The organism is Mycobacterium sp. E183 (genome assembly GCF_001667735.1).
In the GTDB taxonomy this organism is placed as follows: Bacteria; Actinomycetota; Actinomycetes; order Mycobacteriales; family Mycobacteriaceae; genus Mycobacterium.
In genome coordinates, this window is sequence record NZ_LZJN01000133.1 from 1 (window position 1) to 56683 (window position 56683).

Here is a 56683-nt window from a genome sequence, read left to right on the forward strand (position 1 = left end):
ATTGGCGATAAGCACCCTGATGGCGCGCCCCTCGCCGTTCGACCGTAGCCGCTTTACCCCGCCTCGAAAAGCCCACAGCGCCCCGCGATCGGCGGCGTCAGGCGCGTCCTCCGCCGCCCGCCGCATCTGCCCGTTGCCATCTATGTAGTCGACGGACAGCAGCGCCGAACTGGCCATCCCGTACGGGCGGGTCAAAAACCCGACCCCTCCCCCGAACGTGTAACCGGCGACGGCCACCGTGGGCGAGGTGCCGGCCAGTCCCAGCAGCCCGTCGCGTTCGGCAATTGCGTTGACCGCTGCCCAGGTTGCGCCCGCACCGACTCGGGCCACACGGGCTTGCGTATCGATGCGCACCGTGTTCAACCCGGAGGTGTCCACCAGCAACCGATCGGATTCGATCGGTGCGCCCGCCCCGTGTCCACTGGCCTGGACCGCGACCCCGAGATTGCGCTGGGCGGCCCACTGTACGGCCTGGGCGACCTCTTCGGTGCTGCGCGGGTGAGCTACGGCCGCGGGGCGCTGCAGCACCGTTGCGTTGTGCGGGTTGGTCGCGGCCCGGTATCCGGCGCTTCCCGGCGGTGAGAAAAGATCGGCTCTCATCGGGACACCAGCAGCAGCGCGGTGGTGACGAGCATGACGGCGGCGGTGCCGCCGTGGACGCCCCAGGCGATCGACTTGGAGCCGCCGTTGCGCAACACGATTGCCGCGTCGGCCAATGGAATGATGGTGGCGGCCAACATAACCCAGCCAACCAGGTGGGGCGTGCCCGCGACCATCAGGATGATGACGAACAGTCCTGTCGCGATGTCGCGCACGCCCTTGACGCTCAGGTAGGCGCCCGCGCCCGGCTGGTCGAGATCGGGCAGTACCCCATAGCCGGCGGCGGCGACGCGCGGTCCGAGCAGGAAACGCGCCCCGATGAAGATGATGCCCGCGGCGAGCAGTCCGGCGAGCGAATAGCCGATGATGGTAACGGTCATGTCGAATACCCCTTCTAGCGGATTGGTGAAAATGGCATTGCTTCAAGCAATTTCGTCTCGACATCGACGATGTCGCCGACGTCGAAGCCGGCCATGTCGGCGGCGAAGTCCGGGCTGGCCATGACGCGTCGAGTGAGGTCCTCGGGGTCGGCACCCGCTGGGTATTGGATCAACGCGACGAGTCGGTTGGCGCCACCGCTTCGCTCGGTCCACACGCCGTGGGTGGCGATCCCGAATCTCTCGAAGGTGGGCACGTGGCGTGCCCAGTGCACCGTTGCATACCGCTGCAGCGCGCCTGGTGATCGCAGCGTGTAGATCCTGAGCTGGAACATGTCTTGACTCCCTCTACTCGCACTGCTAGCGACGCTAACCCTCGGACGAAAGCGTGTCAATAGCGTCGCTAGTTTTCCTAGTCGTGCTACCATCGGGTATGGCTATCGAGGATCGGCGTGAGCGGGAGCGGGCCGCAAGGCGGAGTTTGATCGTGACGACGGCCCGCAGGTTGGCCGAGGCCGAAGGCTGGGATGCCGTCACCACTCGTCGGCTCTCGACCGAAATCGAATACAGCCAGCCGGTGCTGTACAAGCACTTCGCCGGCATGGAACAAATCGCCGACGCCGTGGCCGTCGACGGGTTTGGCGAGCTCGCCGACGCGATCCGCGACGCCCGTTCGGGAGCGGGAGCGGCCGGCGATGTCCTTACCCGAGTTGCGCAGGCATACCTTGACTTCGCCCGGGACAATCCGGCGGTATACGACGCCATGTTCACCCGCGCGACCACCTTGCGCTTCGCCGACGAAGAAACTCCCCCGGAGCTCACGGCAGGCTTTGCCGAACTGCGGCAAGCGGTACGCCTGGTCGCCGATGAGCAGCAGGCTGACGCGCTCACCGAAGTGTTGTGGGCTGCCCTGCACGGGCTAGTCACTCTCTCCCGTACCGGACGACTGCGTCCCGGGCAGGACGCGGAACGGCTCGAACTGCTCGTCGGGCGATTCACCGGCGGCGGGAAACCGTCACGCTGAGTCAAGCGGCGGACGCCGCGTGTCCTCGAGGACGAGCCGACGGGACTCTGGCGCCTGTGGTGGGGATCACGCCAAAACCGGGCATGCTTCGATGTCGAAGCGAGTTATGCCCGAGGGTAACTGCTTAGAACTTGAAGCATTTTAAGAGGCTTCGCCCGTATGACGTTGCATCGCAGCGTTTCTCGGCGCGAGCCGGCGATCGGAGGGCGTGGCGTTGTGCGCAACAGCCGCCCGCAAGGAGGCAGTGACATGACCAAGCTCGCACTCATCACGGGGGCCACCTCGGGCATCGGCAGGGCATATGCCGAACGCCTGGCCGCTGACGGGTACGACCTGGTGATCATGGGCAGGCGCGAGCGGCGCTTGGCGGCGTTCGTCGATGCTCACCCGGAGGTCAAGGTCCGAACCGTCGTCGCCGATCTTTCCAATAGCGATGACGTCGACCGGGTGGCCGAGATCTGCACCACCGAACCCCTGACCCTGCTGGTGAACAACGCCGGGGTCGCCCACTACATGCCGCTGGCCCAACTGCCCGCGAGCAAGGCCAGGGAACTGGTGAACGTCAAGGTCCTCGCCCCCACGATGCTCACCCGCGCCGCAATCAGTGGGATGCAGCAGCGCGGTACAGGCGCGATCGTCAACATGGCGGGGATGATCGCCTTCAGCGGTCCCGCGCCGCATTCCCAGATGCCCCGCCGCGCCGTCTATGCGGGGACGCTGGCCCACCTCGTCGCGATGTCCCAAACCCTCGCCGCTGAGCTCGAAGGGACCGGCGTCGTGGTGCAGGTGGTGTGCCCTGGCGTGGTGGCAACCGAGTTTCACGAGCGCCAGGACATGGACGTCAGCGCGCTGCCCCGGATGAGCGCCGACGACGTCGTCACCGCGAGTTTGCGGGGGCTGCAGTTCGGCGAGACCGTCTGCGCCCCAGGCGTAGAGGACACCAACCTGCTCGATGCCGTTTTTCAAGCAGACCTCGCGGCTTTCGCCGCACAAAGTCCAGAGCTGGCCACGCGATACCGCGGTTGAGCCGCCACCCGCCACGAAAGGATTGCGAATGAATGCACCCGCAACCCCGTTGCCCGGAGGCACCTGGACGTTGGGCGACGCGACCGTCACCCGCTTCGGCTACGGCGCAATGCAATTGGCCGGGCCGTGGGTCATGGGGCCGCCGGCCGACCGGGACGAAGCCATCGCTGTGCTGCGCGAAGCCGTCGAGTTCGGCATCACCCACGTCGACACCAGCGACGCCTATGGACCGCGGATTACCAACACACTCATCCGCGAAGGCGCTGCATCCCTACCCGCGCTCGTTGTTCATCGCGACGAAAGTTGGAGCACGCCGTGACGCGGAGGGCGGCTGGCCGACGGCAAGGCGGCCGGAGGATTTGCGCCGGCAGGTCCACGAAAACATCGACGCGCTCGGGGTCGACGTCCTCGACCTGGTGAACCTGCGCATGGGCGATGCCCAAGGCGTTCGACCCGAGCCGATCGCCGCAGCTTTCGAGACGCTGGTCGACCTGCAGCGGCAGGGCGTAATCCGTCACCTCGGCCTCAGCAACGTCACCGATGACCAAGTCGCCGAGGCGCGCGCGATGGCCCCGATCGTAAGTGTGCAGAACATGTACAACCTCGCCCACCGTGACGACGACAACCTGATCGACCGCCTCGCAGCCGACGGCATCGCCTATGTCCCCTTCTTTCCGCTCGGCGGGTTCACGCCCCTCCAGTCCGAGGCGCTTGCCAGGGTCGCGGCCCGGTTGGGGCCCCGCCGATATCGGTAGCGCTGGCCTGGTTGTTGCAGCGCTCTCCGAACATCCTGCTCATCCCCGGCACCTCCTCAAGGGCGCACTTGCGTGAGAACGTCGTTGGCGCGGGATTGCGCCTCACCGCCGAGGACATCGCCGAACTGGACGGTATCGCCGCCTGACCGGCACGCCGGGCCCCGAACGGTCTCCCGGAACGCCGGGGCAACGCTCGGGACCTCCCGCCGACACCGTGCTCGCGGTGACAACCGAACTTATTGACCGGCAACGGAATCGGATATCGGAGTCAACTCCGCATGGATCGTTCGGCCGAACTTGGACCGCATCAGCCGGTGCGCCGAAGGCACCAGCACGCCATGCAGGAGTGGATATTTCCGCCGGAGCAGACGCGCCGCATGCTGGTATTCGGCCCCCTCCAGCAGACGCGCGCGGCCGGCCAGCGCGGATCCCGTCGGCTTGCCCGACGCGGTCGCCGGGCCGAATTCGACATTTGGGTTACGGCGAATGCGGCGCACTTTGACCGCCCGTTCGAAACTGCGAAAGTAGGCGCGGTCCCCGTCCACCACGATGCTGACCGGGCTGGAGCCGGGCCTGCCGTCCTTGCGAAAGGTGGTGAGGCTGATGGTCTTTTGACGCACAAACGGCGCCAGCATCGGACTGGTCGCCGTGCTCACGGAGCCCAGCACGTGGCCGAGCTGGCGCAACCGCAGCACAAACGCCACGAGCAGGGCGGCCGACGTCCCACCGAGCACCCACGCTTGCGTGGTGGAACCACCGACGTCGAGGTCGACGATGTGGTTGACCGTGTGCACGGTGTTCGCCACCAGAAATGCGGCGAGCGCCGTCGCCAGCGCGTCCGCCCAGATCAGTGCGAGTAGCAGCGTGACGCCCAGGCCCAGCTGGAACGCACCCACGTCATGCAAGAAGTGCCGGTGCGTAGCGAAACCAACGGAATCGGCGAAGGAAGCCGGATCGACGAGGCACCAGATCCCGATTCCGGCCGTGACCGCCCCCACGGCCGCTGTCACCGCGATCAGATAGACCTGCGCAGGCGTACTCAAGCGATTCATCGTGTCGTCCTCCCGACATCCGTCGTACTCTCTGGTCGCTAGACGGGATAGGACAGCGATATGTGACGCGCGCCTACGCGCCTCAAGGATTTACGCGGAAGCGTTTGAGCCGTGACGCCGCTCCGGAGATCAATTCGACCCGGCTCCTGGGCAATTGGAGATGGGCCGCCAACAGCCGAGTGACGGCGTCGTTGGCCTTCCCGTCGACGGCCGGCTCGCGGACGTAGATCGTCAGCTCACCGTTGGGACCCACCTCGACGAGGGGTCCCTTACGGCTGCCGGGCTTGACCCTCACCACAACGGAGTCGTTCATGCGGCGAAAGCTACCGGCCGCCGTTGCACAGGCGCGAAGGCCGCGTTAGCCGGCCGGCGGTACCACCGGTGGGCGGCATTCGTTGGCGCCGGGATCCCACCACCAACCGTTGTCGCAAGCGAGCGGTTGTGGCCCGACCCCGAGGGGCCGGCACACATTCGCCGTCGGGTCCCACCATTGGCCCGGGTCGCATGCCAACGGTTGTGGCCCGACCCCGAGGGGTCGACAAACCTTGCCCGTCGGGTCCCACCATTCGCCGGCGCCGCAGTCGGCCGAACTCACGGCCGGCGTCGCGATCGTCACGGCTGCCATCGACGCGAATGCCATCATGGCGATGACCACAAGATGCCGAATGACCGTCCTCATCGCGGGCCTCCTCTCGTGATATGTGCATTATCGAACGAAGCCGGGGACAAAGGTCAATACCCGTCGTTGGGCCCGCAGCCGATCGCGCACGTCGGCGATGCGGTGTAATGCGATGCCGGAATGGAAAATGCGTCGTGTGGCGCTGTTGTAGCGTGACTCCGTGAAGTGTTCCCGGGCGCTGTTGACCATGCTCTGCACAGCGGCTGCGGTGATCGCTATTTCTCTGGCGGGCGGGCGATCTCACGCGGACAACGACGAGTTCGCCTACCCGTTCGCATGCGACAAGGCTTCCCTGACAGCGGATTTCGCGAGCCGCGACGGGTTGCCGCAAACGCAAGATCCTCCCGGCGACTGGTATCGCACGGACGCCGACGGGCATTACCTCAACCGAGGATGGGGCCCGCGGTCCGTCGCCCTGCCGCCGCCGGATATCCCGCAAGACGCGCGTTGTGATGCAAGCACCTGGAGACGGGAACGCGTCTTTGCCGTCGCCCTGCGCTACGTCTACTCCCCCGGCAACCCGCTGGGCCTGCAATACCGCCACCATCACATCCCCGGCTGGCAGCCACCAACATCGACCTATGCCGGCGCGCTCGGAGAGAATCCGGACCCCGACGCCCCGCAGGGGTTGACCGCCTGGGATCCCGGCCGCGGTCTGGACTGCTCGAATTTCACCGCCTGGGTCTACAACTACGGTCTCGGCATCAAGTTCGGCGGCGATGTCCACGAGCAGGCCGACGGCACCGCTGGTCCGATGGGCCGCCGCGTCCCGCAGGAAGGTCCGTTCCGGCCCGGAGATCTGATCTATCTGCACCCCAACGGAGATGCGAGCCGCGCCTCGCACGTCGTCATCTACGTCGACGACGGCCACATCATCGACAGCCGAGTCAACGCCCAAAACCGTCTCGGGGTCCAGGTTCGCAACCGATCGGGCTGGTACCGCGAGGCTGTCCTCGGCGGCTGGCGGCCGATCGACTGAGGCGCCCACGCGCCGGCTAGTAGCCTCGCGGTCGTGGCACTTCGCGACCATGGCGACCCCGACGGCGCGCCCTCCGCGCCCCCGCCGCTTCGGCCGCCGACCAACCCCACGCGGCCATCGGCGGCGGAGCAGGCCCGCACCATCGCGGCCGCCACCAACGCCGCCGCGCTGGCCTCGTTAACCCCCGACGGCGACCCCTGGGCGTCGCTGGTGGCCTATGGATTGCTGGGCGGGGCTCCGGTGCTGTGCGTGTCAAACCTCGCCGAACATGGTCGCAACCTGGCCGCCGACCCGCGGGCGAGCCTGTCCATCGTCGCGCCCGCCGCCGAACCTGACCCGCTGGCGGGCGGCCGCATCACCTTGGCGGGCAGGGTCGCTCCCCCATTTGCCGACGACCAAGGCGCGGCGCGGACCGCCTACCTGAACGCGGTGCCCGAAGCCCGCCATTACGTCGACTTCACCGACTTCACCCTCTGGGTGCTGAGCGTGCGCAGGGTGCGCTGGGTGGGTGGCTACGGCCGGATGGACTCGGCAACCGGCGACGAGTACGCGGCCGCCGCGCCGGATCCGGTCGCGCCGGCCGCGCCGAGGGCCCTGGCGCACCTCAACGCCGACCACAGCGACGCCCTGACGGCGATGGCGCGCGCGTTCGGCGGCTATCCGGACGCCGATACCGCGGTGTGCACCGGCATCGACCGGTACGGGCTGGACCTGCGCGTACACACTCCGCGCGGGGTGGCCTACACCCGCGTCGGGTTTCCGGAACGGCTGCATTCCGCCGACCAATTACGTTCGGCGACAGCTGATTTGGCCCGAAGTGCGGGGCGACCCGGATAACTGCCGGGTTCGGTTGCGCGGGGTCGGCAGGCCGGCCGAGGGAGCCGGTGGGTGGAGGTCGGCGGCGTGCAGCGATGAATTCTGCACGCTCCACGGGTCAGACCTTTCGGACCGACGAATTTCGAGCAAAGGTGGATCCCATGTCCGTACACACGACCCTGCCGCCCGTGGTCGATCGACAAACCTGGCGCGCGGCGCTCGACGAACTGCGCGAACGCGAGAAGGCGGCCACCCGCGAATTGGATGCGATCGCCGCCCAGCGCCGCCGTCTGCCGATGGTCGAGTTGCCCGACTACACCCTGATGGGCGCCGACGAGCCGATTCGCCTGGCGGACGTGTTCGACGGCCGCTCGCAGTTGATCGTCTACCACCACATGTGGTCCGACGGCGCGGAGTGGCAGTGCAGCGGGTGCACGGGCTTTACGTCGCAATTCACCCGCCTGGAGTTCCTGGACAACTATGACGCCCGGTTCGTCATCGTGACGAACGGCCCGATCGCAGAAGCTCTCGCCTACAAGCACAGGGTCGGCAACCGCATGGACTGGTATTCGTCCTCAGAGAGCCCGTTCGCCGCCGACATGGACGCGCCGCCCGGCGGCGGCTTCGGGGTCAACGTGTTCCTCCGCGACGGCGAGACCGTCTACCGCACGTGGCATACCAACGGGCGAGGCACCGAGCAACTGAGTCACACATTCGGGCTGATCGACATCCTGCCGTGGGGCCGCCAAGAGGAATGGCTCGATTCGCCCGAAGGCTGGCCGTCACGGCCCACCTACTCGGGGTGGCTCGACTCGCCCGCCATCGCGGCCGCCTACGGCCCCCGGACAGGTGCAGACAACGATGAACGCTGAACGCTACGTCGTTACCCGCAACATCGCCGCTACCCCGGCGGAGATCTTCGCCGTCCTCGCCGATCCGTCCCGCCACCAGAACACCGAGCCCACCGATTGGGTCCGCGATGCGGTGGACACCGACCCCATCACCACCGCGGGACAGATGTTCGCGATGAACATGTTCCTCCCACAGGCCGGCGGCGACTACGTCACGCACAACCTGGTCGATGTCTTCGATGCGGAGCGCTCGATCGGCTGGAAGCCGGGCGTGCTCGACGACGCCGGCAACCATACGGCCGGCGGCTGGTTCTGGCGCTACGACCTCGTCCCCAACGGCGATGGAACGGACGTCACCCTCACGTACGACTGGAGCGGCACATCGCAGGATTTTCGGGACCGCGTGGGCAAGATTCCGATCTTCGCTGAGGATTACCTCGCCGAGTCGCTGGCCTCGCTGGAGCGCTCGGTGGTGGGCTGATGACTCGGGGCGCCGATCGACTACTGTGCGGCCAGCGTGGAATTCGCTGAGACGCAGGAGATCTCGGAAGCGGGCAGCGGGCTGCAGAAGAAATTTCCTTGTACTGCATCGCATCCGTAGTCCTTGAGCCGCTGGGCGGTGGCGCTGTCCTCGACACCTTCCGCAACGGTGGCGATGCCGAACGCGGATGCCAGCTCGATGACCGAGCGTGCAATGGTGGCGGCCCGGTCGTCGTGCACGATCGGCGCTATGAATTCCCGGCCGAGCTTGATCTCGTCGGCCGGGAGTTCGCGCAGATAGGTGAGAGTGGCGTAGCCGCTGCCGAAGTCGTCGATCGCCACCCGGATGCCGTTTTCACGAAGACGATTGAGCACCGTTCGGGCCCTCGCAAAGTCGGCCACCATCAAATCCTCGGTGATCTCGATCGTGAGGCAACTGGGCGGCATCCCGCGCTCCGCGAGCACGGACATGATGCGGTCCGGCAGCGCATCATTGTCTAGAGACGGCGCCCCCAGGTTGATTGCGACCGGGATCGCTGTGCCCGCCGCGTACCACGCGGCAGCGTCGGAGACGGCCCGCGTCAGCACCAGATCGGTAAGCACATGTATCAGCCCGTGTTCGCGGACCAGCGGTAAGAACTCGTCGGGGCCCAGCACGCCGAACCGCGGGTGCTGCCAGCGCACCAGCGCCTCTACTCCGGTCACCGAACCGGTCGACATGGAAAATTTCGGCTGGTAGAGCAAGGTCAGCGAATCGTTCTCAATGGCCCGTCTCAGTTCGCCGAGCAGTTGCAATCGCGCGATGGCACCGGCATGCGGCGGCAACCCGGCGAGCTGCGCGTCCATCTCAGAGTTGAACGTCCGCACGTTGGTGGAGCTGGGCAGCCGGGCGTACGACCGTGCGGCATCGGCCTGTTTGAGAAGATCGCCCGGCGTCAGGGCCTGTGTTCCGGCCGAGGCCACGCCGATGCTCAGACGTACGTCCAGCCGGTGATCCTCGACGGCGACGGGTTCCTCGAAAGACCTTGCCAGTCCGTTGGCAACCTGCTCGGCCACGTCGGGACGGTCCTCGACCAACACCGCAAACTCGTCGCCCCCCATCCGCGCAACGGTGTGGCTGTCGCTGATGTTGGCCTGGATCCGCTCGCCGACGTCGCGTAGCAGTTCGTCGCCCACGTCGTAACCGAGCGTGTCATTCACCAGCTTGAAATCGTCGACGCCCACCGTCATCACGCTGACGGGCACGTCGTGCTGAACGTGGAGGCGAAGCGCATGCGCCAGGCGATCGTTGAACAGGCGGTGATTTGCCAACCCGGTCAGCGGGTCCCGCAAAGCGGCGTCGGATACCGCGGCGAGGAGGCGTTGCTTTCGGTCCAGGAGCAAGATGTGGCGGGCCACGGTGGTGACGAACAGCACCACGCAGACCGAGAAGATGAACGCCTCACCCCGGTACGCCGGCCAAAAGTGCACGGCGGCAACGGCAATGGCCAGCAGCACGGCCAGGTACGGCAGCCAGAGCGCCGCTCGCGACGACGGTTGCGAAAACCCGAAGTCGGGCTCCGGTCCCGGCCGAGAAGTAAGACCGGACAGCGAGAAAAAGTACATGCCGACGGCCCAACCGAGAACGACGAGGTCGTTCGGTGCCCGGTCCGCATGATCCTGATAGGCGTGGACCACCCCGGCGGCGGCGATGATTCCCCATCCCAGCATCATCAGCGTCGGGGAAAGCTTGCGGCCCGGCTCGGCCTTGCGCACCACGATGAAGGCAGTGGCGACAAGCCCTAAATACACGCCGGCGGCGGCGGCCAACACCACTTGCGGGACGCTGAACGTCACTGCGAGTCGAGCCGTCCGCCCCAGCGGCAGAATGACGAGCACCACCAACAGCGACGCGGTGATGAGGATGCCGTCGAGGAGGAGGCCGATCCCGAATCGGGAGTCGTCCCGGCTGGGAATCGTGATCGCGGCGCCCAACGCGCACAGCGGCAAAATCAGGTAGCCCAGGTTGGCCGGCGAGAGGTCCGCGACCGGAAGAGCGCCTCCCAAGGCGACGTAGCACCACACCGCTTCGCCCGCGGTCCAACCGACCAATCCGGTAGACATGGCGGCCCAGGCCAGGCGCTGGCGGCCTCGAGAACCGTGGGCGGCTATGACCGCACACGCAATGGCGAGTATGCCCGCAACGACCGAGCCCGCCGGGGCGAGTACCGCCCGGCCCGGGGCGCTCGAGGTCAACAACGTCGCCGCGAACACGACGAGCCCGACGGTTGCCAACACGACCAGCACCAGTCGGCTCCGTGTCAGTGACAACATTCCCCTTACTCTGTCGGGCGAGGTTCGCAAGCAGGATAAGACACACCGCGAAAGTACTTCTGCGGATTTGCTTACCTGTTTCTCGGCCATTACGGAGCTGAACATCTCACCCGGGTCGAGTCGATTCGGCTAGCCGAAGGCCGCCTCCACGCGCTTCGCGCCGCGCGACAGGGCGCGGCCTGCGCAGCGCTGAGCGATGAGGCCCGCCCGGATCTGACTTCGACGAGAACCTTCTAGGGCCGCGGATGCGTCGGGCGGTGCCCCGGGAGCGTTGTCAGGTGCAAAGGGACGGGGCGTCGCACACATTGCCGGGGCAATAGATCGAATGTGCGGCATCGACCATGGTTCCGACGTCTAACAGGGTGACGCCCCGCGCGTTCAGGTGGGCGTGCACGTCGTCGGCGATCTGTTGGGGCGTCCAGCCCCAGGTGAGGTCGTAACAGATCAGGTGCGCCTCCCCGATCAGCGCCTCCTCCGTCTGCGGTGGCCAGGTCAGGCCGACGGCGTGCAGCTGTGCGAGGTAGGCGTCGTCCTGGGGGGTATTGGCAGTTGCGGTGGCGGCGCTGCCGACGAGGGCAGCGCCGGCCATCAACGGAATGCTCAGTGCGGCCAGCCAGCGAGGTGAGGGCATTCGATTCGCTCCCTTTCTGCCGGGCCGCCATACCTGCGGGGCTCAAAGCAGCACGGATGAAGAATATCGAAAGCTCCGGAAGCTGGCTCGCTGAAATGACAGCGCGTTTGACGACCCGTGGGCCGCCTGCGCGCGATGCAAGGGGCGGTCGGTAGCGTGACGGCCGTGAAGTCTTCCGTGGTGTATTCCTGTGTCGCGGCCTGCGTCGCGGCGACCGTCTTGGCGATAGCCGCGCCGGACACCGCGCTGGCAGCCGGTTCATGCCCGACGGCGCTACCGCAGAGCGGTGGAACGCCCGACTGGACACTGACCGGGACCACCGGCAGCGTCGCGGTCACCGGATCCACCGACACGACAGCTCCGCGCGTGGACGTGACGCCCCCGTTCAGCGTGACCCAGACCCAGGTGCACACCCTGCACGCCGGAGACGGACCGGTGGTCTCACCCGCGGCCACGGTGTCGGTCTGCTACATGGGGGTCAATGGGCGTGACGGGTCGGTATTCGACAGCTCCTACCAACGCGGCGCCGCCATCGATTTCCCGCTCAACGGCGTCGTGCCCGGCTTCCAGAAGGCCATCGCGGGACAAAAGGTGGGATCCACGGTCGCCGTCGCGATGACCTCGGCCGATGGCTACCCCAACGGTCAGCCCAGCGCCGGCATCCGCCCGGGTGACTCGCTCGTCTTCGCGATCAAGATCCTGAGCGCCTCGGGCTAGCTTCGCGCACCAAACCCCTTGGCGCTCAACTGTTCAGCGGTGCGAACATGAGCGCGGGATCGATGCCGAGCTGCTGAGCGACGTGCGTCGTGTCCCAATACTCCCGCCAGTACGTGATCGCGCCGTCGCGGACTCCGAAGAACGCCGTGACGTAGAACGTGACGGCGACGCCGTTCATGGCGTTCACATCGACGCGCTCGACGACGACTTCGTTCCTTGCGCGTCGGTGTTTGCCGAACTGTAGATGTCGACGCTCGTCTGCGTTCGGCTTCGCGAGAAAGCTCAGGGACGACGCAGGGCGACGATGGTGACGTCGTCTTCGATGTGGCCCGACGCCATCTCCGTCCAGATCCGGGACGCGGGTGGCTCGCCGGCGCGGCTCAGGGTCGCGGCCAACCGGTCGAGGCCATCGTCGATCGCCTCCCCGCGACGCTCCACCAGTCCGTCGGAGTACAAGACCAGCCCGTGCCCGGGCTCGATGGTGAACGTGCTCGGCGCGTAGGTCACGCCCTTGATGCCGATCGGTGGTGACAGCCGTATGGGCGCGGCGACGGCCGCCGGCACCCTGTTGGTCAGGAACGGCATCAAGTGGCCGGCCGACGCGGCCTCCACGTGTCCCGAGGACAGGTCGACCCGGGCGGCGACGACGGTGGCGAATGCGCCGGGCAGCATGTGCAAGCAGAACTCATTGAGCTGTCCGAGGGCCTCGGCCGGTTGCGCCCCGGCGAACAGCTGGGCGCGCAGGGCGTTGCGCAGCGCCGCCATGATCCCGGCGGCCGCGATGCCGTGTCCGGCGACGTCGCCGATCAGCACGATCAGCCTGCCGTCGCGCAGCTCGAACGCGTCGTACCAGTCGCCGCCGACGTTGTCGCCCGCGGCCGGCTCGTAGTGGGCGGACAGGTGCCAGCTCTCGAGCGTCGGGATCGCCTCGGGCAGCAGGCTGCGTTGCAGCGTCTCGGCCACCCGCAGCGCGCTCCGCGTGCGGCGGTACAGCGACTCCACCAGATGGCGGCGCAATGCTCCGGCGGATTCGGCATCGTTCGGCGTCCACGGCTCGCAACGCCGGCGAACCACCTCGCGCCACCGCTCGAACGACTTGCGCGGGCTCAGCCTGACCGCCGCGCCCTCGCTGACCGCTATCGCCTTGTTGTGCGGGTCTCCGCCCCAGTCCACCGAGCGCAGCACCTCGCGCCGAAACCAGACGGCGTGCTGGCCATCGGGCAGGTTGATCGCGAGCGCGCCGGCGGCCAGTTGAGGATCGAGGCCGAGCCCGGGCAACTCGCGCGACAAGCAATCGGTCACGGCGACCTCGTCGTCCGCGCCGCGGGCCCAGCCCATGACGGCGGCGACCACCTCCGGCGGCGGAACCGAGCCGAGGGCCCGGCGATCGCCCTGAATGTCCACGACGACACCGTCGGCGGGCACGAGATCGAGCAGGTCGGGCGCCCCGAGCAGCGCCCCCGTCAGGGACTCGGCGTCGTTGAGCGTGGCGGCGGTCAGCTTGCCCAGCACCGCCTGTGCGGCCAGCCGCCTGTGCAGCTGCTCGTCTTCGAACCGATCCACGAGCCGCAGCGACAGGGTGGAGCCGAGGAACTCCGCCGCCGCTCGGGTGCCGAACGGCGGCAGGTGGGCGCCGGCGTAGTGGTGGCAGGCGATGAGGCCCCACAATCTCCCCTGCCGTAGCAACGAGATCGACATCGAGGCGTGCACGCCCATGTTCTGCAGGTATTCGATGTGCATGGGCGAGACGCTGCGCAGCGTCGCGTACGTGAGGTCCAGCGGCATGCCGCTCGCCGGGTCGACGGACGGCACCAGCGGCGCCGGCGTGTAGTCGACGTCGGAGATCAGGCGAATCCAATTCTTCTCGTACAGCGCACGCGCCTGCGCCGGGATGTCGGTGGACGGGTAGTGCAAACCGAGGAAGGAGTTCAGGTCCTCCCGCTTGGATTCGGCGACGACCTCGCCGTTGTACTCCTCGTCGTAGCGGTACACCATCACCCGGTCGAACGCGGTCAGGTCGCGAACCGCCCGCGCGGCGGTGTCGTAGAGCTCGGGCAGCGTCTCGGCCCGGTTCAACTCCTCCACCGCACCCCGCACCGCCTGGTAGGTGTTCGGAAACGACACCGGCCGCTCGCCGTAGGCGATCTCGAGCTCCACCAGGAGCACACCGCCGAAGTCGTGGTGCACGATGGCGTCGAACGCGCGCGGCTCGCCGCCGACGTCGATCGAGCACTCGATCGGGTTGCGATGTCGTAAGTCGCCGTAGGTCCTGGCCGTCTGCTCGATGCGAGCGGCCTGCTCGGGACCGATCAGTGCCGACAGGTGCCGCCCCAGGACGGCATCCACTGGTCGACCGAGCAGGTCGCCGACGTTGGCGCTGACCTGCCGCACCTCGAAATCGGACTCGCGCACCACCGCGAGGACACCGCGCGGCTGGATGCTTCCCGGGACATGGATCGGCTCGCGCGCGCAGTTATCGAGGTCAATCGGCGTGCCGACCGGAAGGAGGTCGTCGCTCGGCGGGCTCTCCACCGTGCCCCGAAGGACACGGGAATCGCCGCTCTTCACGCAATCAGCTCTGTCGGTTCGCCGACGGGTGGCCGCCCGGGGCCCGATGTCAAAGCCCGATACCTAGAGCACCCAATTTATTTCCCCTCCCTACGCGCCGAGTCGAGATTCGACGACGACGCCGGTGGGGCCACCCCGTTGCTTGAGGCTCACCCGTTTCATCCGTGTCAATTACTCGAGCCTAGGCGTTGCGGTTGCCTCCGTCACCTTCATGCCCGCAATCGCCAAGGTAATCTGAGCAGGACATGCGCCCGATTGACAGTCCAACCCGCGGCCGATTGTCGATCGCGATGAAGGAGGGGTCGGCGGCCGAACACGTCGCCGCCGAGCAGAGCGCTTTCATTTCCGAACTGCTGGCCGGCCGGGTGACCGCGCGCGGCTATTCCGAATATCTGCTTCGGCTACGCGTGGTGTACGCCGCCCTCGAGGATGCCATGCGGGCCTGTCGCAAGGACCCCATGGTCGCCGCCGTGTACGACCCGGCATTGGAGCGCGTCGCGGCCATCGACGCCGATCTGCGGCACTGGCGCACCGACGGCACGCGGGATGTCGACTCCCCCGCCGCGACCGCATACAGCGAGCGGATCGCCGCGCTGGCGTGGGGTGGCTCGCTTCTGGCCCACCACTACACGCGCTACCTCGGAGACCTCTCCGGAGGCCGGATCATCCTCCACGCCCTCGATCGCGCATTTGATCTTCGCGGCGTCGGGGTCGCGTTCTACGAATTCCCCATGCGGCCCAAGCCGTACAAAGACTCCTATCGTGCCCGCCTTGACGCGCTCCGCCCGAGCGCGCGCGACGTCGATCGCATCGTCGCCGAGGTCAGAGTGGCCTTCGGGTTGAATCACGCACTGCTCGACGAACTCGCCGGCGACTAGCGCCGGCGCTGCCGCGATCGCGCGAGGCGCCTAGATGGGGCCCGGCAGCTCACCCAGCTCGGTCAATTCGGCGTGGACCGAACCGATAGCCGCGCGGTACTGGTCGTCAGTGAGCGATTTGTTGTAGTAGCGGTTCATGCGCAGCTGGTATTGGAGATCCCTCAGCCGGCGAATGCGCTCCAGCCTGGCGGTGTCGCTCGCCGAGAACTTCAATTGCTCGGCGGTGATGCGGCCCGCCATGACCTGCTCGATGGGTTCGAGCCGGTATCCGCAGCCTTCGAGGTACTCGAAATACGGCTTGAGGTATGGGCGTTCCCCGGCTCGCCAGTTGCCGCGGACGGCGTTCCACTCGAACGCGGAAAGAACCATCGCCAGGGTCACCACCGCCGGGCGGGTGTCGAAATCGGTTGATAGCTCGAGGTTCTCGTATCGCGCTTCGTCGGTCGTCAACAGTTGCGCGGCCACATCCATGCTGGCGGGGCAGTGCCGATCGGCCAGGTAGTAGAAGTTCCGGGCGATGAACGCCTCGGTCCCGGGCGGCGGCGTGTGCCGCGAGAGGATAATCGTGCGAATCCAGTCCCGGCGCGCGGTAGCGATCGCGGCGGCGCGTCGATTCAGCTCATGCACCAGGGTCCAATCGGTATTGGCCTGTGCCGCGGCTTCGGACTGCAGCTTCGTCGGCTGGGCGCCGGTGTAGGTGGGGCCGGCCGTCAGTTCGCTGAGTGCCAGGGGGCGCGCCATATCCCAGGTCAGGTAGCGGACGTAGACGTCGAGGTCCGGGATTCGCGCCCAGCGGGCCAGCTCGCCCAACGTCGTCTTGCCTGACGCGAATCTGCAGATGTGGGGTTCTTGTTTGAGGTCATCGCGGGTGTAGATCGCGCCGAGCTCGCGTCGACGCCCCTGGTCCTCGGTGTCGACCTCGACGATCCACCCGGCCGGGCCGGCGATTCCCGGTACATAGCGGGTGATCTCAACCAGCAGGTCGTCGACGGTGGCCGACTCGGGCATGACCCAGAAGACCCGATGGGACTCGACGTCGTCGCCCATCGCCACGCTGTCGCGATCCAGCGTCACATTTACCGTGTCGGTCATGCTCGGGATTATGTCCCGGCGTCAGACGCGTACGCCATTCACTAGAAGTTGAGCCCCGAGAACATGATTCGGCCGGGATCGTACTTTTGGCGCACGGCGGCCAGCCGGGACAGGTTCGAGCTGAAATAGCGTGAGGCTGGTTGGTTCGCCTCGATGTAGTTGACGTATCCCCCGACCGAGTGCGGTTGCACGGCCTGGTGCGCGGTGTTGAGCCAATTCGTCGCCGCCGTCGCGTCGCCGGTCTCGACGTACCACTGCACCAGCGCGTACTGCCGGCGCCACGGGAAGGCCGTCGCGCCCGGTGCCACATCGGCGAGGGCGCCGTCCAGCGCGTGCATGATCGCCAACATTCGGCCTGCCCCTCGGGGAAAGGCGTTGACCGCCTGGGCGATGCCCTGGGCGGTGGCCGCATCGACGACGGGCAGCACGTCGGATCCACCGACGTATCCCAGTGGTGCCGGGTTGAGGTTCCCGACGGCCAGGTACCTCACCAGGTCCAGGTAGTTGAACGTGTGATTCTCGGTCCCCGTCGGTTGGACGCCAACGGCTTTGGTGATGTTCGCGCCGACGGCGGCGCCCGAACCGGCCGGGCACGTCGCCATGATGCGGCAATGCGTTCCCATCGGGTCGACGGTGGCATCCGCCAGCGCCCAGCTGTTCCGGTCGGCGGTGCGAAGCCAGTTCTGCCAGCCAACCAATACCTGCGCGAGCGCCTCCGCCGGGAAGTTGAGGTTGACCACGTCGAGATCGGTGGTCGGAAACGTCGCGAACGTCAGCGCCGTCGTGACGCCGAAGTTGCCGCCGCCGCCACCGCGCAACGCCCAGAACAGGTCGGGGTTGCTGGCGTTGGACGCGGTCACCGCCTGGCCGCCGGGCAGCACCACCGACGCCGACACCAGCTGGTCGCAAAGCAGCCCCGCGTGCCGGGAGTTGGCGCCCAATCCCCCACCCAGGGCGTGCCCGGACGCGCCGACCGACGGGCACGTGCCCGTCGGGATGCCCCGGCCGGCGCCGGCCAGCGTCTGGTGCATCGCGTACAGGCTCGTCGCGGGCGTCACCGTCACCTGCCCGGTGGCGGCGTCGTAGTTGACGCCCCCGGGCAGCTGACGCAGGTCGATCACCATGACGCCGTTCGCCGTGGACGCCCCGATGTACGAATGCCCGCCGCTGCGCGGGGCGACCTTCAGGTTGTGGGCCGCGGCGAACGCCATGGCCTTCTGCACGTCAGCTGCGGACGTAGGGGTGACGATCGCGGCGGGCGTCGAGCCGTTGTAGTTGGTGTTGAACACCTGCTTCGCCGAACCGAACGCGCCGTTGTCCGGTAGTAGCACCTGCCCGCCGATAGCGGTCGACAGGCCCTCCCAGCCGGTGGGATTCGGCGCGGCGGTGGCCCGGGCAGAGCCGAAAACCGCGCCGGCGGCCAAGGCTCCGGCGGCTCCCCGCAGGAACGTCTGGCGGGATATTTCACGCGCCATTGCCGGGCACCCACGTCTGCCTCATGCCCCGCATTGTCAAACGCGCGCCGACCAAAGCCGCGGTGCCCCGTGCCGTGTGACCGGATCGAGATCGATACGAGCCGCGCCGGTGATGCACAAACGCGAGCGCCCCGGACCGCCTCGGACGGACACGCCGCCCAGCGACTCGTATTCTCTTGCAGCATGACCGCCGCCTCGATGTCCGCGCCCGGCAAGCGCACCCGGTAGGCGGGGTCCAAGCGCGTGGGTGCTCTCGTGGTGGCGCTTGCCGGTCTGGCGCTTCTCGACTCGTTGAACGTCCTCAACGTGGGCGTGGTCTCGGCGGTCGTCTTCGACAGCCGGTTGCGCCGCCGGTCGCCGGTTCCGGGCGCCCTGAGCTTTATCGCGGGCGTGTTCGTCGTGACCACCACGTTCGGGCTGTGCACGGTTCTGGGTCTCAGCTTCTTGACCCATGTCGTCGGCTTCCACCTGACACCGGCCATCCGGTTCGGCGGCGAACTGGCGCTCGGCCTGCTGCTCACCGGCCTGGCATATTTCCCGCTGACCGCACAATCGTCGGCGCCGGGTTGGGCGCTGGCGGCGATGCGGGAGCGTCCCTGGCTGCTCGGATTCCTCGGGCTGGCGGTCGGTAGTGGACAAGCGCCAACCGCCATTCCGTACCTCACCGGCTTGGCCATGCTCGCGGCTTTGCACCCGCGACCGCCGCTCTGGCCATTGGCCATCATCGTCTACTGGGCGATCGCGCTCTCGCCGCCGTTGCTGATCCTTGCGCTGTCGATGAGAAAAACCATGCGGGCCAAGCGTATTCAGCGTCGGCTGGTGCGCGTACTGACCCGTTACGGCCCGATGTCGGTGCGGCTGTTGTTCCTGGTCTTCGGAATCGGGTTGGTGGCCGACGCGCTAGTCAATCACAGCGCGCTGTGGTGAGACACAACTCTTTCTCATCTGTTGCCCAGCGAGCGGGCTTACCTTGGCGGATATGACCGATCGCCAGGAACGCGCGATGTCCTTCGGCTCGATCGCCGAGGACTACGACGGCTTTCGTCCCCGACCTCCGGAAGAAGCGGTGCACTGGCTGGTGCCGCCCCGCTGCGATGTGGCAGTCGACCTGGGTGCGGGTACCGGTCTGTTCACCCGGGCGTTGCTGAGCAGGGCGGCGGAGGTCATCGCAGTGGAGCCCGACGCGCGCATGCGCGCGGTGCTCACCGGGCGCTCGCCCGAGGTGCGTGCCGTCGAAGGCACCGGTGAATCGATCCCGCTCCCCGATGCGGCCGTCGATGCGGTGTTCGTCTCGTCGGCATGGCACTGGATGGATCCTCGGCGCGCCGTTCCAGAGATCGGCCGGGTGTTGCGTGACCACGGACGATTCGGCCTGATTTGGACCAGCCGAGATCGTGAGGTCGATTGGGTCCGCGACCTGGACCTGCTTCCGGGCGAGGACACACCCGAGTCGGAATCCCCCGACCGCTTCCGCCGGCGACACGAGAACGTCGTGCTCCCCGATCCGCAGATCTTTCACAACGTTTCCCGCGAGACGTTCACCTTCGCGCGGACCATGACGATCGACGATGTCGTCGCGATGGTCGGCACGTACAGCAGGGTGATCATCGCGTCTGCCGACGAGCGTGCGGCGCGACTGGCCAATGCCCGCGCCGCCTTGACCGCGCGCTTCTCCGGCGCCGAAGCGATCGAGGTCCCGATGAAGTCCCGCTGCTGGCGCGCGGACCGAATCCCCCGCGGCTGCCGATAGGCGCCGCGCCTCAGGCCTGGGGCCCCTCCGACGGGGGCCAGTGCGAACCCGGCGACGCCTCGCCGGGCGAATCGTGTTCGCCACGAGCCAACGGCACCCACCGCTCGCTGGGGGCGGGCTGCTTGGAAGACGGGAAGTCGCGCAGCTTGCCCGACGGCTTGGCGTCCCACTTGGCGAACGTCAGTGGCGTCTGCAGCCAGGAGTGCAGCAGGCAGTACACCGCCTGCAACGAATCCAGATGAGTGCGCTCCCAGCCATGGCTTCCGTCGAGCCCGAACCCGACGAGTGCCGCGCGGGTGCCCGCACCCGCCTCGATCGCCGCGGCGGCGTCGGAGCGATAGAACCGGAATACGTCTCGCGCGCAACGGATGTCCTGCTCTTCGGCGAGCCGGCACAGTTTGCGCGTCAGGTGATAGTCGAACGGACCGTGCAGGTCGGCCATCGGTATCGTGACGCCGTCCTCGATGGAGTGTTGGCCCGGCGCGCACACCGCGTTGTCCACCGAGACCAATTCGGCGACGTCGGCGGGCAGGCCGTGGCTCGCCCCGTGGCCGACCTCCTCGGTGATGGTGATCATGACCATCGTGCGGTGCGGCAGCACCACTTTGTTCTCGGCGAAATTCTTCGCCAGCGCCAGCGCGATCGCCACGCCCGCCTTGCCGTCGAGGTGACGGGACACGATGTAGCCGTCGGCGGTCAGTTCCGGGCTGGCGATCAGCGCGACGAAGTCGCCGATCTGCAGCCCGAGACGGACCAGGTCCTCTCGCGAGTGCACCTGGCGGTCGACGCGGACCTCGACGTGTTCCCAGTCGGTGGGCTGCAGGTCGATCTCGTCACCGAAAGCGTGCCCGCTGGCCTTGAGCGGCAGGACGGTCCCGGTGATGAACTCGTCGGGATCGTCGGAAAAGATTCGCACCCGGGCGCCCGCGGCGAACCGGGCCGAAAAGGTGCCGACCGGTATCACCTCGAGACGCCCGTTGTCCTTGAGCCGACGGACCATGCACCCGATCGTGTCGGCGTGAACCACCAGCGCGCGGTCCGTCGTCGCCGACTCCCCCGGCAGCTCGGCGGTCAGCGCCCCGCGTCGCGTCAGCGAAAACGGGACGCCGAAGCCATCGAAGATGTCACCGATGAGCTGCATCACCGCGTCCGTCCGGCCCGCCGGACTTGGCGTCTGCAGCAGCGCGAGCAGCGTGTCGACCATCCACGTGCGGTCGGCCTCGGCCATGGCCGTGGTTTGGCGCACGGTATCTCCTCTCGAATCACCCGGGGACCGAATCAACCTACCGCGTGGCCGCCGTTGATCGACTGGCCCGGGCCGCGGGACCCGCGCCGTAAGAGGCGCGGCCGTCCTCCGCTGCCATCACGGTAGAGCACTTCGGATCCACGCGCCCGTTGGCGCAATCGGATTCGGCCACGCGAAGACGCGGGGCTTAGCCGACCACGCGCTGGACAGACGCGGCCGGCGTCAAGGGTTCACGTTGGGGCAGGCCTGCTTGATCCAGTTGGTGATCAAGTCCCTGTTGCTGTTCAGATCGGCATCGTTGGGCTGTGCGCCGCCGGTGGTGACGAAGTGCTCGATGGCGGCCTTCACGCTGTCGGGTGGGCCGTACTTCTCCAGTGTGTCGGCGTACTTGCGCGCCTTCTCCGGGTTGTTGGCCACCATCAGGTTGTCCTTGGCGAAGGAGATGTCGAGGCAGGTGGATTGGTCGAACGACTGAGGCTGCGCGGAAGACGGCGCCGGCAAAGTCGGTGACGGTGACGGCGCCTGCGAGCTCGGGGTCGCCGATTGACTGGTCGAGGAGGCCGTCGGCGACGAGTCGTTCGAGCATCCCGCTGCGATGATCGCGATCGCGACCAGTCCTGCGCATCTCATTCGGGCTCGCCGCATCGGACACTCCTCCGTCCCCCGAAGATGTGTTTGCTGCAAGCACCCTACCGGCCCGCGTATCGGATCGAAGCGGTTTGTGGGGTCTTCTTCACCTCATCGACACGTCGTGCGACAAGCGGACGGGCCATGAACCGCCCCTTTGTTGACCTAGGAAACCCTTGATCTGCGAACGCTTTCGTCACGCGGCGTCGTCCCGCGGGTGCGGTTCCGGTGTCAGATCGCCGAGTGTCCACGCGGGCTCAACCCGGAACAGCGGCTAAGTGCTGAACCGTTGAAGACTTTGCGACGAATCACGCAATTTGCTGTCGAAGCGGTTATGCTTCCGTCCACCTCTGAGCATCGGGCAGCGGATGCGCCGGTCGCGCGGGGGCCCGACGGCACGAAGGGTGAGCAACACATGCGCCAACTGACGACCGCGATGTCCGCCGCCGCCATCGGGATCCTGGTTGCCGCGTGCGGCGGCAGCAACGGCGGTGCTCCCGGCTCCTCGACCACGACGTCCACCAGGCCGCCGGTCGCGCAGGCGGCGCTGCCGGGCTTGCTGCTTACGTCCGCGGACCTCGACAGCGCCCTGGGCGCCACCGGATCGAAGAGCAAGGAAAAGAACGACAAGCTGAAGGACGACGCCGCGAAGCAGCCGTGGCCCGCGGGCTGGAAATTCCCCGACGACTGCGTCTACGCGATCGGCCCCGGGCAGGCTCCCGTGTATGCCGGTAGCGGCTACACCGCGGTAAGCGGCGACGACGAAACTGCGTCACTTCCCCCGAATTCCAACGAGCCGGACCCCGAGGTGGAACAGGTGCTGGTGCTGTTCCCGACCCCCAAGGAAGCCAACGCCTTCTACGCGACCTCGGCGCAGCGCTGGCCGGCCTGCGCCAACCGGCAGTTCACGACTCCGGCCGGGCAGGACACCCCGGAGACGGGCTGGCAGGTGGGACCGGTCTCCAACGACAACGGCACGTTGAGCACCACGCTGACGATGACAATCCGCGACAACGGCAACGTCCTGCTCACCATGACCGCTCAGCGGGCGCTGACGGTCCGCAACAACGTCGCGATCGATGTCAGCGCGATCCGCAAGGATCCCGCCGACTTGGCCGTCAAGCTCGCCGGTCAGATCGCGGGCAAGGTCGACAAGCAATAAGCCAGGACGGCTACGACGCGGATGCCACTTCCTCGATGATCTCGGCGAGGGCGAGGATCCGTTCGGCGTTGCGGACGTGCAGGCTCTCGATCATGCGACCGTCCACCGTGATGACACTCGTCCCCGCCGCCCGCGCCTCCCGGTAGGCCGTCACCACCTTGCGGGCGTCGGCGAGTTCCCGCTCCGATGGACCGAAAAGGTCGTTGGCGGGCCCGATCTGGGACGGATGGATCAAACTCTTGCCGTCGAAACCCATTTCGCGGCCCTGCCGCGCCTCGGCCCGAAAGCCGGCCTCATCGGTGATGTCGTTGAACACCCCGTCCAGGATCACCTTCCCTGCCGCCCTGGCCCCCAGCACCGCTAAGGACAACGCGGGGACGACGGGCGCGCGACCGGGCACGTGCAGGGCATGCAGGTCGTTCACCAGGTCGTTGGTGCCGATCACCAGCGCGGCCAATCGGTCACTGGCCGAGGCGATCTCTTCGGCCCGCAGGAAGGATCGCGGCGTCTCGATCATCACCCACAGCTGCAACGAATCCGGAGCGCCCAGCCTGCCCAAGGTCGCGGCCAGCGCCCGGACCTGCTCGCCCGACTCGACTTTGGGCACCAGCACGCCGTGTGCGCTCGTACCGGCCACCGCCGCCAGGTCCTCGTCGTGCCACTCGGTGTCCAAGCCGTTGATGCGCACCACGACCTCGCGGGGCGCGTAGCCGCCCGACGAGGCCGCTTCGCACACCGTCGCCCGCGAATCGGCTTTGGCGTCGGGCCCCACGGCATCTTCGAGGTCGAAGATGACCACGTCCGCGGGCAGCGATTTCCCCTTCTCCAAGGCCCGCGGCTTGTTGCCGGGCAGGTACACTGCGGAGCGGCGCGGGCGCAGGGTCGGTGCCATCGAGTGATTCGCTTCCTGTCGTCGGGCTCAACGGGTGCGTGGTGAGCGCGGCATAGGCAGAAAGTACCCTTCGGTCTTGGCGGTGTGATCGCGCAGGCGATCCGCGGGGATACAGGAGGGAGCGGCGAGTGTCATCACTTGGTTCGGCACGCACCGAAGGCGACAGCTGGGACTTGGCCTCCAGCGTCGGGGCGACCGCGACGATGGTCGCCGCGTCCCGCGCGCTGGCCTCCCGCGGGCCGGATCCGCTGCTCGATGACCGGTTCGCCGAGCCCTTGGTACGCGCGGTCGGGCACCCCTTCTTCGTCCGCATGCTGGACGGCGAAATCCCGCTCGACGACGACGATATGCCCTTCACCCTGCAGCAGCGTCGCGAGCAAATAGCCGTGCGCACCCGGTTTTTCGACGACTTCCTCACCTCCGCGAGCGGAGCCGGCATACGTCAGACCGTCATCTTGGCCGCCGGACTCGACGCCCGGGCATACCGGTTGGCTTGGTCGCCGGGCACGGTGGTTTACGAGGTCGACCAGCCCGAGGTCATCGCCTTCAAGAGCGACACGCTGGCCCGCCTCGGCGCCGAACCGACCGCCGAACGGCGGACCGTGGCTGTCGACCTGCGCGACGATTGGCCAACGGCGCTGCGCGACAAAGGCTTTGACACGTCGGTGCGCACCGCCTGGATCGCCGAAGGCCTGCTTCCCTACCTGCCGCCGCAGGCGCAGGACCGGCTGTTGGACAACATCACCGCGCTGAGCGCGCCCGGTAGCCGGCTGGCCACCGAGAACATCAGGGACATGGCCGTGTTCACCGACGAGCGAGCCCGGGCGATGCGCGCCGCGTGGCGCAAGCACGGACTGGACATCGACGTCGCCGACCTGGTGTGGCACGGGGAGCGCCACCCCGCCGGGGAACGCCTGGCGGCCACCGGCTGGGTGGTCACCCCCTACCCCACCGAGCAGCTATACGCCGACCACGGCTTCGTCATGCCGGACAACGAGATCATCAAGCGGTTCCGGCACGCCATCACCTACATCAGCGCCGAGCTGGGCTGAATGCGCTCCTAGCGGTCGGGCTTGGCGTCGCGCCATTCCCGTTCGAACGGCAGCCGCCACGCGTTCGGCGCGATCAACTGGTGAATCGCGTTGGGGCCCCACGTGCCCGGCTGGTACATCTTGGCCGGCGGTGGGTCGTCGAGCAGCTCCTGCGAACGCTCCCACAGCGATTCGATGCCCTCGGCGGTATTGAAAAGTGTGTGGTCACCGCGCATCGCGTCCAGGATGAGCCGTTCGTACGCCTCCAGCACATCGACGACGGTGTCGATCTCCTGGGAGGAGAACTGCATGGACAGCTTGTCCAGCTTCATGCCGGGGCCCGGCCGCTTGCCGTAGAACGACAACGACACCTTGGAGTTGTCGGCCAGGTCGAACGTGAGGTGGTCGGGACCTTGAGTCCCCACCCCCGAGCCTGGCGGGAACATCGTTCGCGGCGCCTCCTTGAACGCGATCGAGATGATCCGGATACCCTCGGCCATCTTCTTGCCGGTGCGCAGATAGATGGGCACGCCGGCCCAGCGCCAATTGTCGATGCCGACCTTGAGCGCGATGAACGTCTCGGTGTCGGAATCCTTGGCCACGCCTTTTTCGTCGCGGTATCCGCCGTATTGGCCGCGTACGACGTTGGAAGGCTTGACCGGCAGCATCGACCGGAACACCTTGTTCTTTTCTTCGCTGATGGCAAAGGGTTCCAGCGCCGTCGGCGGCTCCATCACCACAAACGCCATCACCTGGAACAGGTGGGTCACCACCATGTCCTTGTAGGCGCCAGTCTCCTCGTAGAAGTTAGCCCGCTGATCCAGGCCGAGGGCTTCGGGGATGTCGATCTGAATATGGTCGATGAAGTTGCGGTTCCAGATCGGCTCGAACAGACCATTGGCGAAGCGGAACGCCAGGATGTTCTGGGCCGCCTCCTTGCCCAGGAAGTGATCGATCCGAAAGATCTGGGATTCCTCGAACGTTTCGTGCACGAAGTCGTTCAGCGCGACCGCGCTCGCCAAATCGGTTCCGAACGGTTTCTCCATCACTACACGCGAGCGGTCGACGAGTTTCGCCTCACGCAACATGGAAATGACTTCTCGCGCGGCCTTCGGCGGCACCGACAGGTAGTGCAATCGCCTGACCTTGGGGCCCAGGTTGGCTTCGGCTTCGGCGACGGCCTCCGCCAGCGCCTCCGGCCCGCGGCCCTGCGGAATGTAGGTGATGATCTTCGCGAAGTTGGCCCATTGTTCGTCCGAGAGCTTGTGGCTACCGAACGAATCGATCGCCTCTTTCGCGATCTCCCGGAATTCGTCGTCGCTGATGTCTTCCAACGACGTCGCGACGATTTGGATGTCCGGTGCAAGCTCGGACTGGTCCAGATAGGCCAGCCCGGGGAGCAACTTGCGTTTCGCCAGGTCCCCCGTCGCGCCGAACAGGACGATGACGTGCGGGTCGAGCGATTCGGTTTCGTGACGGTGCGGACGCCCACCGGCCGCCGGGTACGAGATGGTCTGCGGTTTCTTATCGGCCACCCCTGCGATACTTCCATCGCCGCGGCGTTATGTCGCGTCCCTCACTCCCCGGGCCCCTTCAACGCGGCGTTTGCCGCCTGGGGATGGCAGGATCACACTCCACGGCCGGTTACCGTCCGGCTGACGGGGTATGGGGTACCGGCGGGGCGGTACCCGACCACAGTCGATGGAAAGCGATATGACGAGACCGGACAAGGACCTACGGGGTCACTCGGAGGAGCTGGAAGACATCGTTGACCAGCTCGAGGAGAAAGTCGCCGACGATCGTGAGGCCGAAGGCGTCGCCGGCAAGCCCAGCGACCGCGAGCGCGCCCCCACTCGAGGCTCCACGGAGGAGCCGCCCGACTAAGGCCTGACCGCGGACGGCGCGCCGAACCAGGCGTCGAGCGCGTCCCGAAGCCCCGCACCGGTGGAACCGCCCACCCAGGCGACATGTCCGTCCGGCCGGATCAGCACCGCATCAGGGGCCTCGACCGCGCCGAGCGCCGGAAGCTCCCAACCACCGGCGTATTCCGCGTCGATCGTCTGGACCCGGCCGATATCGAATCGGCCCGGCTCACCGAGGTTGAGCAGCACCGGCCGGGCGCGGTGTAACAGCGAGTAGACCCGCAGCGGGCCGTCGGCGCTGACGACGTCGAGATCGGGCATTCGGCGTCCGAGCAGCGGGTGTCCGTCGCCGAGGTCGTAGCGGATGTCCAGGCCCGACATCATCGCGGCGAACCGTTTGCGTGGTTCGTCCATGCCGAGGACGTCGGACATGGTGTCGCGCAAGGCCTTGGTGCGGTCGTCGGGGCGCAGGAGCGCCATCTGCGCGACCGCGTTGCGCAGCACGCGCGCGGCGACCGGGTGCCGTTCGGCGTGGTAGGTGTCGAGCAGGCTGTCGGGTGACGTGCCGTCGACCACCTGTCCCAGCTTCCAGCCCAGGTTGACCGCGTCCTGTACACCGGTGTTCAGACCCTGTCCGCCCACCGGGTGGTGCACATGCGCGGCGTCGCCGGCCAGCAGGACACGCCCCGCGCGATAGCTCGCGGCCTGTCGCGCCGTGTCGGTGAACCTGGAAAGCCAAGCGGGACTGTGGATCCCGTAGTCCGTGCCGTAGACCGCGATGAGCCCCTCACGCAGGTCGTCCAGCGTGGGTTCGCTGTTTGGTCCCAGGTGCCGCTCGGTGACCATGACACGAACCCGCCCGCCGCCCTCGGACGCGGCCAGAGAATGGACGCCGAGCGCGTCGTGGCGAATGCCCCACTCGGGCGAATCGCCGGTGCCGTAATCCATTTCGACCTCTGCGAGCAGGTAGCTGGTCGTCGGCTCCCAGCCCGGGAAATCGATACCGGCGGCTTTCCGGACGACGCTACGGCCGCCGTCGCAGCCGACGAGGTATCCGCCTCGCATGGAACGGCCATCGGACAACGTGACGTCAACACCGCTGGCGTCCTGGGCGATGCCCGTCACCTCTTGTCCCCGATGCATTCGCACCCCGAGCTCGTTTGCCCAGTCGGCGAGGATGCTTTCGATCTCGTTCTGCCACAGGGCAAGACCGTACGGATGCCGGGTGGGAAAGTCGCTGATGTCCAGCCGAATCTGGGCGAACCCGGCGACCTGGGCGACCTGGCCCCGGGCGAGAAACCGGTCGGCGATGCCGCGCTGATCGAGCACCTCGATCGTGCGCGCATGCAGACCCCCGGCGCGCGCACCGATGAGATTCCGGTCGGGGCGCCGCTCGAGGATCGCCACATCGACCCCCGCCAACGCCAATTCACCGGCCAGCATCAGTCCCGTCGGGCCGCCTCCGGCTATCAGCACCGCATGTTCGACATTCCTGGGTGACAGCACTCCCAACCCCCTGCTGTAGAGCGAAAAATGGCTTCGGCCAGCGATTGTGCGGCATCACCCTGGCCTTGCCGCAAGCCCCCCAGTGCGCTATAGGTTGAGAGTGGGAAGGTAATTCACGGACTGTCGCGCAGCGCCTCGATGGCGCGGTAGATCCGCTGCTCGCTCACCGGCCGTGGCGTGCCCAGCTGCTGCGCCCACAGGCTGACCCGCAATTCCTCGATCTGCCGCGCAACGTCGCGGACGTCCTCCGCCGCCCGCCGCACGGGTGACAGCGTGTGCGCCAGTTCTTCGTAGGCGTGCTGCACGGCGTGCACCCGCCGCATCCGATCCCGGTCCGCCTCGACCGCGGACGGCAGCCGCTCGAGGCGCCGGCGGATTGCCGTCAGGTAGCGGACTAGGTCGGACAGGTGGGCGCGACCCGTGGCCGTGACGAACGCCGGCGGCAACAGCCGGCCCAGCTGAGCCTGGACGTCGGCGATCGCGTCGGCCTGCGCGGGCGCGGGCGCACCGGGCAGGAGCAGCCGCACGTCCTGCGCGGCCGCCAGCACCTGCTGCACGCGGGCCACGATGTCGGCGGTCGCCGGCGCCAGCGCCCCGGCCGCGCCATCGCGCAGCGCGGCGAACTCGTCCCTGTTCCACACCGGACCGGCCAGCAGCGCGTCCGTCGCCGCGTCGGCGCAGTCCTCGAGCAGCGCGGCCAGGGAGCCATCCGGGTTCGCGCCGAGCACGAGCCGTGTGCGCGGATCCAATTGCCGCTCAATGGTTTTGACCGGGGACGGCACGCTCAGCCGCACCAAGCGGCGCATGCCCGGCCCCATCGCACCGTCTCGCTCCAACGGGTTCGCGAACACCCGCAGGTCGACGGCGCCGCCGGCGTCGACGAAACCGGGAAACCCGCGGACGGTACGTCCGTCGACCGTTCGCTCGATGACGGGTGGCACCGCGTCGAGGTCGTCGGGCCAGCCGCGCAGGCCGGTCCGTTCCAGCTCGGCGGCGACCGCCAGGGCGACGGCCCGGCGGGCGGGCGCGGCCAGCCGTTGTTGCAACGCGACCAGGTCCTTGCCGCGGGCGACCTCGGTGCCGTCACCGGACTCGACCGCGAAGGTCACCCGCAGGTGCGCCGGAAGCTTGTCCGGATCGAAGGCGTCGACCGGGACCGAAACCCCGGTGCGTCGGCGTAGTTCGCGCCGCAACGCCTCCAGCAGCGGCTCCCCCGCCGGGTCGATCCCAGCCAGCACGGCACGCGCGGTGTCGGGGGCGGGAACGAAGTTGCGGCGCAGGTCCTTTGGCAGTGATCGGATGAGCGCGGTCACCAGCTCCTCGCGCAGCGCCGGCACCTGCCAGGCGAACTCGTCACCGCCCAACCGCGCGAGCACGTCGATCGGCACGTGCACCGTGACGCCGTCGTCGGCGGCGCCCGGCTCGAACCGGTAGGTCAGCGGCAGCGCGACATCACCCGAACGCCAGACGGTCGGCCGCTCGGCGTCGGCCGTGTCGCCGGTGCGCAACAGGTCGTCACGAGTGAACGTGAGCAGCTGTGGTGTCTTGTGGCGCTGCTTGCGCCACCACGCGTCGAAGTGGCGCGCCGACACGACATCCGCGGGCACGCGCGCGTCATAGAACCTGTAGACCTCATCGTCACCGACAAGTAGGTCGCGGCGGCGGGCCCGCTCCTCGAGCTCCTCGAGCTCGGCGCGCAGCCGCGCGTTGTCGCGGAGGAAGCGGTGGCGGCTCTGCCAGTCCCCCTCCACCAGCGCATGCCGGATGAACAGCTCCCGCGCCACCGCCGGCTCCACGTGGGCATACCCGACGCGACGGCGCGCGACCAGTGGCAGGCCGTAGAGCGTCACCCGCTCGTAGGCCATCACCTCGCCGCGCTTGGCGTCCCAATGCGGCTCGCTGTGGGTGCGTTGCACCAGATCGCCCGCGACCCGCTCGACCACCTCGGGCTGGATCCGCGCGGCGGTGCGCCCGTAGAGGCGGCTGGTTTCGACCAGTTCCGCCACGACCACCCAGCGCGGCGGCCGTTTGGTGAGCGCCGAGCCCGGCGCGAGCAGGAAGCGCGAGTTCCGCGCGCCCAGATACTCGCGCCCGTCCTCTCGGCGCATCCCTATATGCGACAGCAAGCCGGCCAGCAGCGCCGCGTGCACCCGCGCCGGTTCGGCCGGCTCCGCGGATGCGGCGTCTTCGACGACGCCCAGGTCGCGGGCGATGCTGCGCAGTTGCCCGACCAGGTCCTGCCACTCGCGGATGCGCAGGTAGTGCAGGAACTCGTCTCGGCACATCCGGCGAAAGCCGTTGCCGGTCAGCGCTTTTCGTTTCTCTTGTAGGTATCGCCAGAGGTTGAGGTAGGACAGGAAGTCGGAACCGTCGTCGGTGAAGCGGGCGTGCTTCTGGCGCGCCGCCTCCTCGCGGTCGGTGGGACGTTCCCGCGGGTCGGGAATGGTCAGCGCGGCGGCCAACACCAGCACCTCACGCACGCAACCCTCGGCCTGGGCCTGCAAGATCATCCGGCCCAGCCGGGGGTCCACGGGCAGCCGCGCCAGTCGGCGCCCGAGGTCGGTGATGGCGCCGTGGGCGTCGAACGCCCCCAACTCCTGCAGCAGTTGCACCCCGTCGCGGATGCTGCGCCGGTCCGGCGGGTCGAGGAACGGAAAGTTCTCCACCTCGCCGAGCCGCAGCGCCGCCATCTGCAACAGCACCGCGGCGAGGTTGGTCCGCAGGATCTCGGGCTCGGTGTACCGCGGACGGGCCGCGAAGTCCTCCTCGGAATACAGGCGGATGCACACCCCGGCAGCGACGCGGCCGCAGCGGCCGGCCCGTTGCGCGGCGGACGCCTGCGAGATGGGTTCGATCGGCAGCCGCTGCACCTTCAGGCGGCGGCTGTACCGCGAGATGCGGGCGTTGCCGGGGTCGACGACGTAGCGGATGCCGGGCACGGTCAGCGACGTCTCGGCCACGTTGGTCGCCAGCACGACCCGGCGCCCGGTGTGGGGCGCGAACACCTTCTGCTGCTCGGCGGTGGGCAGCCGGGCGTACAGGGGAAGCACCTCGGTATTTCTCAGTCCGCCCAAAGCCTCTGCCGTATCACGGATTTCGCGTTCACCCGAGAGGAACACCAGGACGTCGCCGGCGGGCTCGGCCTCCAGTTCCCCGACCGCGTCGACGATCGCCTCGACCTCGTCTCGGGTCTCGGTGCGCACGACCTCGTGATCGGGGTCGTCCGGGTCGTCGGCTGTACCGCTCGACACCGGAACCTCCAACGGCCGGTAGCGAATCTCCACCGGGTACGTCCGTCCGGAAACCTCCACGATCGGCGCGCCGCCGAAGTGGTCCGCGAACCGCTGCGGCTCGATGGTCGCCGAGGTGACGATGACCTTCAGGTCGGGACGGCGCGGCAGCAGCTCGTGCAGGTAACCCAGGAGGAAGTCGATGTTCAGGCTGCGCTCGTGGGCCTCGTCGAGGATCAGCGTGTCGTAGCGCAGCAGCCGGCGGTCGCGCTGAATCTCGGCGAGCAGGATGCCGTCGGTCATCAGCTTGACCAGGGTGTGGTCGCTGACCTGGTCGGTGAACCGGACGGTGTAGCCGACCGTCTCGCCCAGCGGGCTGCCCAGTTCGTCGGCGATGCGCTGCGCGACGGTGCGCGCGGCCAGCCGCCGGGGCTGGGTATGCCCGATGGTTCCCCGGATTCCCCGGCCGGCCTCAAGGCAGATCTTGGGCAGTTGGGTGGTCTTGCCCGAGCCGGTCTCGCCGGCGACGACCACGACCTGGTTGGCGCGCAGCGCGTCGGCGATCTCCTGCCGCCGCTCGCTGACCGGGAGGTCGGGGAAGGCGATCGCCGGCACCGCGGCCCGCCGGGTGGCGACGAGTGCCTCGGCGTTCGCGATCTGCTCGGCGAATTGCCGCCGTACGTCGGGTTGCGCGCCCCGCAGGTTCCTCAGGCGCCTACCCAGGCGTGCGGCGTCGCGGGTGGTCAGACCGTCGAGGCGGGCGCGCAGTTCCGCGACGGACAATTCGGCCACTTTGGCCAGGATAGGCGCGGGCCGCATCGACCGTCGGCCGCCCTAGGGTGAACCCATGAGCCTCGTCACCTATGAGCTGGCCGACCACATCGCCACCATCACCCTCAACCGGCCCGAGGCTCGCAACGCCATCAACGGCGCCCTCCGCCGGGACTTGAATGCGGCGTGGGAGCGGTTCCGCGACGATCTGGACGCCTGGGTCGCGATCCTGACGGCCAACGGCGACGTGTACTGCGCGGGCGGCGACCTCAAGGACGGCGAGGGATCGGTCGGTACCTTCGGCGGCACCTTCTGGGAGAAGCCGACCATCAACTCCTTCGAATCCGGGATGGAGCTGTTCAAGCCGACCATCGCGGCGGTACACGGGCCGTGCATCGGCTACGGCGTGACCGGGGTGCTGTTCTGCGACTTCGTCATCGCCAGCACCGAAGCCAGCTTCTCCTTTCCCGAGGTGTCGATCGGGGTGCCGACCATAGTCGGGGCCATCCGGCTGCCCCAGCGGATCGGCTGGGCCAATGCCATGGAACTCCTGCTGACCGGTAAGCCGATGAGCGCGGCGCGGGCCAAGGAGGTCGGTCTGGTCTGGAAGCTGGTGGATCCCGACGAGCTGCAGGCCGAGGCCCGGGCGTGGGCGCGGACGCTCACCGAGGCCGCTCCCCTGGCGCAACGCGCCACCAAAGAGGTGGCGTGGCGCACGGCGAACATGGGCTGGATCGAGGCGGTCCGCTTCGGCGAGACCATGCGCAAGGTGGCCGGGGCGACCGAGGACGTCGCCGAGGGGCTGCGGGCGTGGGCCGAGAAGCGCAAGCCCCAGTGGCGCGGCCGCTAGCCGGCACAACGCGGAGCGCAACCGGCAGGACGGCAGTTCGGCCGCGAGCAGATCGGTCAGGTCCTGCACCCAGCGGCTGCACCGGCGCGCACGGACCGAGGTTTGAGGACGTGGTGGCGGACACCGCCGCGTTGCCCTTCACTGGTTGGGTGGGTGAGCGATTGCGCGCCGAACTCGGCCGGGTCCTTGCTGGTCGTGGTCCCGGCGCCGACCACGCCGAGATCGCTCTCGGAGCCGGGCCGATCGGGCGGCGGCTGGAATCGTCGATCCGCGCGTTGACCGAGCATCGAGGCCCGCGGAGCAGCATCTGCCCTTCGGACGCCGCCCGGGCCGTGGGCGGCGAGAACTGGCGCGACTTGATGGCCGCCGCCCGCGACGCCGCGCGGAAGCTGGCCAGATCGGGCGACGTGCAGATCACGCAGCGCGGCAACGTCGTCGATCCCGACGACGACTGGAGCGGCCCCATCCGCATCCGGCTGCCGCAGGCCGACAACCCTTGTGCTGCAAGATGATTCGGCGCGCCGAGGTGGTTGGGGGCGCGGTAGCGCCAACCGCCGGGACCGCCGGGACCGGCGGTGTGACAGGATTTCCGCCATGAGTGCACGCAGATTTGGTCGTATTGTCGGTGTCTCGGTGGCGACGACCTGGGCAGCGCTGAGCGTCCCGGTCGCCCTCCCCACCGCCGCCGCCGATGCCTGCTCCGACGTCTCGGTGGTCTTCGCCCGGGGCACGCATCAGGAGCCCGGGCTGGGCAACATCGGCCAGGCTTTCGTGGATTCGCTCACCTCGCAGCTCGGCGGGAAGTCCGTCGACGTCTACGCGGTCAACTACCCGGCCAACGACGACTACCACAACAGCGCGAACGCCGGCTCCAACGACGCGAGCACCCACATCCAGGACACCGTCGCCAGCTGCCCGAACTCGAGGATCGTGCTCGGCGGGTACTCCCAAGGCTCAACGGTGATCGATCTGGCCACCAACGCGATGCCGCCGTCGGTCGCCGATCACGTCGCCGCCGTCGCGCTGTTCGGGGAGCCCAGCAGCGGGTTCTCGTCCATGCTGTGGGGCGGCCAGCCGCTTCCGACGATCAATCCGGCGTACGGATCCAAGACCCTCAGCTTGTGTGCCCCCGACGACCCGATCTGTTCCGGCGGCGGCAACATCATGGCGCACGTCTCCTACATCGACGCCGGGATGACCAACCAGGCCGCCACGTTCGCCGCCAACAAGATCAACCAGGGGCCGCCGGCGCGCGCCTGAACACGCCAGCCTTTCGCGCGCTCCCCTCGGCGCCGTTGCTTCTCGGCGCCCGCCGGCTGCGCGACGCGCTCCGCCTCGGTGCGCGTGTCGGCCCGGGCCGACTGCGTTGCCGCACGGTTGCGTTGCTCGGCGGTCTCGCAGGCCTCTTGATCCCCCGCCGGGCGGCCGCCTGCGCTTTCTTGGCGGTCCTCGACCGCCTCGTCGCGGACGCCCTTCAGCCTGGCGTCGGCCTGTTCCTTCCTGGTCGCGTCTTCGCGTCCAGGTGCGCGGCGCGGCCCAGCGCGCCGCTGCGTTCGGCGGGCGCCGTCCCGCGCTCCACCAGGCCACCGATATCGCCGATCAAACCCGGCTGTGACCTGGGTCACCACCTGTTGGTTCGCCCGGATCGGCGCTCTCGGCGAGTGAATTGCCCAGCAGCTCAACGGAAGTCGCGCGCCGGACGGTATCGCGCTGCGCAGCGCGTTTCCGATCGGTTACCGTCGAAGGCATGTCCAAAGTCTCCGGTAACGACCCCATCGACGACGTCACCCCAGGCGACATCATCGCCGTCGACCGCGGCTCTGGTGAACAGCCTTACAAGGTGGTGTTCAAGGACGCCACCGAGGGCGGCTACCTCCTCACGTTCGAGGCCGGCGACGGGGAAACCTTCCAGCTCCACCTGGCCGCCGGTACGACGGTGACCCGATCGCTCGAGTCGAAATGGGAATCGGCGCAGAGTCCCACCCCGCGCACCGACGCGTAGACGGCGGCCCCTGGCGCCGCAATTCCTCGCACACCCAACGCGATCGCGGCGGGATGTGCCGCCCATCGGCGGAGTAAACGCGGCCTCCCGTTTTGGGCCCGTCCTGGGCGGGAATGCAACGCCCCAACGGAGGGAGCGGCGTGAGCTATCTGGGTTTCGCCAAGGAACAGCGCTGCGCAATCTGGGTGCCTGACTGACGCGCGCCGGACCCGGTCGCACTGGGCGCGAATCTTTCGTGAACCCTGTGGCGGGCGCCCGCCGCGAAGTAGTCTGCCCTCAAAGAATGCTGGTAGCCGACGGGCGGAAGGTCGGGGCATGCGGCTGGTCGTCGATCTCAACAAGTGCCAGGGCTACGCGCAGTGCGTCCCGCTGGCGCCCGACGTACTGCAGCTCGTCGGTGAAGAAGCGCTCGCCTACGACCCGAATCCCGACGATTCCGCGCGGCAGCGGGTATTGCGTGCGGCGGCTTCCTGCCCGGTGCAGGCGATCATCCTCGAAGTGGATCCGCCGTCGGACCGGGACACCGTATGAGCACGGGTTCGTTGGTCAGCCAGCTGGTCGACACGTTCAGAGCCGAGGGCCGGATCGTCATCGTGGGAGCCTCCCTGGCCGGCTTGCGCGCCGCGGAAGCGCTGCGCGAGACGGGGTTTCGGGGCCAGTTGACCATCATCGGCGACGAGCCCCACGAACCCTACGACCGACCGCCGTTGTCCAAGCAGGTTCTGAAGGGCTGGGTGCCCGCCGACCACACCAAGCTTCCCCGCCTGCGTCCCGTCGACGCGCAGTGGCGGCTCGGCGTGGCGGCGGTGGGGCTGGACCGGTCCAATCGCCAGGTGTTGCTGGCCAACGGCGAGAAGGTCGACTACGACCGGCTGCTGATCGCCACCGGCACCAGGGCGCGGCCCTGGTTCAACCCCGAAGAGGCAGCTCTGGAGGGGCTGTTCACCGTGCGCACCTGCGACGACGCGGCGAAGCTGGCAGCGGCCCTGAAGGCGCGGCCGCGCCGGGTGCTCATCGTCGGCTCGGGTTTCGTGGGATCGGAGATCGCCTCGGTGTGCCGCGATCTCGATCTACCGGTGAGCGTCGCCGAGCGCGGCAAGGCACCCCTGACGGGCGCCCTGGGCGGCGTGATCGGCGACATCGCCGCGCAGATGCAGATCGAGGCGGGCGTCGACCTGCGCACCGGTGTCGCGGTCGACGGCCTCGACGGTGACGCCGACGGCCACGTCCGCGCCGCCCGCCTGTCCGACGGCACGGTGCTCGAGGTCGACGTCGTCGTGGCCTCACTGGGCTCGATCCGCAACGTTGAATGGCTCGAGGGGGCGCAGCTCGCGAGCGGATTTTGGGGGGTGGCCTGCGACGCCGGCTGCCGCGCGTTCGACATCAACGGCGTGGTGACCGACAACATCTTCGTCGCCGGCGACGTGGCGCGCGCCCCGCACGTGCTCTACGAGTACCAGTTCATGTCGCAAGAGCATTGGGACAACGCCGTTTTCGGTGCCGCGGTGGCGGCCAACAACATGATCAGCGTCGAGACGGGACGTCGGCCGCACCTGCCACTGCCCTCGTTCTGGTCCGGGCAGTTCGGCGTCAACATCAAGAGCGTCGGCGTGTGCTCGTTCGGCGACGAGATCGTCTTCACCCAGGGCTCGGTCGAGCAACGCCGCTTCGCGGCCGCCTACGGTCACCGGGGCCGCGTCGTCGGCGCGGTGACGTTCAACCACGGCAAGTGGCTGCCCTACTACGCCTCCCTCATCGAGCGATCCGCCCCGTTTCCGCCGCCGCCACCGGGCTACGACCGTCCCGCCATCTTCGAGCCGATGCCGGCCCGATTCCCCGACCCGCGCGAACGGACGGACATCCCCGACGTGGTGCTCACCGGGCACGACCCGACCTCGCGGGGCGCCGAATTCCGGCCCCGGATCCGCTGACGGGAGACGACATTGGACGCCGCGACCGCCTGGGCCGAAGCGATGAAGTTCGAGAACCGGCCGAACCCCTACCCGTATTTCGAAGAGCTGCGCAAGGCGCCGGTAGCCAAGGTCGCCGACAAGACCTACGTGGTCACCGGCTATCCCGAGTTGCTCATCCTGGCCCACGACCCGCGAATCAGCTCCGACATTCGCCGCAGCCCAGCGGATTTCGGCGTCGAGAAGCCCGACCCCGAGCCCGGCAGCGGACACATGCAGGCCTACGGCCGCGAGCCGAGCATCATCGTCTCCGACCCGCCCGATCACGACCGGGCCCGGCGCCAGGTCATGCGCCACTTCGGCCCCCCGCATTCCCCCGACGTCATTCCCGACATGGAACCGCTTGTCGTGCGGCTGGCGAACGACCTCCTCGACAAAACCAAGGCGCGCGGCGCCACCCGCGTGGACGTGGTGGAGGAATTCGCCTACCCGATCCCCGTCGCCGTCATCTGCAAGATCCTTGGCGTACCCGTCGAAGACGAGCCGATGTTTCACTCCTGGATCTTCGACTTCATGATGGGCCTCGACCTGGGTCCGGAGGGCGCCACCGAGGAAGGGCGCGCGCTCGCCGAGCGGGGCCGCGCGGGCACCGCCGCCTTGCTGGCGTATCTGGGCGACCTGGTGCGCAGGTATGCGACGAACCCGGGCGACGGCTTGCTGTCCAGTTTGCTGCACGATGACGGCCCGGACGGCCCGATGTCGTTGCAGGAGGCGACATCCAACGCGATGCTGCTGCTCGTGGCCGGTCACGACTCGACGGTCAACACCATCAGCAACTGCGTGATGACGCTGCTGCGCAATCCCGGCTCGTGGGAACTGGTTCGGCGGCGCCCCGAGCTCATTCCCCGCGTCATCGAAGAGGTGCAACGGCTGCAGTCGGCGGTGCAGTTCTTTCCCAGCCGCAGTGCGACCGCCGACATCGAGGTCGGCGGAACCGTGATCCCCGCGGGCTCGGCGGTGTATCTGATTTACGCCGCCGCCAACCGGGACCCGCGTCGGTTCGACAGCCCGGATCGCTTCGATCCGCTGCGGCCCGACAACGAGCATTTCGGTTGGGGCAGCGGCATTCACACCTGCATGGGCGGTCCGCTGGCGCGGCTGGAGGTCAACCTGGCGCTGGAGGTCTTCGTGCGTCGCGTCGACTCTCCGAAGCTGGTGGTCGACCCGCCGCAATACCGGCACAATCAGGTGTTCCGCGGGCCACGCCATCTCTGGGTGGACTTCGCGGCGATCGGTGATTGAACGGCCTACCGGCCGATCGTGACGGGGTCACCGACGTGGATGACGCCACCGGTCACCACCGCCAGATATGCACCCGCGCACGGCTGAGCGCCGTGACCGCCCGTATCCCAACGGTTTTCGGCGGCGGGTGTGCGGAGCGCCTGCGCGGCGCGCGGCAGTGGGCCGTGCTCGAGCGTCGGTACGACGCAGCGCGACGTTGCCGTCAGGACACGCAGCCTCGCCTCGCCGACCGCGATCTCACCGCCGACCCAGTCGTTCTCCACATAGGGAGGGCAACCCGGCGGCGTCGCGACCACCAGGTTCGGGCGATACCGCAGGGCCTCGACGCCGATGTGTTCGAGCGTGGCGGTCGTGATCGCGTGCAGCGGGGCTTCGTCGGTGAACGAGTCGCCCGGCGTCGCCTGCGCGATCTCCAAGATGCGGCCGCCGACTTCGGCGTCCAGGCCCAGTTCGAGCAGCTGCTCGGGGTCCGGGCGCACCAACGTCGCGCCGTCGGGGCGCTGGGTGACCAGCCGGACCGATCGCCCCAACAGCTGCGAGAGCCGATCATCGATGCCAGGGTCGTCGGCCGCCACCCTCGTCCCGTCGGGCAGCTCGATGTGCACCCCGCCGTCGTGGCGGCTGGCCGTGCACTTCAACAGCCCGCGCCAGAGCCGGGCGTTCTTGGCGCTGGCCACGTGACCGGTAGTGGTGTCGAGGAGGGCAAGCCGGCGGTCCCCCTCGGCGCCGTGTTCGTCGACGAACATGCTCGGCACGGTCTCGCCGAGCATCGACTTCACCGGGTAGCGAAGCAGGCTCTCAACCCGCATCTCGCCCGCGGCTTGACCTGAAAAGGCCGTCGGCTGCTCCACTGGCTGTCCCCACCTAGCGACCCTGCCCGCATTGTCTGGATCAGACTATGCGGGCAGGGCGCGGAACTCAGGTGGTGGGTCTGAGAACGATCAGCCCGGGCAGTACGTCGACTCCGCCGCGCTGACCCAGCCGGTCATGTCGGCGAACGAGAAGCCCTTCGCGCTCATGCCGGAATGCAGGTCGGCGGCGATCGCATCCGGCGTCTTGCCGGCCATCCGGTCGGCGCACACCGCGTGTCCCAGCGCGATCATGTCCGAGTCACTCGACGAGGGCCACGTGAACCCGAGGTTGTGCAATTTCGTCAAGTAGGCGTCGTCGGTGCTGTCGGCCGAGGCAATTGCGGTGCTCGCGGTCAGGGCAGCGCCAATCATCACGGGAATCGTCAGTTTGGCCAGCAAACGCGGTGCAAGCATTTCACGACCTTCTTTTCTTGTCGGTGTTGAGGGTGGGGCCAGTATATGAGTGGGCGGCGTGAACAGATATTAAAACTAAGAAAATTGCGGTGCCCGCACTACAGGTTGCCGGACCACTATTCCGTGGTCGTATTGCCAACTCGATGGCGCTGTCCTGCAGCTGAACCGGCTTGGCGAGATCCAAAGTGAAAGGCACCTAGAGAGCGAAAGGCTGGCATTTCGGGTCGCCGATATAGCCAGATGATGCCGTGTTGGTGACGCGAGCGTTAGCGGCACGATAATTTCGAACTTCCTACCGACACCGACCCTAAAATGACGCACCAGCATACAAATATCATACGAAACAATTGACCGCGACATCTGTCGATATCGGACGCGTTTGTCGCCGCGGAAAACGGGTGCACGACACCGTCAGTGTGGGAGCAGCCGCTGCTTCTGTTCGAGGAACTCGTCCTCCGTGATGATCCCCGCGTCCCGCAGGGAGGCCAGCTCGCGCAACTCGGCGGCGATGCTGGTGATCGGGCCACCGGCCGGGACTTGCGGCGCCGCGGGGGCACCCTCGGTCGCCTTCTGCGTGGAGGCCCTGATTCGCTCCGCGCGACCTGCGCCGCCCGTGCCGGCTATGGCACGCCCGGCCATGCTCGCCGCGGCCATCTCGCCGAACAAGCTCCCGGTGCCTGCGGACGAGGCTGGAGCGGCGGCGCCCACGGTGGTGGCGGGCAGGGCCAGAGCGGCCGGGCGCACCGCGGGGGCGGCGGCCGCCCAGGCCGGCGGCACCGACATTGCGCCGACCGTATTGGCCTCGCCCAGGGAAGCCGTCGCCGCCGAGCCCCCCGCCAGGTTGGTGATGACCGGGAAAGGCGTCGGGGGCACCGGCGCCGAGCCGGGCCAGGACTGGACCCCCGCCCAGCCGCTGACGATGTCGTCGGTGTGGAAACCGGTCAACGCCCCGGAGACGTCGTAGGGAAGCGCCACGATGGCGGCGGCGAGCCCCGCCGTGCCGACTTCTGGGTCGACGAACACCGCGCTCAGGTCGGCTGCCAGCCCCAGCAGGTCCCGCCCGCCGAAGCCGAAATCGAGGGGGCTCGCGAGGTTGAGCAGCGCATTGGGCGCCGCAGAGAAGGCTTGTGCCGACGACAGGGCGTTTTGCACCTTGCCGGCCGACGTGCCTGCGGCCTGGGTCAGGGCGGCGGCCTGCCGCACCGATCCGCCCGAATCGGTGCTCGGTTCCGGCGGGGCGAACGGCGTCAGCCTCGCCGCCGCCGCCGACGCCGCCGCGTAGGCGTACATGGCCCCGGCGTCTTGGGCCCACATCTCCGAATATTGCGCCTCCGTGGTCGCGATCGCCGGCGTGTTCTGCCCGAAGACGTTCGTCGCGATCAGGGACATCAGCAGGCTGCGGTTGGCCGCGATCACCGGCGGCGGCACCGTTTCGGCGAACGCCGCCTCGTACGCCGCCGCGGCGGCTTTGGCCTGGTTGGCGGTCTGTTCGGCCTGCGCCGCGGCGCTGCGCGTCCAGGTCACGTACGGGGCGGCCGCGGCCGCCATCGCCTCCGCCGCAGGCCCGAGCCACGGCCCGCCGGTCAGCGCCGTGACCTCCGCCTGGTAGGAGGTCGCCGCGGAATGCAGGGCGACGGCCAGCGCGTCCCAGGCCATCGCGGCGGTGAGCAGCGGCGCGGCACCGGGGCCGGTATACATCCGCGCGGAGTTGATCTCCGGAGGCAGTGCTGCGAAGTCCATGTCGTCGTCTCCTCCGGACGGGTTAACAGGTAGCCACGGCGTTAACGGCTCGTTGCGGGCGGTAGGGGGATTGCCCAACGGGCAGCAAACAAATCTTGTTTCCTCTAGTAGTACAGGTCCGGCACCGGTGGATAACCGGGTGCTGCCCCCTTACCCCACATCGTCCTCCCTGAGAACACCGATAAATTACCCTCGCAGCGCAGTGGAGCCTGTCAACGCCACGGAGCGGCCTCGGGCTTTGCCCGTGCGGGCCCAGCCAATCAGAGCGGACCGGCGCGACATGGCGGGTCTGCTTGGATCGATATCGGATACCGCGAGTGAGGGCGGAGCGGATGAAGTTCGTGATGGCGAGCTACGGGGGGCGCGGCGATATCGAGCCCTGCGCCGCGATCGGCCGGGAGCTCTCCCGCCGAGGCCACGACGTCAGCCTGGCCGTTCCGCCGGACAAGGTGGGTTTCGTCGAGTCGGCGGGGCTGGCCGGGATCGCTTACGGGCCCGACACTCAACGCGCCATGATCGCGGCGAGGGAACTCCTGGGCCACTTCCATGGCATTGGCGCAGCGCCGCAAGTGGCTGACCGGGTCCACCGAATCTGGTTGGAGAAGAGCACGACCCTGACGGCACTAGCCCAGGGAGCGGACCTCCTCCTGGGGCACATGAACGACCAGGCGTTGGCGGCCAACGTCGCCGAATATCACGGGATCCCGTTCGCCGCGCTACACGTCTTCCCGGCTCGGATCATGCCCTCAAGTGATGTGTATTCGCGGATCGCCGGGGATGCGGCGGACGCGCAACGTCGTGAACTCGGATTGCCGCAGGCGGCCGCGCCGGCGCGCTCGGAAAGCGGATTGCTCGAACTTCAAACCTATGACGAACTCTGCTTGCCGGGGCCCGCGGCCGAATGGGTCGAGCCCGGCGGTCGGCGGCCCTTCGTCGGCTCCTTGACGCTGGAGTTGCCAACCCATTTTGACGACGAGGTGCTGACCTGGATCGCCGATGGGACGCCGCCGGTCTACTTCGGTTTCGGCAGCACCCCGATTGATTCTCCCGCCGAGACGGTCGCCGTCATAAGCGCGGCCTGCGCGCAGTTGGGTGAGCGGGCGTTGATCTGCGCCGGCGCCAACGACTTTCGCCGCGTTCCACGGTCGCCTCACGTCAAGGTGGTGGATGCGCTGAATTACGCGGCCATCTTTCCCGCCTGCCGCGCAGTGGTCCACCACGGGGGCTCGGGCACTACGGCTGCGGGTCTGCGCGCCGGGGTTCCGACGCTGATTCTCTGGACGGTGTGGGACCAGCCGATGTGGGCAGAGGGTATCGAACATTTGGAAGTCGGCGCCGGGCGGGGCTTTTTCGATAGCACCCTGGACTCACTAGTCGCCGACCTGCGCTCGATCCTTACTCCGGAATGTGCCGCCCGAGCCCGAGAGGTGGCCGCGCGGATGACCAAACCCGCCGAAAGCGTCGCGAAGGCCGCCGATTTGTTGGAAGACGCCGCGGGGTCGGGGTGATCGGCGGGTGGATCCAATCGGTGGTGCAAAGCCGCCGGGTCGTGTAGAAGGTTCTGGTGCAGGTTCCGCCTTCTGAGCCTCTCGAGCCGTCGATCCTCTACGAGTCGATGATCAGGCGGTGGTATCGACGGACGTCGGCCGAGGGGCACATCAGAGTGCCGGCCGTCCCGAGCCTGATCGACGAGTACGTGCAATTGTGCGCCAACGTTTGCGCCACCCTGGGCGTCTGGCACACGCCAGAACAGTCCGCGCAGCTGCGGATCTCGCTGGAGGCCGAGCTGGCGAAGGGCTTCAAGGCATCCCCCCGCTCGGACGTCGTCATCTCGTTCAGCGCCCCCTTCGGGACGAGCGTCAACATCCGCGTCAAAGCCGAATGGCGGACGCTCGACGCCGCCTACGACGAATGGGTGGACGTGCGCCCGGGGCCACTGTTCGGCACCGAGCCCGACGCGCGGGTACTCGCTCTGGCCGCCGAAGCGGCTGATCCGACGACCTACCGCGTGCTGGACGTCGGGGCGGGGACCGGCCGCAACGCCCTCGCGCTGGCCCGTCGCGGCCACCCCGTGGATGCGGTCGAGATGGCCGCGAAGCTGGCCGACATCATGCGCGCGGAGGCGCAGAGCGAATCGCTGGCCGTGCGGGTGATTCAGAGCGATGTCTTCACGGCGATGGAAAGCGTCCACGACGAATACCAGTTGATGGTGCTCGCCGAGGTGGTGCCCGACTTCCGCACGACCCAGGAGCTGCGGGGCATGTTCGAACTGGCCGCCGAATGCCTGGCTCCCTCGGGACGATTGCTGTTCAGCACGTTCCTGCCCCGCGACGGCTATGTGCCCGACGATTCCACGCTGCAGTTCGGCCAGCAGTGCAACAGCATGATCTACACGCGCGACCAGATGGCGACTGCGGTGGCGGGCCTGCCCCTCGAGCTGATCGCCGACGACTCCGCGTACGAATACGAGAAGGCCCACCTGCCCGCAGGCGCCTGGCCGCCCACCGCGTGGTTCGAGGGGTGGGCCAATGGCCTTGACGTGTTCGACGTCGAGCGCGAGCACTCGCCGATCGAGTTGCGTTGGCTCATCTACCGCAAGACGGACTGAGCGCCCGTTCTAGGCGGACAAGTCGCGGGTTGCCGGCCCCTCCAGCAGGGTGCCATCCGGGGCGAAGCGCGAGCCGTGCAACGGACATTCCCAGGCCTTGTCGGCGTCGTTCCAGTTCACGATCCCGCCGAGGTGCGGGCAGACCGGGGAAACGACATGTTCGGTGCCGTCTACCCGGCAGCGCGCCTCCAGATGCCACGGGGGCCCACTCACCACGCCGCCTTCGTCCGCGCCGGGGCTGCGGCGGCCGGTGCGCAGCAGCGGGGTGATCCAGCCCTTGGCCAGATCGAAGCCCACCTCGAGGTTGGCCTGCATGGCGGTCGGCAGCCCGGTCAGCTCATGGGGGCTCCAGCTGGCGAACGCCTTGGCCCAGTCCATTCGCCCGCCCAGGATGCGGCCGGACAGCGCCAGCGCCGCGGCGGCGCCGTTCGTCATCCCCCACTTGTTGAATCCTGTTGCCACAAAGATGGTTTCGGTCTTGGGCAGGATGGGTCCGACGTAGGGCAGCTGGTCGATGGGCGTGTAATCCTGCGCCGACCAGAAATGCGTCTGCTCGGCACCCGGATAGTGTTTGCGGGCCCACGACGCCAGTTCCCCGAGCGCCTGCGACGGGCTCTTCTTGCGGCCCACGGTGTGGCCGGCCCCGCCCACGATCAGCCGCTCCTCGTCCGCGACGGGTGCGTAACGCACCGATCGGGTCGGCGAGTCGGTGGAGATCATCATCGGCCGGGTGATGTTGCCGGGGACCTTGAACGCCATGCAGTAGGACCGGCTCGGCTTCACGCGCGCGAAGTATCCCCCGCGGTCCAGGATCGGGATGCCGGTGGCGAGCACCAGCTGCTGGGCCTCGAGTTCCACGTCTCGCTCGGCGGCGTCGTTGACGTGTACGCGCACGCGGTCGCCGCGGCTGGACACCCGCCGGACCCGGGTGTGCTCGACGAGGCGGCCGCCGCGGCCGAGCAGTTCCGCCGCCAGCGCGTCAAGGAATGGCATGGGATCGAACTGCGCCTGGTCGGGCAGCCGCACCCCGCCGTGGTAAGGGAACGGCACGTCAGGGTCGTCGGCCCAAACTGCGGGCAGCCCAACCGCCTGGCAGGCCTGGAGCTCCAGTCGCGCCGATGGCACGCCCTTGGCGGACTGGGCGTAGGTGTAGGCGTCCTCGCGCTGCACCGCGATGCCATGCGACTCGCAGTAATCGATGACCCAGTCCTGGCCTTCGCGATTTCCGTCCACGTAGGCGCGGGCCAGGTCCCTGCCATGTCTGGGCAGGATCTTCGACAGGTGGGTGGCCTGCAGCAGGCTGATCTTCGCCGTGGTGTTCCCGGTGGCGCAGGCCCCGACGGTGCGAGCCTCGAGCACCAGCACGTCCTTGCCGGCGCGGGCCAACAGCACCGCGGTCATCAGCCCGGTGATGCCTGCACCCACGACGATGACATCCGCGGAGCGGGGGCCTTGGTCAAGCTGGCTTGCGGCCCAAGGCTGTTCGCCTCGGTTGGTCATCCATAACGACGTCACGGGTGGGCTAATACCCCTGCCGAACCCGGGGAAACACCGCCGCGGCCCGGCGGGCGGCGTCACGCCCGCCTCAGCTGCGCTTTCGCCTCCCTGACCGATTCTTCCGCGGCGCGGCCGGCCCGCTTGGCCCGGTCGAAGGCCGCTTCGGCGCGTTCGAGTTCGCGCTCGGCGGTCCGCAACGCGGCGAACGCCTCGCCGCGACGCCTCCGGGCCGCATCGCGCTCGGCGCGGCGGTCGGACTGTGCGGCGTCGGCGTCGGCCGCCTTGCGCTCGGCGGCCGTAACGGCCGCCGTCAGTTTTTCGAGACGCCGCTGCGCGGCGACGTCTCGCGCTGACCGCTTGCCGGATTGTGGCGGGGATTTCGCCGGCCGCTTCCCGGCCTTGGCGGTGCGGGCGGAGGTCGTCGATACCGTGCTCGCGGCGCCGAGGTCGCCGAAACCCGACCACTGCTCGGGGCGCGCCAGCCGGCCGAGCCGCTGCCTGACCTCCGGTTCGGCGATGGCGGCTTGCAGCGTGCTGGCGATGTCGTCGCGGACGGCCGAGGACGGCTGTTTGACGCCGGCCGCGTCGAGTGCGGCCCGCATGAGCTCGCCGATGAGCCGGTGCTGCTGGGCCGACAAGTCCCGGATGCGTGCCCCGTCCATGGCGGCGTGCGCGGCGCGCAGCTCGTCACCCAGCGCCGCCAGCCGCCGCCCGGTGTCGCGGTGCCGCAGCGCGAGCCGATTGACGATCCACGCCGCCGTGGTTGGCTTGTTGCAAGCGGAAATTCGCTTGGCCGCCGTGTCGTCCCCGCGGCGTTTGGCCGCGGCGGTCAATCTGGTGCGCTCCGCGGTGAACTCCTTTGGCGTTGCCCAATAAAGGCTGTCCAGTTCGTCGTCGGCCATGACGCCATGATCCACGCGCCGGGGCTCGGTCGGTTTAAAAACCGCACCTCCGTGGCACCTGAAGGACAACATCGTCGCGCCGGGAGGCGAGCGACTTCGGCCCGGCACCAACAGAAGGCAAGGATCCCTCAGCTCGATGACGCCCAAGACCGGTGGTCGGCCCGCTCCCCGGATCCCCCGGGATCGCCGGTTATTGGTCGCCGTTTCGGCGGCCGTCGTACTGGTGGGCGCCGTCGTGATCGCGGTGTCCCTCGGTTGCTTCGGCGGCGGTGGGTGCGGTCACCGCAGTGCCTCGTCCAAGGCCTCGGGGCCGGCTCAGGTGACGATCACGCCGGCCCCCGACGCGCACGACGTCGATCCGGTCGCGCCCGTGATGGTCAAGGCCGACACCGGAACGCTGACCGACGTCCGAATGGTCAACGAAAGCGGCAAATCGGTGCAGGGCGTGACGACACCCGACAACACCGTGTGGAAGCCCACCGTCCCCCTGGGCTACGGCCGCACCTATACGCTGACGGTTACCAGCCGCGGTCCCAACGGCATTGCGTCCACCCAAGTTTCGTCATTTTCGACGCTGAAACCGTCCAACCAGACCAAGGTGTCGTTCACCACCACGTCGGAGGCCGTCCTCAAAGATGGCGGCACGTATGGGGTCGGGACGGTGATCGTCGCGCACTTCGACGAACAGATCGCCGACCGCGCCGCCGCCGAGCGCCAGCTGGCGGTGACCACCAACCCGAAGGTGGAGGGTTCGTGGTACTGGGTCGACGACCAGAACGCCCATTGGCGCCCGGAGCACTACTACGCCCCGGGCACGACCGTCACGGCCGAAGCCAAGATCTATGGAATCTCTTTGGGCAATGGCCTATTCGGGCAGGACGACACCAAAGTGTCGTTCCGGATCGGCGACGCCCACGTATCGATCGCCGACGACGCGACTCATCAGGTCAGCGTCTTCGACAACGGAGCCCTGGTCCGCACGATGCCCACCTCGATGGGGATGGGCGGCACCGAAAACGTCGGCGGCAAGAGCATCTCGCTGTGGACTCCCCCGGGCGTCTACACGGTGCTCGACAAGGGGAACCCCGTCGTCATGGACTCCTCCACGTTCGGGCTGCCGAAGAACTCCCGCCTGGGCTACCGCGAGACCATCAACTGGGCCACCAAGATCAGCACCGACGGCATTTACCTGCACGAGCTGGACGCCACGGTGTGGGCACAGGGCCATCAGGACACCTCGCACGGCTGCCTGAACCTCAACGCCGACAACGCGAAATGGTTCTACGACTTCTCCGTGCCCGGCGACGTGGTCGAGGTCCGCAACAGCGGCGGCCCGCCGCTGACGCTGGCGCAGAACGGTGACTGGACACTCAGCTGGGACGACTGGCGCAAAGGCAGCGCCCTGAAGCCCCAGACGTGACGCGGTTCATTCGTCACCGCCGGTTGTGCCCCACTTCACAGTAAAGTCTTGACTCGATCCAAATAAGTGCGTCATATTGGTGCGGTGTCATCGACGGCCGATTACGCGGAACGACTGCGCATGGCCGATCTCCGGGTGACCCGACCCAGGGTCGCGGTGCTGGAGGCCGTCGACGCCCACCCGCACTCCGACACCGAGACGATCTTCTCGGCCGTCCGCGTGGGCCTCCCCGACGTGTCCCGCCAGGCGGTTTACGACGTCCTCAACGCGCTGAGCTCGGTCGGTTTGGTGCGTAGGATCCAGCCCTCCGGGTCGGTCGCCCGCTATGAGTCGCGGGTCGGCGACAACCACCACCACGTGGTGTGCCGGTCCTGCGGCGTGATCGCCGACATCGATTGCGCCGTCGGCGAGGCGCCCTGTCTCACCCCGTCGGACGACAACGACGTTCTGGATGGCTTCGTCCTGGACGAGGCCGAGGTCATCTACTGGGGCGTCTGCCCCGATTGTTCGACTGCAGGTTCCTAGATCGCAGCCCCATCACCCCCTAAGAAAGGAATGCTGTGTCCTCCGATATCTCCCAAGGCCGGCCGCCCCATGAGGACAGCAACACGGCTAGCGCCAGCGAGAGCGAAAACCCCGCTATCCCGTCCCCCAAGCCGAAATCGAATGCGCCGCTGACGAACCGGGACTGGTGGCCCGACCAGGTCGACCCGTCCATGCTGCAGCCGCACAACCCGAAATCGACCCCTTACGGCGAGGGCTGGAACTACGCCGAGGAGTTCGCCAAGCTCGACGTCGACGCGCTCAAGGCGGACGTCATCTCGGTGATGACCACCTCACAGGACTGGTGGCCCGCCGACTACGGCCACTACGGCGGCCTGTTCATCCGGATGAGCTGGCACGCCGCGGGCACCTACCGCATTTTCGACGGCCGCGGCGGCGGCGGACAGGGCATGCAGCGGTTCGCCCCGCTCAACAGCTGGCCGGACAACGTCAGCCTGGACAAGGCCCGCCGGCTGCTGTGGCCGGTCAAAAAGAAGTACGGCAACAAGATCTCCTGGGCCGACCTGATCATCTTCGCCGGTAACTGCGCCCTGGAATCGATGGGCTTCAAGACTTTCGGCTTCGCCTTCGGCCGCGAGGACGTCTTCGAGCCCGAGGAAATCCTGTGGGGTGAGGAGGACACCTGGCTGGGCACCGACAAGCGGTACTCGGGCAAACGTGACCTCGCCCAGCCCTACGGTGCGACCACGATGGGTCTGATCTACGTCAATCCCGAAGGCCCGGAAGGCAAGCCGGATCCCATCGCCGCGGCCATCGACATTCGCGAGACGTTCGGCCGCATGGCGATGAACGACGAAGAGACCGCCGCCCTCATCGTCGGCGGGCACAGCTTCGGCAAGACCCACGGCGCCGGTAGCGGCGATCTGGTCGGGCCCGAGCCGGAGGCGGCCCCGATCGAGCAGCAGGGCCTGGGCTGGAAGAGCTCGTACGGCACCGGCGTGGGCAAGGACGCGATCACCAGCGGCCTGGAGGTGGTCTGGACGCCCACCCCGACCAAGTGGGACAACACCTTCCTGGAGACCCTGTACGGCTACGAGTGGGAGCTGACCAAGAGCCCCGGCGATGCTTGGCAGTTCGTCGCCAAGGACGGCGCCGGTGCGGGCACCATCCCCGACCCCTTCGGTGGGCCGGGCCGAGCGCCGACGATGCTGGTCACCGACATCTCGATGAGGGAGTCCCCGATCTACCGGGACATCACCCGCCGTTGGCTCGACCACCCCGAAGAGCTGACGGAGGCGTTCGCCAAGGCCTGGTACAAGCTGCTGCACCGCGACATGGGACCGATCAGCCGCTACCTCGGGCCGTGGATTCCCGAACCGCAGCTGTGGCAGGACCCGGTTCCCGCCGTCGACCACGAGTTGGTCGACGACAGTGACGTCGCCGCGCTGAAGAGCAAGGTCCTCGAGTCGGGCCTCTCGGTTCCCCAGCTGGTCAAGACGGCCTGGTCGGCGGCCGGCAGCTATCGCAACACCGACAAGCGCGGCGGCGCCAACGGCGCGCGCCTGCGCCTGGAGCCGCAGCGGAACTGGGAGTGCAACGAGCCGTCGGAACTCGACAAGGTGCTGCCCGTGCTGGAGAAGATCCAACAGGACTTCAACGGCTCGTCGTCCGGCGGCAAGAAGATCTCGTTGGCCGACGTGATCGTGCTGGCGGGATCCGCGGCGGTCGAGAAGGCGGCCAAGGACGCCGGCTACGAGATCGCCGTGCACTTCGCGCCTGGACGCACCGACGCCTCGCAGGAGAACACCGATGTGGAGTCGTTCGCGGTGCTCGAACCGCGGGCCGACGGTTTCCGCAACTACATCCGGCCCGGCGAGAAGGCACCGCTGGAACACCTGCTGATCGAGCGGGCATACCTGTTGGGAGTGACCGCCCCGGAGATGACGGTGCTCATCGGCGGGTTGCGTGCCCTCGGCGCCAACCACGGCGGCACCAAGCACGGGGTGTTCACCGACCGGACCGGCGCGTTGACCAACGACTTCTTCGTCAACCTGCTCGACATGGGTACGGAGTGGAAGCCGTCGGAGACCACCGAGAACGTGTACGAGGGCCGCGACCGGTCCTCGGGCGCGGTCAAGTGGACGGCGACCGCGAATGACCTTGTGTTCGGGTCGAATTCGGTGTTGCGCGGGTTGGCCGAGGTCTACGCCCAGGATGACAACCAGGGGAAGTTCGTGGAGGACTTCGTCGCGGCGTGGGTCAAGGTCATGAACAACGACCGGTTCGATCTGAAGTAAGACCGCCATAGCAAGCGGCGCCCCGCGGGCCATCGGGTCGCGGGGCGCCGTGCGTCAGGTGAGTGATCGGTCGACTCGCGACACATAAACGGCGCACACGACACGCCGCGAACACTCGCCGTGGTTTATGTCTCGTGGTCCTCGGGCGCCGGCCGACCGGCTGAATCAGCGGGTGCTGGTGCGGTCACCATTCGCCGCGGGCCACGAGCACCTCGCGGAGCACATCCGCCCGATCCGTGATGATGCCGTCGACGCCGCTATCGAAAAGTGCGTGCATGGTGTCCGGGTCGTCGACCGTCCAGGCGTGCACCTGGCGTCCGGACTCGTGCAGGGCGCGGACGAGTCCGCGCGTGATGATCGGTATCCGACCCAGCCGTGGCGGCAGCTGCAGGCAGTCACTGTCCCGCAACAGCTGCCAGGCATAGGCCCGGCTTGCCGGCGTTTGGGCCGCCGGCAACGCCAGGAACGCGCCGATACCCGCCGAACTGGCCACCCGCCTGGACAGCAGCCTCAGCGCCCGACGCCGACGGCGTTCGGAAAACGAGGTGATCAACACCCGGTCGTGCGCCTTCATTCGCTCGATCACCTCGACGGTGGGAACGACGGCGGACGCGGACTTGATATCGATGTTGACCCGTATGTCCGGCAGCGTGGCGAGGAGCTCTTCGAGGGTCGGTATCGATTCTCCCGCGCCCAGATGCAGGTGGCGGACGTCGCGCCAATCCGAGCGGTCGATGGCGCCCGTTGCGCCCGCGTCCGACCTGAAGGCGCGGTCGTGCAGGATCACGGCGACGCCGTCGCGTGTCGCCCGAACGTCGGTCTCGATGTATCGAAACCCAAGCTTGGCCGCCTCGCAGAACGCTCCCATGCTGTTCATCGGCCACTTGAACGACGTAAACCCCCTGTGCGCCATGGCGATTCGCCCGGCACTACGCAGAAACTGCACGGTGGGCACGCCGCGATCAGCCATCAGCCGCCTGCACGGCTCACCGATCCAGGCCCCATTGGCCGTAGTCGGCCGCCAACACCTCGTCGATGTCGACGTTGATCCCGCCAAGGAGCGGGCTTGGGTTGCTTGGGCTGTTGACCACGGACTGGTAAAGAACCGCGGCGGGTTCGCGCGCGCCGTGCGACCACGACTTCGTCTGCCAAGCCCACCGGTGCCCGGGTGTGGTCGAGTTCCCGACGACGCCGTCCCGGATCGCCCAGCCGCACGCGTTGGCATGCCCGTAGATGCCGGTGCGGCCCACGCCCAGCGCGGAGTTGATGCCCCGAAACCACTGCACCGCAACGCTGTTCCAGGTGTTCTCGTCGATGTCGTCGTCGACGCTGAAGAATATCGGCGCCGAGCCCGGGCCCCCCGCCGCGGCGTGCAACCGTTGCGCCGTCCGGGCATCGGCCACCCCGCCGTCGTAGCCGCGGGTGTAATCCGACGGGTCCGGCCACCCGGGTTTGCCGTACTGGAAATTGCTGACGATCTGCAAACCCGCGGCGCGCAGCGCGTCCGCGTACTCGCGGGTGATCGGCTTCGCCTCGAAATTCGCGCCCGGCCGCGACTCGGAAACGTAATTCACCACCCCGGCATAGCCCGCCGATTTGATCTCGTCCGGCGAAATCCTGCGCTCGGCGAAATCGATCAGCCGCAGGTCGGCGGCGAATGCCGTCGGCGCGGCGGAGTTGGCGGCCGAGGTCACGAAGCTGAGGAAAGCGGGCGCCACGGCAAGTTTTAGGACGTCGCGTCGCGACGCCGATCGCCGTCCGCGGCGTTCGCCTGATGCAGCCGAACCCTGCACCGCGCGATGGTAACAAACAGCTCAGGACCGGTGCTGCGACTGCGCGGCACCGAACACCGTCGGCTTGGGCCCCCCGCGGTGCGCCGGCGGAGGTGAGGAACACCCATCGCCGACTGCCGCGCGGCTGCGCAGGCGCGCGCGCATTCTCCGCCGAGTGGCCGCTCGGACTCTGGTCAACCCCGGTCGGGGCCGGGTGGCATGATCCTTAAGTGCCGGATTTCCGTGGGATCGTTTTCGCGGGTGCCGGTGATGTTCGAGCTCGTTGCGCTCGATTAGGTGATCGAACTATAGTCTGGACACATGTCCAGTTTGCTGTCACGGAGTTCGGGAGTCCGTTGACCGCGATGGGTTCGGCGCTGTTCCGCGGTCATTCACCAGCAAAGAAGAGTTGAGTATGCGAATTGCCCTGCTGTCCTACCGTAGTAAAACTCATTGCGGCGGACAGGGCGTCTACGTGCGCCATCTCAGCCACGGACTGGTGGAACTCGGTCATGACGTCGAGGTGTTCTCCGGCCAGCCCTACCCCGACCTGCTCGATCCGCGGGTGCGGCTGACCAAGGTCCCCAGCCTCGACCTCTACCGCGAGCCCGACCCGTTCCGCGTGCCGCGGCCCAGCGAAATCCGTGACTCGATCGACCTGTTGGAACTGCTTACCACCTGGACCGCCGGGTTCCCGGAACCGCGGACGTTCACCATGCGCGCCGCCCGGTTGCTGGCCGGCCGGACCGCCGATTTCGACGTCGTCCACGACAACCAGAGCCTGGGCACCGGACTGCTCACGATCGCCGGCGCGGGCCTGCCGGTGGTGGCCACCGTGCACCACCCCATCACCCGTGACCGGGTGCTCGACCTGGCCGCCGCGCGGTGGTGGCGAAAACCGTTGGTGCAGCGATGGTATGGATTTCTCGGCATGCAGCAGCAGGTCGCACGCCAGATTCCCGACCTGCTGACGGTCTCCTCGTCGTCGGCCGCGGACATCGTCAGCGACTTCGGCGTCTCCCCCGACCAGCTGCACGTCGTGCCGCTGGGCGTGAACACCGAGCTGTTCAAGCCGGCGTCGCGGCCCCGGCAGGCCGGACGGATCATCGCGATCGCCAGCGCCGATACGCCGCTCAAGGGGGTGCGCACGCTGCTGCACGCGGTGGCCCGCCTGCGCACGCGCAGAGATCTCGAGCTGCGCCTCGTCGCCAAGGTGGAGCCCAACGGTCCCACCCACAAACTCATCGCCGAGCTCGGCATCTCCGACATCGTCCACATCACCAGCGGGCTTTCCGACGCCGAGCTCGCGGCGCTGTTCGCGTCGGCCGAGGTCGCCTGCATTCCGTCGCTCTACGAAGGGTTCTCGCTGCCCGCGGTGGAGGCCATGGCCAGCGGGACGCCGATCGTGGCCAGCCGGGTGGGCGCACTCCCCGAAGTCCTGGGCACCGACGGCGCGTGCGCCGAGCTGGTGCCGCCCGCCGACGTCGACGCGCTCACTCGCGCGCTCGGTGACCTGCTGGACTCGCCGGAGAAGCGGCGGAGCCTGGGCGAGGCGGGACGCACCCGCGCGGTCAACGTCTTCAGCTGGGAGGCCGTGGCCGCGCAGACGGTTCGGGTGTATGACCGCGCGATCGCCCGTAACACCGCTGCGTCGGCGACCGAGGGGGAAGCGCGATGCTGACGGTGGATTTCGACCGGCTGCGGATCGGGCCGGCCACCAAGGTCATCGACGTCGGTTGCGGGGCCGGCCGGCACGCATTCGAGGCGTATCGGCGCGGAGCCGACGTGGTCGCGTTCGACCAGGACGAGGCCGAATTGCGTTCGGTGGACACCATTTTGCGCGCGATGGCGGAAACCGGGGAGGCGCCCGCCGCGGCGTCGGCGAGGGTGGTGGTCGGCGACGCGCTGAAGTTGCCGTATGCCGACGAGACGTTCGACTGCGTGATCGCGTCCGAAATCCTCGAGCACATCCCGCATGACGACGCCGCCATCGCCGAACTGATCAGGGTGCTCAAGGTGGGCGGCACGTTGGCGGTCAGTGTGCCGCGCTGGCTTCCGGAGCGGGTGTGTTGGTTGCTGTCCGACGAATACCACAGCAACGAGGGCGGCCACGTGCGTATCTACCGGGCCAGTGAATTGCGCGCGAAGATCCTCGATGGCGGGATGCAATTGACGCATGCCCACCACGCGCACGCGCTGCACGCCCCCTTCTGGTGGTTGAAATGCGCCGTGGGAGTGTCGAACACCGAGCACCGCGCCGTGACCGCGTACCACAAACTCCTGGTGTGGGACCTGATGCGGCGACCGAGGGTGACGCAGTTGGCCGAATCGCTGCTCAATCCGCTGGTCGGCAAGAGCGTGGCCATGTACTTCGTCAAGCATCCGGCGGCAGAAAGCCAAGCGACGGTGGGATATTCAGTTGCGTCGGGTTAACCCACCCTCGGTCGCGGGCGTCCTGTCCCCCGAGCAATGCCGGCAAACCGCGCGGTCCATCGCGGCCATCCAGGAACCCTCCGGAGCCATCCCCTGGTCCGAGGGCGGCCACACCGACCCGTGGGACCATGTCGAGTGCGCGATGGCGCTCACCGCCGCCGGACTGCTGGAACCGGCGCGCGCCGCGTTCGACTGGAGCCGACGGACCCAGCGGGCCGACGGCTCCTGGCCGATCCAGCTCCGCGCGGGGGTCGTCGAAGACGGCAACAGCGACAGCAACTTCTGCGCCTACATCGCCACCGGTGTGTGGCACCACGTGCTGGTCACCGGTGACCGGCGCTTCGCCGCACGGATGTGGCCGGTGGTGCACAAGGCGATCGACTTCGTCATCGACTTGCAGGTCGGCTATGGCGAGATCTGTTGGGCCCGAAGCGAAGCCGGTCTGCTGCAGGAAGCGCTGCTGACCGGTTGCGCGAGCGTGTTCCACAGCATCCGGTGCGCCCTGGCGCTGGCCGCCCTGGTCGGCGAGCCGCAGCCGGAGTGGGAACTGGCGCTGGGCCGGCTCGGCCATGCGATAGCCGCGCATCCCGAGGCGTTCACCGAGAAGGACCGCTACTCGATGGACTGGTACTACCCCATCCTGGGCAGCGCGCTGCGCGGACCCGAGGCGGCCGCGAGAATCCGAGAGCGCTGGGACGATTTCGTGGTCGGCGGCCTGGGCATTCGCTGTGTGGCCGACCGGCCGTGGGTGACCGGCGCCGAGACGTGCGAACTGGTGATGGCGCTGGACGCGATCGGCCAGCGGTCGGCAGCCCATCGGCAGTTCGGCGCGATGCAGCACCTCCGTGAGCAGGACGGCTCGTACTGGACCGGTTTGGTGTTCGCCGACGGGAAGCGCTGGCCCGAGGAGCGGACGACGTGGACGGGTGCGGCGATGATCCTCGCCGCTGATGCGCTGTCTAACACCACCGCGGGCGCCGGGATCTTCCGCGGGGAGGGACTACCGATAGGCCTGCAGACCGACTTCGACTGCGAATGCGTTGCCACCGGCCCCGGCTGGTGACGTGAGTTCGGTCAGATCAGCGCGCCCGGTTCGCCGCCCACGCGTTCGAGCACCCGCAGCGATCCGGTCGCCGAGACCTCCCGGAATTGGCCGGAATCGATTGCGCGGCAGTAGATGTGATACGGGGGCCGCCCCCCGTCCCGGGGATCCGGGAACACGTCATGGATGGCGAGCGCCCCGCCGACGGCGACCCACTTCGCCCAGCCGTCGAAATCCTGGTTCGCCGCGGCCTCGCTGTGGCCGCCGTCGATGAACAGAAACCGCAGCGGCGTGCGCCATCCGGCGGCCACGACCGGCGACTTGCCCACGATGGCGACGACGTGGTCGTCCAGCCCCGCGGCGTCGAGCGTGCGACGGAACGTCGGCAGGGTGTCGAACAAGCCCGTGACCTCGTCGACCAGCGAGGCGTCGTGGTACTCCCAGCCGGCCTGGTGTTCCTCGGAGCCGTGGTGGTGGTCGACCGTGTAGAGCACGCTCGCGGTTTGTCGGGCGGCCGCGCCGAGCAGCAGCGTGGATTTGCCGCAGTAGGTGCCGATTTCGACACCGACGCCGCCGCCGAGATACCGCAGCGCGGCGTCGTGAAGTGCGTGCCCCTCGTCGGCGGGCAGGAACCCCCGCACCTGCTCGGCCAATGCGAACAGGCGCTCGGTCGATCCGACGTCGGTGTGACTCACACCGAAGAACCTATCGGTCACCCGCGGCACCCGATCGGGGTGGTCCAAGGCGGC

General features: G+C 68.1%; 54 protein-coding genes and 1 pseudogene. 29 read left to right on the plus strand and 26 right to left on the minus strand.

Features of this window, described 5'->3' with window-relative positions:
- From A5691_RS13970 to A5691_RS13980, 3 genes are all read right to left on the minus strand, one after another.
- Window positions 1–600 (minus strand): FAD-dependent oxidoreductase (locus A5691_RS13970; protein WP_156734792.1); only part of this gene is annotated, 600 nt, incomplete at its 3' end.
- Window positions 597–980, minus strand: a complete 384-nt coding sequence (locus A5691_RS13975; protein ID WP_067750766.1) for a DUF4267 domain-containing protein — start codon at window positions 978–980, stop codon at window positions 597–599. The genes A5691_RS13970 and A5691_RS13975, both read right to left, overlap by 4 nt.
- A 14-nt stretch (window positions 981–994) precedes the next feature.
- The gene (locus A5691_RS13980) at window positions 995–1312 is read right to left on the minus strand and encodes an NIPSNAP family protein (protein WP_067750763.1); all 318 of its coding nucleotides are present in this window, start codon (window positions 1310–1312) and stop codon (window positions 995–997) included.
- A gap of 98 nt (window positions 1313–1410) precedes the next feature.
- On the opposite strand from A5691_RS13980, the gene A5691_RS13985 reads away from it, so the two are divergent.
- From A5691_RS13985 to A5691_RS13995, 3 genes and pseudogenes are all read left to right on the plus strand, one after another.
- Window positions 1411–2001 (plus strand): TetR/AcrR family transcriptional regulator, encoded by a 591-nt coding sequence (locus tag A5691_RS13985; protein ID WP_067750760.1) that lies wholly within the window; start codon window positions 1411–1413, stop codon window positions 1999–2001.
- A gap of 249 nt (window positions 2002–2250) precedes the next feature.
- Entirely contained in the window at window positions 2251–3027 is a 777-nt protein-coding gene (locus A5691_RS13990; RefSeq protein WP_067750754.1) for an SDR family oxidoreductase, read from the plus strand.
- A 28-nt stretch (window positions 3028–3055) separates the two neighbouring features.
- Window positions 3056–3928, plus strand: a pseudogene (locus A5691_RS13995) (oxidoreductase).
- Between the two features lie 90 nt (window positions 3929–4018).
- On the opposite strand, the gene A5691_RS14000 reads toward A5691_RS13995, so the two are convergent.
- The 3 genes from A5691_RS14000 to A5691_RS28660 all read right to left on the minus strand — a co-directional run bounded on the left by A5691_RS14000 (window position 4019) and on the right by A5691_RS28660 (window position 5513).
- Window positions 4019–4834: a PPOX class F420-dependent oxidoreductase gene (locus A5691_RS14000; RefSeq protein WP_067750751.1), complete on the minus strand. Its 816-nt coding sequence runs from the start codon at window positions 4832–4834 to the stop codon at window positions 4019–4021.
- Between the two features lie 82 nt (window positions 4835–4916).
- Complete coding sequence (locus A5691_RS14005) at window positions 4917–5147, minus strand: DUF167 domain-containing protein (RefSeq protein ID WP_067750748.1); 231 nt, start codon at window positions 5145–5147, stop codon at window positions 4917–4919.
- A gap of 45 nt (window positions 5148–5192) precedes the next feature.
- On the minus strand, window positions 5193–5513 hold the full coding sequence (locus A5691_RS28660) for a hypothetical protein (protein ID WP_067750745.1): 321 nt from the start codon (window positions 5511–5513) through the stop codon (window positions 5193–5195).
- A 160-nt stretch (window positions 5514–5673) separates the two neighbouring features.
- Here A5691_RS28660 and A5691_RS14010 point away from each other — a divergent pair, with 160 nt between their 5' ends.
- From A5691_RS14010 to A5691_RS14025, 4 genes are all read left to right on the plus strand, one after another.
- A complete protein-coding gene (locus tag A5691_RS14010; protein ID WP_156675573.1) occupies window positions 5674–6492 on the plus strand; it encodes an NlpC/P60 family protein in 819 nt (272 codons plus the stop codon).
- Window positions 6493–6525: 33 nt separating this feature from the next.
- Entirely contained in the window at window positions 6526–7329 is an 804-nt protein-coding gene (locus A5691_RS14015) for a HugZ family protein (RefSeq protein ID WP_067887629.1), read from the plus strand.
- A gap of 140 nt (window positions 7330–7469) precedes the next feature.
- Window positions 7470–8180, plus strand: a complete 711-nt coding sequence (locus A5691_RS14020) for a DUF899 family protein (protein ID WP_067887627.1) — start codon at window positions 7470–7472, stop codon at window positions 8178–8180.
- On the plus strand, window positions 8170–8640 hold the full coding sequence (locus A5691_RS14025) for an SRPBCC family protein (RefSeq protein ID WP_067887623.1): 471 nt from the start codon (window positions 8170–8172) through the stop codon (window positions 8638–8640). The genes A5691_RS14020 and A5691_RS14025 overlap by 11 nt, the downstream gene beginning before the upstream one ends.
- A 20-nt stretch (window positions 8641–8660) precedes the next feature.
- Here the strand turns inward: A5691_RS14025 and A5691_RS14030 are convergent, their stop codons facing one another.
- Together A5691_RS14030 and A5691_RS14035 are read right to left on the minus strand one after the other, a co-directional pair.
- Window positions 8661–10448, minus strand: a complete 1788-nt coding sequence (locus A5691_RS14030) for a bifunctional diguanylate cyclase/phosphodiesterase (protein ID WP_197504936.1) — start codon at window positions 10446–10448, stop codon at window positions 8661–8663.
- A 778-nt stretch (window positions 10449–11226) separates the two neighbouring features.
- Window positions 11227–11541, minus strand: a complete 315-nt coding sequence (locus tag A5691_RS14035) for a DUF732 domain-containing protein (RefSeq protein ID WP_082950318.1) — start codon at window positions 11539–11541, stop codon at window positions 11227–11229.
- 177 nt (window positions 11542–11718) lie between these two features.
- Here A5691_RS14035 and A5691_RS14040 point away from each other — a divergent pair, with 177 nt between their 5' ends.
- Window positions 11719–12300 carry an FKBP-type peptidyl-prolyl cis-trans isomerase gene (locus A5691_RS14040; RefSeq protein WP_067887641.1) on the plus strand — a complete coding sequence of 194 codons (582 nt, stop codon included), beginning with the start codon at window positions 11719–11721 and terminating at the stop codon, window positions 12298–12300.
- A 25-nt stretch (window positions 12301–12325) separates the two neighbouring features.
- Here the strand turns inward: A5691_RS14040 and A5691_RS28940 are convergent, their stop codons facing one another.
- Window positions 12326–12649, minus strand: a complete 324-nt coding sequence (locus tag A5691_RS28940; protein WP_369830458.1) for a limonene-1,2-epoxide hydrolase family protein — start codon at window positions 12647–12649, stop codon at window positions 12326–12328.
- Complete coding sequence (locus tag A5691_RS14050) at window positions 12583–14868, minus strand: SpoIIE family protein phosphatase (RefSeq protein WP_231980976.1); 2286 nt, start codon at window positions 14866–14868, stop codon at window positions 12583–12585. Before A5691_RS14050 ends, A5691_RS28940 begins: the two co-directional genes overlap by 67 nt.
- Window positions 14869–15113: 245 nt before the next feature.
- Here A5691_RS14050 and A5691_RS14055 point away from each other — a divergent pair, with 245 nt between their 5' ends.
- Entirely contained in the window at window positions 15114–15746 is a 633-nt protein-coding gene (locus A5691_RS14055; protein WP_067887620.1) for a heme oxygenase (biliverdin-producing), read from the plus strand.
- Window positions 15747–15776: 30 nt separating this feature from the next.
- Here the strand turns inward: A5691_RS14055 and A5691_RS14060 are convergent, their stop codons facing one another.
- Both A5691_RS14060 and A5691_RS14065 read right to left on the minus strand, forming a co-directional pair.
- Window positions 15777–16838, minus strand: a complete 1062-nt coding sequence (locus A5691_RS14060) for a hypothetical protein (protein ID WP_068016057.1) — start codon at window positions 16836–16838, stop codon at window positions 15777–15779.
- 41 nt (window positions 16839–16879) lie between these two features.
- Complete coding sequence (locus A5691_RS14065; RefSeq protein ID WP_067887607.1) at window positions 16880–18313, minus strand: FAD-binding oxidoreductase; 1434 nt, start codon at window positions 18311–18313, stop codon at window positions 16880–16882.
- A 243-nt stretch (window positions 18314–18556) separates the two neighbouring features.
- On the opposite strand from A5691_RS14065, the gene A5691_RS14070 reads away from it, so the two are divergent.
- Entirely contained in the window at window positions 18557–19240 is a 684-nt protein-coding gene (locus A5691_RS14070) for a GAP family protein (RefSeq protein WP_067887602.1), read from the plus strand.
- Between the two features lie 52 nt (window positions 19241–19292).
- On the plus strand, window positions 19293–20063 hold the full coding sequence (locus A5691_RS14075) for a class I SAM-dependent methyltransferase (RefSeq protein WP_067785253.1): 771 nt from the start codon (window positions 19293–19295) through the stop codon (window positions 20061–20063).
- Between the two features lie 10 nt (window positions 20064–20073).
- Here the strand turns inward: A5691_RS14075 and A5691_RS14080 are convergent, their stop codons facing one another.
- Together A5691_RS14080 and A5691_RS14085 are read right to left on the minus strand one after the other, a co-directional pair.
- Window positions 20074–21309 (minus strand): osmoprotectant NAGGN system M42 family peptidase, encoded by a 1236-nt coding sequence (locus A5691_RS14080; protein ID WP_067750696.1) that lies wholly within the window; start codon window positions 21307–21309, stop codon window positions 20074–20076.
- Window positions 21310–21531: 222 nt separating this feature from the next.
- Window positions 21532–21939, minus strand: coding sequence for a hypothetical protein (locus A5691_RS14085; RefSeq protein ID WP_067785250.1), 408 nt, complete (start codon window positions 21937–21939; stop codon window positions 21532–21534).
- A 412-nt stretch (window positions 21940–22351) separates the two neighbouring features.
- On the opposite strand from A5691_RS14085, the gene A5691_RS14090 reads away from it, so the two are divergent.
- Window positions 22352–23098, plus strand: a complete 747-nt coding sequence (locus tag A5691_RS14090) for a sensor domain-containing protein (RefSeq protein ID WP_067750691.1) — start codon at window positions 22352–22354, stop codon at window positions 23096–23098.
- Window positions 23099–23108: 10 nt separating this feature from the next.
- Here the strand turns inward: A5691_RS14090 and A5691_RS14095 are convergent, their stop codons facing one another.
- Window positions 23109–23990, minus strand: a complete 882-nt coding sequence (locus A5691_RS14095) for a CoA ester lyase (protein WP_068016054.1) — start codon at window positions 23988–23990, stop codon at window positions 23109–23111.
- Between the two features lie 128 nt (window positions 23991–24118).
- Here A5691_RS14095 and A5691_RS14100 point away from each other — a divergent pair, with 128 nt between their 5' ends.
- Window positions 24119–25042: a class I SAM-dependent methyltransferase gene (locus A5691_RS14100; RefSeq protein WP_067887599.1), complete on the plus strand. Its 924-nt coding sequence runs from the start codon at window positions 24119–24121 to the stop codon at window positions 25040–25042.
- An 8-nt stretch (window positions 25043–25050) separates the two neighbouring features.
- Here A5691_RS14100 and zwf read toward each other — a convergent pair whose 3' ends face one another.
- Window positions 25051–26556 carry a glucose-6-phosphate dehydrogenase gene (zwf, locus tag A5691_RS14105; RefSeq protein WP_067750681.1) on the minus strand — a complete coding sequence of 502 codons (1506 nt, stop codon included), beginning with the start codon at window positions 26554–26556 and terminating at the stop codon, window positions 25051–25053.
- A 166-nt stretch (window positions 26557–26722) separates the two neighbouring features.
- Between zwf and A5691_RS14110 the strand changes: the two genes are divergently transcribed.
- Entirely contained in the window at window positions 26723–26905 is a 183-nt protein-coding gene (locus A5691_RS14110) for a hypothetical protein (RefSeq protein WP_067785244.1), read from the plus strand.
- Here A5691_RS14110 and A5691_RS14115 read toward each other — a convergent pair.
- Window positions 26902–28389: an FAD-dependent monooxygenase gene (locus tag A5691_RS14115; RefSeq protein WP_304528525.1), complete on the minus strand. Its 1488-nt coding sequence runs from the start codon at window positions 28387–28389 to the stop codon at window positions 26902–26904. The genes A5691_RS14110 and A5691_RS14115 overlap by 4 nt on opposite strands.
- Window positions 28390–28502: 113 nt before the next feature.
- Complete coding sequence (gene hrpA, locus A5691_RS14120) at window positions 28503–32411, minus strand: ATP-dependent RNA helicase HrpA (protein ID WP_067889693.1); 3909 nt, start codon at window positions 32409–32411, stop codon at window positions 28503–28505.
- Between the two features lie 55 nt (window positions 32412–32466).
- Between hrpA and A5691_RS14125 the strand changes: the two genes are divergently transcribed.
- The 7 genes from A5691_RS14125 to A5691_RS14155 all read left to right on the plus strand — a co-directional run bounded on the left by A5691_RS14125 (window position 32467) and on the right by A5691_RS14155 (window position 38454).
- The gene (locus A5691_RS14125; RefSeq protein ID WP_067750666.1) at window positions 32467–33240 is read left to right on the plus strand and encodes an enoyl-CoA hydratase/isomerase family protein; all 774 of its coding nucleotides are present in this window, start codon (window positions 32467–32469) and stop codon (window positions 33238–33240) included.
- Between the two features lie 149 nt (window positions 33241–33389).
- Window positions 33390–33752 carry a DUF3253 domain-containing protein gene (locus A5691_RS14130; protein WP_082950321.1) on the plus strand — a complete coding sequence of 121 codons (363 nt, stop codon included), beginning with the start codon at window positions 33390–33392 and terminating at the stop codon, window positions 33750–33752.
- A gap of 82 nt (window positions 33753–33834) precedes the next feature.
- Window positions 33835–34500 (plus strand): cutinase family protein, encoded by a 666-nt coding sequence (locus A5691_RS14135; protein WP_067750662.1) that lies wholly within the window; start codon window positions 33835–33837, stop codon window positions 34498–34500.
- A 487-nt stretch (window positions 34501–34987) separates the two neighbouring features.
- Window positions 34988–35242, plus strand: coding sequence for a hypothetical protein (locus A5691_RS14140; protein WP_067750658.1), 255 nt, complete (start codon window positions 34988–34990; stop codon window positions 35240–35242).
- Window positions 35243–35557: 315 nt separating this feature from the next.
- The gene (locus A5691_RS14145) at window positions 35558–35773 is read left to right on the plus strand and encodes a ferredoxin (protein WP_067750654.1); all 216 of its coding nucleotides are present in this window, start codon (window positions 35558–35560) and stop codon (window positions 35771–35773) included.
- A complete protein-coding gene (locus A5691_RS14150; protein ID WP_067750649.1) occupies window positions 35770–37173 on the plus strand; it encodes an NAD(P)/FAD-dependent oxidoreductase in 1404 nt (467 codons plus the stop codon). Before A5691_RS14145 ends, A5691_RS14150 begins: the two co-directional genes overlap by 4 nt.
- 12 nt (window positions 37174–37185) lie before the next feature.
- Window positions 37186–38454 (plus strand): cytochrome P450, encoded by a 1269-nt coding sequence (locus A5691_RS14155; RefSeq protein WP_231969125.1) that lies wholly within the window; start codon window positions 37186–37188, stop codon window positions 38452–38454.
- A 5-nt stretch (window positions 38455–38459) separates the two neighbouring features.
- Here the strand turns inward: A5691_RS14155 and A5691_RS14160 are convergent, their stop codons facing one another.
- The 3 genes from A5691_RS14160 to A5691_RS14170 form a co-directional block, all read right to left on the minus strand.
- Window positions 38460–39263, minus strand: a complete 804-nt coding sequence (locus A5691_RS14160; RefSeq protein WP_156675572.1) for an MOSC domain-containing protein — start codon at window positions 39261–39263, stop codon at window positions 38460–38462.
- A gap of 132 nt (window positions 39264–39395) precedes the next feature.
- On the minus strand, window positions 39396–39719 hold the full coding sequence (locus tag A5691_RS14165; protein ID WP_067750642.1) for a DUF732 domain-containing protein: 324 nt from the start codon (window positions 39717–39719) through the stop codon (window positions 39396–39398).
- A 411-nt stretch (window positions 39720–40130) separates the two neighbouring features.
- A complete protein-coding gene (locus A5691_RS14170; protein ID WP_067889687.1) occupies window positions 40131–41459 on the minus strand; it encodes a PPE domain-containing protein in 1329 nt (442 codons plus the stop codon).
- A gap of 332 nt (window positions 41460–41791) precedes the next feature.
- Between A5691_RS14170 and A5691_RS14175 the strand changes: the two genes are divergently transcribed.
- Together A5691_RS14175 and A5691_RS14180 are read left to right on the plus strand one after the other, a co-directional pair.
- Window positions 41792–42967 carry a glycosyltransferase gene (locus A5691_RS14175; protein WP_068016068.1) on the plus strand — a complete coding sequence of 392 codons (1176 nt, stop codon included), beginning with the start codon at window positions 41792–41794 and terminating at the stop codon, window positions 42965–42967.
- A 107-nt stretch (window positions 42968–43074) separates the two neighbouring features.
- Entirely contained in the window at window positions 43075–44067 is a 993-nt protein-coding gene (locus A5691_RS14180; RefSeq protein ID WP_068016047.1) for a bifunctional 2-polyprenyl-6-hydroxyphenol methylase/3-demethylubiquinol 3-O-methyltransferase UbiG, read from the plus strand.
- A gap of 9 nt (window positions 44068–44076) precedes the next feature.
- Here A5691_RS14180 and A5691_RS14185 read toward each other — a convergent pair whose 3' ends face one another.
- Both A5691_RS14185 and A5691_RS14190 read right to left on the minus strand, forming a co-directional pair.
- On the minus strand, window positions 44077–45567 hold the full coding sequence (locus A5691_RS14185; RefSeq protein ID WP_068016044.1) for an FAD-dependent oxidoreductase: 1491 nt from the start codon (window positions 45565–45567) through the stop codon (window positions 44077–44079).
- Between the two features lie 74 nt (window positions 45568–45641).
- Window positions 45642–46466, minus strand: coding sequence for a hypothetical protein (locus tag A5691_RS14190; protein ID WP_067782790.1), 825 nt, complete (start codon window positions 46464–46466; stop codon window positions 45642–45644).
- Window positions 46467–46602: 136 nt separating this feature from the next.
- Here A5691_RS14190 and A5691_RS14195 point away from each other — a divergent pair, with 136 nt between their 5' ends.
- The 3 genes from A5691_RS14195 to katG all read left to right on the plus strand — a co-directional run bounded on the left by A5691_RS14195 (window position 46603) and on the right by katG (window position 50687).
- On the plus strand, window positions 46603–47886 hold the full coding sequence (locus A5691_RS14195) for an Ig-like domain-containing protein (protein WP_067782793.1): 1284 nt from the start codon (window positions 46603–46605) through the stop codon (window positions 47884–47886).
- Between the two features lie 84 nt (window positions 47887–47970).
- Window positions 47971–48411, plus strand: a complete 441-nt coding sequence (locus A5691_RS14200) for a Fur family transcriptional regulator (protein ID WP_067750622.1) — start codon at window positions 47971–47973, stop codon at window positions 48409–48411.
- A 35-nt stretch (window positions 48412–48446) separates the two neighbouring features.
- Complete coding sequence (gene katG, locus A5691_RS14205) at window positions 48447–50687, plus strand: catalase/peroxidase HPI (protein ID WP_067782796.1); 2241 nt, start codon at window positions 48447–48449, stop codon at window positions 50685–50687.
- 184 nt (window positions 50688–50871) lie between these two features.
- Here the strand turns inward: katG and A5691_RS14210 are convergent, their stop codons facing one another.
- Both A5691_RS14210 and A5691_RS14215 read right to left on the minus strand, forming a co-directional pair.
- Window positions 50872–51633 (minus strand): glycerophosphodiester phosphodiesterase family protein, encoded by a 762-nt coding sequence (locus A5691_RS14210; protein WP_197499028.1) that lies wholly within the window; start codon window positions 51631–51633, stop codon window positions 50872–50874.
- A gap of 40 nt (window positions 51634–51673) precedes the next feature.
- Complete coding sequence (locus A5691_RS14215; protein WP_067750611.1) at window positions 51674–52480, minus strand: DUF1906 domain-containing protein; 807 nt, start codon at window positions 52478–52480, stop codon at window positions 51674–51676.
- Window positions 52481–52874: 394 nt separating this feature from the next.
- Here A5691_RS14215 and A5691_RS14220 point away from each other — a divergent pair, with 394 nt between their 5' ends.
- From A5691_RS14220 to A5691_RS14230, 3 genes are read left to right on the plus strand one after another with little or no spacing between them, the layout of a single operon-like run.
- Window positions 52875–54140, plus strand: a complete 1266-nt coding sequence (locus tag A5691_RS14220; protein ID WP_067750608.1) for a glycosyltransferase family 4 protein — start codon at window positions 52875–52877, stop codon at window positions 54138–54140.
- Window positions 54134–54892 (plus strand): class I SAM-dependent methyltransferase, encoded by a 759-nt coding sequence (locus A5691_RS14225; protein WP_067750605.1) that lies wholly within the window; start codon window positions 54134–54136, stop codon window positions 54890–54892. The genes A5691_RS14220 and A5691_RS14225 overlap by 7 nt, the downstream gene beginning before the upstream one ends.
- Complete coding sequence (locus A5691_RS14230; protein ID WP_067889657.1) at window positions 54879–55955, plus strand: prenyltransferase; 1077 nt, start codon at window positions 54879–54881, stop codon at window positions 55953–55955. The genes A5691_RS14225 and A5691_RS14230 overlap by 14 nt, the downstream gene beginning before the upstream one ends.
- A gap of 11 nt (window positions 55956–55966) precedes the next feature.
- Here A5691_RS14230 and A5691_RS14235 read toward each other — a convergent pair whose 3' ends face one another.
- Window positions 55967–56629, minus strand: a complete 663-nt coding sequence (locus tag A5691_RS14235; RefSeq protein WP_067889696.1) for a class I SAM-dependent methyltransferase — start codon at window positions 56627–56629, stop codon at window positions 55967–55969.
- Window positions 56630–56683 lie beyond the last annotated feature (54 nt).

Coding starts and splice junctions, on each gene's coding strand:
- A5691_RS14180 (WP_068016047.1), top strand. CDS start 43,075: ATGATCAGGCGGTGGTATCGACGGACGTCGGCCGAGGGGCACATCAGA.
- A5691_RS14020 (WP_067887627.1), top strand. CDS start 7,470: ATGTCCGTACACACGACCCTGCCGCCCGTGGTCGATCGACAAACCTGG.
- A5691_RS14220 (WP_067750608.1), top strand. CDS start 52,875: ATGCGAATTGCCCTGCTGTCCTACCGTAGTAAAACTCATTGCGGCGGA.
- A5691_RS13975 (WP_067750766.1), bottom strand. CDS start 980: ATGACCGTTACCATCATCGGCTATTCGCTCGCCGGACTGCTCGCCGCG.
- A5691_RS14125 (WP_067750666.1), top strand. CDS start 32,467: ATGAGCCTCGTCACCTATGAGCTGGCCGACCACATCGCCACCATCACC.
- A5691_RS14035 (WP_082950318.1), bottom strand. CDS start 11,541: ATGGCCGGCGCTGCCCTCGTCGGCAGCGCCGCCACCGCAACTGCCAAT.
- A5691_RS14065 (WP_067887607.1), bottom strand. CDS start 18,313: ATGGCGCGTGAAATATCCCGCCAGACGTTCCTGCGGGGAGCCGCCGGA.
- A5691_RS14225 (WP_067750605.1), top strand. CDS start 54,134: ATGCTGACGGTGGATTTCGACCGGCTGCGGATCGGGCCGGCCACCAAG.
- A5691_RS14085 (WP_067785250.1), bottom strand. CDS start 21,939: ATGAGATGCGCAGGACTGGTCGCGATCGCGATCATCGCAGCGGGATGC.
- A5691_RS14165 (WP_067750642.1), bottom strand. CDS start 39,719: ATGCTTGCACCGCGTTTGCTGGCCAAACTGACGATTCCCGTGATGATT.
- A5691_RS14190 (WP_067782790.1), bottom strand. CDS start 46,466: ATGGCCGACGACGAACTGGACAGCCTTTATTGGGCAACGCCAAAGGAG.
- A5691_RS14090 (WP_067750691.1), top strand. CDS start 22,352: ATGCGCCAACTGACGACCGCGATGTCCGCCGCCGCCATCGGGATCCTG.
- A5691_RS13980 (WP_067750763.1), bottom strand. CDS start 1,312: ATGTTCCAGCTCAGGATCTACACGCTGCGATCACCAGGCGCGCTGCAG.
- A5691_RS14140 (WP_067750658.1), top strand. CDS start 34,988: ATGTCCAAAGTCTCCGGTAACGACCCCATCGACGACGTCACCCCAGGC.
- A5691_RS14135 (WP_067750662.1), top strand. CDS start 33,835: ATGAGTGCACGCAGATTTGGTCGTATTGTCGGTGTCTCGGTGGCGACG.
- A5691_RS14175 (WP_068016068.1), top strand. CDS start 41,792: ATGAAGTTCGTGATGGCGAGCTACGGGGGGCGCGGCGATATCGAGCCC.
- A5691_RS13985 (WP_067750760.1), top strand. CDS start 1,411: ATGGCTATCGAGGATCGGCGTGAGCGGGAGCGGGCCGCAAGGCGGAGT.
- A5691_RS28660 (WP_067750745.1), bottom strand. CDS start 5,513: ATGAGGACGGTCATTCGGCATCTTGTGGTCATCGCCATGATGGCATTC.
- A5691_RS14055 (WP_067887620.1), top strand. CDS start 15,114: ATGCGCCCGATTGACAGTCCAACCCGCGGCCGATTGTCGATCGCGATG.
- A5691_RS14185 (WP_068016044.1), bottom strand. CDS start 45,567: ATGACCAACCGAGGCGAACAGCCTTGGGCCGCAAGCCAGCTTGACCAA.
- A5691_RS14195 (WP_067782793.1), top strand. CDS start 46,603: ATGACGCCCAAGACCGGTGGTCGGCCCGCTCCCCGGATCCCCCGGGAT.
- A5691_RS14150 (WP_067750649.1), top strand. CDS start 35,770: ATGAGCACGGGTTCGTTGGTCAGCCAGCTGGTCGACACGTTCAGAGCC.
- A5691_RS14160 (WP_156675572.1), bottom strand. CDS start 39,263: ATGCGGGTTGAGAGCCTGCTTCGCTACCCGGTGAAGTCGATGCTCGGC.
- A5691_RS14060 (WP_068016057.1), bottom strand. CDS start 16,838: ATGACCGACACGGTAAATGTGACGCTGGATCGCGACAGCGTGGCGATG.
- A5691_RS14075 (WP_067785253.1), top strand. CDS start 19,293: ATGACCGATCGCCAGGAACGCGCGATGTCCTTCGGCTCGATCGCCGAG.
- A5691_RS14095 (WP_068016054.1), bottom strand. CDS start 23,990: ATGGCACCGACCCTGCGCCCGCGCCGCTCCGCAGTGTACCTGCCCGGC.
- A5691_RS14040 (WP_067887641.1), top strand. CDS start 11,719: ATGCAAGGGGCGGTCGGTAGCGTGACGGCCGTGAAGTCTTCCGTGGTG.
- A5691_RS14000 (WP_067750751.1), bottom strand. CDS start 4,834: ATGAATCGCTTGAGTACGCCTGCGCAGGTCTATCTGATCGCGGTGACA.
- A5691_RS13990 (WP_067750754.1), top strand. CDS start 2,251: ATGACCAAGCTCGCACTCATCACGGGGGCCACCTCGGGCATCGGCAGG.
- A5691_RS14110 (WP_067785244.1), top strand. CDS start 26,723: ATGGAAAGCGATATGACGAGACCGGACAAGGACCTACGGGGTCACTCG.
- A5691_RS14145 (WP_067750654.1), top strand. CDS start 35,558: ATGCGGCTGGTCGTCGATCTCAACAAGTGCCAGGGCTACGCGCAGTGC.
- A5691_RS14005 (WP_067750748.1), bottom strand. CDS start 5,147: ATGAACGACTCCGTTGTGGTGAGGGTCAAGCCCGGCAGCCGTAAGGGA.
- A5691_RS14025 (WP_067887623.1), top strand. CDS start 8,170: ATGAACGCTGAACGCTACGTCGTTACCCGCAACATCGCCGCTACCCCG.
- A5691_RS14170 (WP_067889687.1), bottom strand. CDS start 41,459: ATGGACTTCGCAGCACTGCCTCCGGAGATCAACTCCGCGCGGATGTAT.